Annotated in this window: 19 protein-coding genes and 1 CRISPR repeat array (1 of these 20 running past the window's edge); all 19 genes read right to left on the bottom strand. The window is 35.6% G+C overall.

What is annotated here, in order from left to right; genetic code table 11:
• Nucleotides 1-122: 122 nt before the first annotated feature.
• Nucleotides 123-22,833: direct repeats of the CRISPR family, unit length 37 nt; unit sequence GTTTCAATCCCGTAAACAGGATTCAGTTAATAGAAAG.
• A gap of 219 nt (nucleotides 22,834-23,052) precedes the next feature.
• The gene (gene cas2, locus C7H19_RS10750; protein ID WP_106456880.1) at nucleotides 23,053-23,346 is read right to left on the bottom strand and encodes a CRISPR-associated endonuclease Cas2; all 294 of its coding nucleotides are present in this window, start codon (nucleotides 23,344-23,346) and stop codon (nucleotides 23,053-23,055) included.
• Nucleotides 23,343-24,320, bottom strand: coding sequence for a type I-D CRISPR-associated endonuclease Cas1d (gene cas1d, locus C7H19_RS10745; RefSeq protein ID WP_106456879.1), 978 nt, complete (start codon nucleotides 24,318-24,320; stop codon nucleotides 23,343-23,345). Before cas1d ends, cas2 begins: the two co-directional genes overlap by 4 nt.
• Nucleotides 24,321-24,385: 65 nt before the next feature.
• Complete coding sequence (gene cas4, locus C7H19_RS10740; protein ID WP_106456878.1) at nucleotides 24,386-24,967, bottom strand: CRISPR-associated protein Cas4; 582 nt, start codon at nucleotides 24,965-24,967, stop codon at nucleotides 24,386-24,388.
• Nucleotides 24,964-25,956 (bottom strand): CRISPR system precrRNA processing endoribonuclease RAMP protein Cas6, encoded by a 993-nt coding sequence (gene cas6 / locus C7H19_RS10735; RefSeq protein ID WP_106456877.1) that lies wholly within the window; start codon nucleotides 25,954-25,956, stop codon nucleotides 24,964-24,966. Before cas6 ends, cas4 begins: the two co-directional genes overlap by 4 nt.
• Nucleotides 25,943-26,659 carry a hypothetical protein gene (locus C7H19_RS10730; protein WP_106456876.1) on the bottom strand — a complete coding sequence of 239 codons (717 nt, stop codon included), beginning with the start codon at nucleotides 26,657-26,659 and terminating at the stop codon, nucleotides 25,943-25,945. The genes cas6 and C7H19_RS10730 overlap by 14 nt, the downstream gene beginning before the upstream one ends.
• 350 nt (nucleotides 26,660-27,009) lie before the next feature.
• The gene (locus C7H19_RS10725; RefSeq protein WP_106456875.1) at nucleotides 27,010-27,951 is read right to left on the bottom strand and encodes a DevR family CRISPR-associated autoregulator; all 942 of its coding nucleotides are present in this window, start codon (nucleotides 27,949-27,951) and stop codon (nucleotides 27,010-27,012) included.
• A 29-nt stretch (nucleotides 27,952-27,980) separates the two neighbouring features.
• Entirely contained in the window at nucleotides 27,981-29,810 is a 1,830-nt protein-coding gene (locus tag C7H19_RS10720) for a hypothetical protein (RefSeq protein ID WP_106456874.1), read from the bottom strand.
• A 63-nt stretch (nucleotides 29,811-29,873) separates the two neighbouring features.
• Entirely contained in the window at nucleotides 29,874-32,600 is a 2,727-nt protein-coding gene (gene cas3, locus C7H19_RS10715; protein ID WP_106456873.1) for a CRISPR-associated helicase Cas3', read from the bottom strand.
• A complete protein-coding gene (locus C7H19_RS10710) occupies nucleotides 32,600-33,220 on the bottom strand; it encodes a hypothetical protein (protein ID WP_106456872.1) in 621 nt (206 codons plus the stop codon). Before C7H19_RS10710 ends, cas3 begins: the two co-directional genes overlap by 1 nt.
• A gap of 2 nt (nucleotides 33,221-33,222) precedes the next feature.
• Entirely contained in the window at nucleotides 33,223-34,257 is a 1,035-nt protein-coding gene (locus tag C7H19_RS10705; protein WP_106456871.1) for an RAMP superfamily CRISPR-associated protein, read from the bottom strand.
• A gap of 7 nt (nucleotides 34,258-34,264) precedes the next feature.
• Nucleotides 34,265-34,702, bottom strand: coding sequence for a hypothetical protein (locus tag C7H19_RS10700; protein ID WP_106456870.1), 438 nt, complete (start codon nucleotides 34,700-34,702; stop codon nucleotides 34,265-34,267).
• Nucleotides 34,699-35,649 (bottom strand): RAMP superfamily CRISPR-associated protein, encoded by a 951-nt coding sequence (locus tag C7H19_RS10695; protein ID WP_106456869.1) that lies wholly within the window; start codon nucleotides 35,647-35,649, stop codon nucleotides 34,699-34,701. The genes C7H19_RS10700 and C7H19_RS10695 overlap by 4 nt, the downstream gene beginning before the upstream one ends.
• Nucleotides 35,650-35,677: 28 nt before the next feature.
• Entirely contained in the window at nucleotides 35,678-36,298 is a 621-nt protein-coding gene (locus C7H19_RS10690; RefSeq protein WP_106456868.1) for a hypothetical protein, read from the bottom strand.
• Nucleotide 36,299: 1 nt separating this feature from the next.
• Nucleotides 36,300-37,154 carry a type III CRISPR-associated RAMP protein Csx7 gene (csx7, locus tag C7H19_RS10685; protein ID WP_106456867.1) on the bottom strand — a complete coding sequence of 285 codons (855 nt, stop codon included), beginning with the start codon at nucleotides 37,152-37,154 and terminating at the stop codon, nucleotides 36,300-36,302.
• Nucleotides 37,155-37,162: 8 nt separating this feature from the next.
• Nucleotides 37,163-38,326: a putative CRISPR-associated protein gene (locus C7H19_RS10680; protein WP_106456866.1), complete on the bottom strand. Its 1,164-nt coding sequence runs from the start codon at nucleotides 38,324-38,326 to the stop codon at nucleotides 37,163-37,165.
• A 17-nt stretch (nucleotides 38,327-38,343) separates the two neighbouring features.
• Nucleotides 38,344-38,883, bottom strand: coding sequence for a hypothetical protein (locus C7H19_RS10675; RefSeq protein ID WP_106456865.1), 540 nt, complete (start codon nucleotides 38,881-38,883; stop codon nucleotides 38,344-38,346).
• A gap of 2 nt (nucleotides 38,884-38,885) precedes the next feature.
• Entirely contained in the window at nucleotides 38,886-40,136 is a 1,251-nt protein-coding gene (csx10, locus tag C7H19_RS10670) for a type III-D CRISPR-associated RAMP protein Csx10 (protein WP_106456864.1), read from the bottom strand.
• Complete coding sequence (locus C7H19_RS10665; RefSeq protein ID WP_106456863.1) at nucleotides 40,133-40,861, bottom strand: RAMP superfamily CRISPR-associated protein; 729 nt, start codon at nucleotides 40,859-40,861, stop codon at nucleotides 40,133-40,135. Before C7H19_RS10665 ends, csx10 begins: the two co-directional genes overlap by 4 nt.
• Nucleotides 40,858-40,990: the 3' portion of a type III-B CRISPR-associated protein Cas10/Cmr2 gene (gene cas10 / locus C7H19_RS10660; protein ID WP_106456862.1), read on the bottom strand. It continues 2,132 nt past the right edge of the window; the window shows 133 of its 2,265 coding nt (coding positions 2,133-2,265); its start codon lies beyond the right edge, outside the window; the stop codon is at nucleotides 40,858-40,860. Before cas10 ends, C7H19_RS10665 begins: the two co-directional genes overlap by 4 nt.

The following is a 40,990-nucleotide window of genomic DNA, read 5'->3' as shown; positions in this document are numbered from 1 at the left end:
AATCAATTTAACGTGAGACGTTTACATAGTAATTATTCTACCCTTATTTCCTCTGGTTTCTCGTTTAAGTCCCATTAATAGAAAGGGTTTGTCGCTAAAGATGTACTAAGTGCAATAAACAGGTTTCAATCCCGTAAACAGGATTCAGTTAATAGAAAGAAGCATCCAGTGTTACGGGGGTATACTCGGTATCTGTTTCAATCCCGTAAACAGGATTCAGTTAATAGAAAGTGACACGTCAAATCGCATCAAACATGATTACTCGTGTTTCAATCCCGTAAACAGGATTCAGTTAATAGAAAGTCAACCTCTATTAAGAACTGGGAAATGGAGGGGAAGTTTCAATCCCGTAAACAGGATTCAGTTAATAGAAAGCTATTGGATTTAGCTGGCCTAGTTTGTCCTCTTGTTGTTTCAATCCCGTAAACAGGATTCAGTTAATAGAAAGTTAGAATGACAGCCCAATTATTGGGCTTTAAGACAAGTTTCAATCCCGTAAACAGGATTCAGTTAATAGAAAGACTCCGCATTTTGTAAAGCAGCTAAAGCCTCTAAAGTTTCAATCCCGTAAACAGGATTCAGTTAATAGAAAGCTTAAATGACCCTAAGCGCAAGCACGACATCGAAAAGTTTCAATCCCGTAAACAGGATTCAGTTAATAGAAAGCAAAGAAATCCCCAAGCCCCGCAGCTACCTAGACAGTTTCAATCCCGTAAACAGGATTCAGTTAATAGAAAGTTTTGGCGCCATAATCCGCCAAGTATTGGTAGAAGGTTTCAATCCCGTAAACAGGATTCAGTTAATAGAAAGACTGTTGGACAAACCTGCGCATTAACGCTCATGACTGTTTCAATCCCGTAAACAGGATTCAGTTAATAGAAAGGATACGCGAGGCTGTTTTTCTCTGTATCCCTGTGGAGTTTCAATCCCGTAAACAGGATTCAGTTAATAGAAAGTTCTTTTGACGGCCAATACCGTCGTCATCAGACTGAGGTGTTTCAATCCCGTAAACAGGATTCAGTTAATAGAAAGATAGCCGGTGGTACTTCTGGATCAAGACATATTATCTCAAAAGTTTCAATCCCGTAAACAGGATTCAGTTAATAGAAAGATTATTGTGTTCCTTCTATAGAAATAAGATCAAGGGTTTCAATCCCGTAAACAGGATTCAGTTAATAGAAAGAAATAAAAAGAGTATAATTTAGTAATTTAAAAGGTGTTTCAATCCCGTAAACAGGATTCAGTTAATAGAAAGTAGATGATTATGAAGAATCTAAAGAGAGCTTTGACATTGTTTCAATCCCGTAAACAGGATTCAGTTAATAGAAAGTTTTCATCTAATCTATTAGAAATAAAATCAGACTTATGTTTCAATCCCGTAAACAGGATTCAGTTAATAGAAAGAACTTTCATGATTTAACCTCTACTAATTTTACTGAAGTTTCAATCCCGTAAACAGGATTCAGTTAATAGAAAGTTGAAAAAATAGTTAATGTTGGAAATGAGAAAAGTAGCGTTTCAATCCCGTAAACAGGATTCAGTTAATAGAAAGAATAGTTGGTTAGATTTCGACAGAGCAATCTACCCAGTTTCAATCCCGTAAACAGGATTCAGTTAATAGAAAGTTTATTGCCATAAGGCAAACTCTTTATAGGGATTGGTTTCAATCCCGTAAACAGGATTCAGTTAATAGAAAGTTTATACATTTAAAAGATAAAACACTATGTATTAAGCGTTTCAATCCCGTAAACAGGATTCAGTTAATAGAAAGAATTCTAGTGAAATTCTAAAAATTCTAGAATTTTGTTTCAATCCCGTAAACAGGATTCAGTTAATAGAAAGCATGAAACTGCACTAAAAGAAGTAGAGAAATATAAAATAAAGTTTCAATCCCGTAAACAGGATTCAGTTAATAGAAAGTAAAGCTTTTAAAGCGGAAGTTGTGTTATTTTTTCGTTTCAATCCCGTAAACAGGATTCAGTTAATAGAAAGGATATCTGCATTAAGATGGCTACATTGATAAATATGTTTCAATCCCGTAAACAGGATTCAGTTAATAGAAAGATGGGAATTTAGAATCTTTTTTAAGCTTCGATAATTGTTTCAATCCCGTAAACAGGATTCAGTTAATAGAAAGATTTTACATCAAAATTATTAATATTCATTGTTTGTGTTTCAATCCCGTAAACAGGATTCAGTTAATAGAAAGAATGTTGATTGAAGCAGGCATTGAGCCTGTATACAAATTGTTTCAATCCCGTAAACAGGATTCAGTTAATAGAAAGTCTAGATTATTCTAGGTAGTGTAGTTTATTTAAGGTGTTTCAATCCCGTAAACAGGATTCAGTTAATAGAAAGTTTCAAAGACTGTTGTCTAAAAATGGGTTACCAAATTGTTTCAATCCCGTAAACAGGATTCAGTTAATAGAAAGTTCCAAATCGTCGAAATTCTCTCCAGCGAGAAAACCGTTTCAATCCCGTAAACAGGATTCAGTTAATAGAAAGGAACGAGCCAAGCGTGACCCGATTTGGTTTTGCAAGTTTCAATCCCGTAAACAGGATTCAGTTAATAGAAAGGGAAGTTTCTTCAGGAGAATTTAAGGTTCTCCGACCAGTTTCAATCCCGTAAACAGGATTCAGTTAATAGAAAGTTCTAAGTGTACTATGTTCGATTTGTTTTTTAGCCGTTTCAATCCCGTAAACAGGATTCAGTTAATAGAAAGTGCAGAAAAAGAGTGGGTGTATTGGAAGTTAATAAAGGTTTCAATCCCGTAAACAGGATTCAGTTAATAGAAAGCTCTCCATCTTTATATCTATCTCTAAAGGTGTCAGGTTTCAATCCCGTAAACAGGATTCAGTTAATAGAAAGCAATATTCAATCTTCGGTTGATTTAAATTAGATTGGTTTCAATCCCGTAAACAGGATTCAGTTAATAGAAAGGAAATGCTGAAAACGGCTGAATGTTTCTCTCTCGCTCGTTTCAATCCCGTAAACAGGATTCAGTTAATAGAAAGATCTTGTCATGTTTTCCTATCTCTTATCATGAGTTTCAATCCCGTAAACAGGATTCAGTTAATAGAAAGCTATAAAAAATGGAGTGACACCAAACAATTTAACGGTTTCAATCCCGTAAACAGGATTCAGTTAATAGAAAGAATCTTTCGGAGTTTCCCTGTCTTTGGAAGGATGGGAGTTTCAATCCCGTAAACAGGATTCAGTTAATAGAAAGTCAAAAGCTTTTGCTAGAGAAGGCTAAGTCTATTATGTTTCAATCCCGTAAACAGGATTCAGTTAATAGAAAGCTAGTCCAGTTTGTCAAGGACTACTGGCAGTAAAAAGTTTCAATCCCGTAAACAGGATTCAGTTAATAGAAAGAATTGGTGTTTTGGTGATCTCAAGACTGCCGTAGAGGTTTCAATCCCGTAAACAGGATTCAGTTAATAGAAAGAGACGGATGTCACTAAAGATTGTAACATCCGTTGTTAGTTTCAATCCCGTAAACAGGATTCAGTTAATAGAAAGTACCGCCAATAAAACTATGGGAAGCCGCATACGGGTTTCAATCCCGTAAACAGGATTCAGTTAATAGAAAGAGCCTACAGTAATCCAGATAGATTTGTAATTAGAGCTAGTTTCAATCCCGTAAACAGGATTCAGTTAATAGAAAGCCAGAAATTGAAGAGTTAAAAAGCTTGGATGAGTTGTTTCAATCCCGTAAACAGGATTCAGTTAATAGAAAGATGCGCGGACTAGCAGGCTTTAAACGTATGGTGTATGTTTCAATCCCGTAAACAGGATTCAGTTAATAGAAAGATCTATTTCAACATCCCCTAAATCATCTAGTAAAAGTTTCAATCCCGTAAACAGGATTCAGTTAATAGAAAGACTTAATTCTTTCTTTAGCATTGTAGGTGTAGGTAGTTTCAATCCCGTAAACAGGATTCAGTTAATAGAAAGCGAGATAATAACACTACTTTATTAGCGGGCCACATCGTTTCAATCCCGTAAACAGGATTCAGTTAATAGAAAGTAGGATTCGCATTTTTCTTGTATATGCCTCCCAAGCCTGGTTTCAATCCCGTAAACAGGATTCAGTTAATAGAAAGGGGGTGGAGGTTGATGAGTGGCAACGCCCTATAGCTGTTTCAATCCCGTAAACAGGATTCAGTTAATAGAAAGAGATATCCAAAATCAGAAGTTATTAGTTTTTCCAGCGTTTCAATCCCGTAAACAGGATTCAGTTAATAGAAAGCCGCTTACTTCACCCTAAGCAATGGGAAACAAGTAGAGGTTTCAATCCCGTAAACAGGATTCAGTTAATAGAAAGTCTAAAACTTGTCGAAAAACTCTAATTCCTACTGAACGTTTCAATCCCGTAAACAGGATTCAGTTAATAGAAAGTCGCAGCAACCATTGAAAAAACTGACGCGGCCACAGTTTCAATCCCGTAAACAGGATTCAGTTAATAGAAAGAATTTAGGCGATGCTGTCCGTATCGTCGATGAGTGGGTTTCAATCCCGTAAACAGGATTCAGTTAATAGAAAGTTTTCTTTAATCCCTTCGTAATCGAAGTAGGATTCGTTTCAATCCCGTAAACAGGATTCAGTTAATAGAAAGCTGACTTTGCGACCTTCTTTGTTGCGGCCACTTGGAGTTTCAATCCCGTAAACAGGATTCAGTTAATAGAAAGAATATAAAGTGTCTCTCGCCGCTCTTAGTGATGGCTAGTTTCAATCCCGTAAACAGGATTCAGTTAATAGAAAGAAACAAGAAAAAAAATACAACATCGGTTGGATTTACGTTTCAATCCCGTAAACAGGATTCAGTTAATAGAAAGAACGGAGATTGAGAACTTAGTTAAAGCGATAGAAAGTTTCAATCCCGTAAACAGGATTCAGTTAATAGAAAGTTTTGATCTTTGTACCAAAAATCGTACAAAACTTGGTTTCAATCCCGTAAACAGGATTCAGTTAATAGAAAGTGGAACCAATTTGAATTGCGTTAAAGGGAATAGAATCCGTTTCAATCCCGTAAACAGGATTCAGTTAATAGAAAGAACGAGTTTAGAGCCAGGAGCTATTGAGATGTTAGGTTTCAATCCCGTAAACAGGATTCAGTTAATAGAAAGCGCTACCAAATAAACGGGCGCTCGCATTTCCTGATTGTTTCAATCCCGTAAACAGGATTCAGTTAATAGAAAGAAAACTTCGTTCAAAAGTGGTTTAGCGTTTTTGTTGTTTCAATCCCGTAAACAGGATTCAGTTAATAGAAAGACAGCCCGACAATAAAACCTAAAAATGATAAATATTACGTTTCAATCCCGTAAACAGGATTCAGTTAATAGAAAGCCATTCGTAGTTTCTCCATGTTTAGTTGATGTTCCGGGTTTCAATCCCGTAAACAGGATTCAGTTAATAGAAAGTAGGTATTACAGATGAGCAAATTAGAAAAGCTTACAGGTTTCAATCCCGTAAACAGGATTCAGTTAATAGAAAGATAGCGATCGCTCGATACTTTCACTAGCAAAAAAAAGTTTCAATCCCGTAAACAGGATTCAGTTAATAGAAAGTGACATTCGCTGATGACTCGAAGTATCAACAAATGGTTTCAATCCCGTAAACAGGATTCAGTTAATAGAAAGCTTTAGCCGCCCAACAATTAGTAATCGAGGATCTATCGTTTCAATCCCGTAAACAGGATTCAGTTAATAGAAAGGTCAAATTCCCCTTTAAAGTAAGTGGCGCGGTTGAATTGTTTCAATCCCGTAAACAGGATTCAGTTAATAGAAAGAAAAAGGATATTCCTACAAAATCAAGATCAAGCACTTTTGTTTCAATCCCGTAAACAGGATTCAGTTAATAGAAAGTACAAGGGATTAATTGAAGGAATTTGTCGAGTTATTGTTTCAATCCCGTAAACAGGATTCAGTTAATAGAAAGCGGAAGGAAAAGCAACTCAATTAGACCGCTTTGGCGAGTTTCAATCCCGTAAACAGGATTCAGTTAATAGAAAGCTAAAACTTGTCGTAAAACTCTAATTCCTACTGAACGTTTCAATCCCGTAAACAGGATTCAGTTAATAGAAAGCCGCTAGAGGAATTATGAGATCAGAGGGAATTGAAGTTTCAATCCCGTAAACAGGATTCAGTTAATAGAAAGTTGTTCTAACGCTTTCCCTTTCTCATGGAGCGTTTGTTTCAATCCCGTAAACAGGATTCAGTTAATAGAAAGGCCCAAAACCAAATCGCGCTGGAGATTATGTTAGCGTTTCAATCCCGTAAACAGGATTCAGTTAATAGAAAGCCTAAACGATCATTTATGGATTGATTATAAGGGATGTTTTAATCCCGTAAACAGGATTCAGTTAATAGAAAGGGTTGGAATTCTGCCTATCGTTGGCAGAATATCTGAAGTTTCAATCCCGTAAACAGGATTCAGTTAATAGAAAGTAAGCGAGATACTGGCTTATTCCATTCTCGAATTAATGTTTCAATCCCGTAAACAGGATTCAGTTAATAGAAAGACCCCTGAAACCCCTCAAGAGATAGAAAAGGAACAGTTTCAATCCCGTAAACAGGATTCAGTTAATAGAAAGTTATCATAATTTTCCCGTTCTCTCGGACGTTTTAGAGGTTTCAATCCCGTAAACAGGATTCAGTTAATAGAAAGCATAAGCGCCCCATTTCGGACATGGGGTAATTGTTGTTTCAATCCCGTAAACAGGATTCAGTTAATAGAAAGTCATGTGTTTAATAGTTAAAGTCCCCGCAGGTTATGTTTCAATCCCGTAAACAGGATTCAGTTAATAGAAAGGGGCGTTCTACTATCGCCAAAATGATAGAATTTTTAGTTTCAATCCCGTAAACAGGATTCAGTTAATAGAAAGTTGTTAGTATCACTAACGACTTTGTTAATCTCCTCGTTGTTTCAATCCCGTAAACAGGATTCAGTTAATAGAAAGTATTGATAAAATCTCTCTGCTCAGAGTAAGTTAAAGTTTCAATCCCGTAAACAGGATTCAGTTAATAGAAAGAATTCAGTGAGTCCGACCTTGGTTTTAATGCAGTAAAGTTTCAATCCCGTAAACAGGATTCAGTTAATAGAAAGCGTCTTAAGCCATGACGTAAAACTGGCTTTTTCTTGTTTCAATCCCGTAAACAGGATTCAGTTAATAGAAAGCACATGGTTGATGCGGTGTGACTGCGGGGGGATTTGGTTTCAATCCCGTAAACAGGATTCAGTTAATAGAAAGAGCCTGATCGCCCCATTTATCTTCGCATAAAGCCATGTTTCAATCCCGTAAACAGGATTCAGTTAATAGAAAGATTGTAACATCCGCTGCTACAACTCTAAAGCTCATAGTTTCAATCCCGTAAACAGGATTCAGTTAATAGAAAGATGATATTTAAAAATAACAACATTGCCCTCTTCAAGTTTCAATCCCGTAAACAGGATTCAGTTAATAGAAAGCTCATATTGCTCGCTAGGAAGGGTGATCCCGTAGATGTTTCAATCCCGTAAACAGGATTCAGTTAATAGAAAGGCCAACTATATCCTTCCAGCAATGTAGTGATCTTGATCCCGTTTCAATCCCGTAAACAGGATTCAGTTAATAGAAAGTTAGGGATGAGCGCGCCCTTAACTCCAGACAATGGTTTCAATCCCGTAAACAGGATTCAGTTAATAGAAAGCCAATTCTAACCGCAGCTATTCTAAACCTAATTGCTGTTTCAATCCCGTAAACAGGATTCAGTTAATAGAAAGGCCCTCCCCAACTGAACCCGCGGGGTCTGGAGATTTTCGTTTCAATCCCGTAAACAGGATTCAGTTAATAGAAAGCTTGACAGTTCAAGTTGATCAATCTGTAGATGAACCAGGTTTCAATCCCGTAAACAGGATTCAGTTAATAGAAAGGTCTTCATCTCGCGAAATCAATGAGTTGTTTGACGGTTTCAATCCCGTAAACAGGATTCAGTTAATAGAAAGAATTTGGCTTGTTTTTTATGCCCAAAATAAGCTTGAGTTTCAATCCCGTAAACAGGATTCAGTTAATAGAAAGTAAAAATTTTGCTGCAATTGTTTCACCAAGAAACAAAAGTTTCAATCCCGTAAACAGGATTCAGTTAATAGAAAGTTTGCACTTGGCAAGGTTGTCCTAAACGGCCTTCGATGCCAGTTTCAATCCCGTAAACAGGATTCAGTTAATAGAAAGTTCGTAAGCTAACTGGTTAAATTGGTGAGTATTATTGTTTCAATCCCGTAAACAGGATTCAGTTAATAGAAAGCAATAGCAATTAAAGAAGTATTAAGAGTAGTACGGTTTCAATCCCGTAAACAGGATTCAGTTAATAGAAAGAAAATTAGCGTTTGTCCCTGTTAAGGTAAAAGATGTTTCAATCCCGTAAACAGGATTCAGTTAATAGAAAGCTTTCCCCAAAGTCTATACAAGTACGAATAAAAAATGTTTCAATCCCGTAAACAGGATTCAGTTAATAGAAAGAATTACAACTCTTAAAGAAATTAAAAGTAATAGTGCGTTTCAATCCCGTAAACAGGATTCAGTTAATAGAAAGCCCCAAATTGCCCAAAGCGCGCAACTTAATATTAATTGTTTCAATCCCGTAAACAGGATTCAGTTAATAGAAAGTTATCAATCAATTGATAATGAAGATATAGAGAACAGTTTCAATCCCGTAAACAGGATTCAGTTAATAGAAAGAAGAAGGCTTTGTGTCACAAGAAGAAGCCTTATAAGTTTCAATCCCGTAAACAGGATTCAGTTAATAGAAAGAGATAGTCGATGGCTGGTAAAAAATATCCGTGAAAAGTTTCAATCCCGTAAACAGGATTCAGTTAATAGAAAGACCTGCGACCAGAAATGGGAAAACACAACGGGAATGCACGGTTTCAATCCCGTAAACAGGATTCAGTTAATAGAAAGGGAGATTTTAACTCATGACGAACTTTCGCATAAAAGTTTCAATCCCGTAAACAGGATTCAGTTAATAGAAAGACCCCGCAAGATATTTCTTGGCAATGGTTGAGGGAATCCTGTTTCAATCCCGTAAACAGGATTCAGTTAATAGAAAGTTTGCGGACAAGATTCCAACAAAGTCCTCTCCTCTGTTTCAATCCCGTAAACAGGATTCAGTTAATAGAAAGCGCAAGATATTTCTTGGCAATGGTTGAGGGAATCCTGTTTCAATCCCGTAAACAGGATTCAGTTAATAGAAAGATGACGAACTTTCGCATAAAACACGACAAACACTTGTTTCAATCCCGTAAACAGGATTCAGTTAATAGAAAGATCACGGCAAAAACGACTCGGCTATATATATAGATGTTTCAATCCCGTAAACAGGATTCAGTTAATAGAAAGCAACATTAAATTTGAGTTTGATCGTGAAGCCGATCAGTTTCAATCCCGTAAACAGGATTCAGTTAATAGAAAGCGGGGTACGTGTTTCAGCCGCTAACGGTCTTGTAAGTTTCAATCCCGTAAACAGGATTCAGTTAATAGAAAGAATTATGAAAATTAGAGGGGACTTTGACAATAAGAGTTTCAATCCCGTAAACAGGATTCAGTTAATAGAAAGTGAACATTAACAAAAATACAGTCACGGGCGAACACAGTTTCAATCCCGTAAACAGGATTCAGTTAATAGAAAGTTTATATTGCCAATATAAATCAATTGATTGATACAAGTTTCAATCCCGTAAACAGGATTCAGTTAATAGAAAGATGGGCGTAACTTTCTATGCTCATCTGAGAATGGCGTTTCAATCCCGTAAACAGGATTCAGTTAATAGAAAGATCCACTGGCCAACAATTTCATTTTCGACTTTAATTCTGTTTCAATCCCGTAAACAGGATTCAGTTAATAGAAAGCCAAGCTAGTAATGAACGGAACAATCCGCTCTTGGATGTTTCAATCCCGTAAACAGGATTCAGTTAATAGAAAGAACCTTTAACCCCAGTGTTTTAAAGCGAGTTGAGTTGTTTCAATCCCGTAAACAGGATTCAGTTAATAGAAAGGACTCGTAAGACAAGGGTTTGTCATAGCTTTGTTAGGGTTTCAATCCCGTAAACAGGATTCAGTTAATAGAAAGAAGACGGTTCTTTATCTCCATCAAAAAGACAGCTGTTTCAATCCCGTAAACAGGATTCAGTTAATAGAAAGCTTAATGATTTATTTCCTGCCGTTCCTGAGTATAAACAGTTTCAATCCCGTAAACAGGATTCAGTTAATAGAAAGAATAGCAGGCGCTGGGCATCATCCACAGGGTGAATGTTTCAATCCCGTAAACAGGATTCAGTTAATAGAAAGAGATCCAGACTGCAATCTGGACTATAAAAAGTGGAGCGAGTTTCAATCCCGTAAACAGGATTCAGTTAATAGAAAGGATCGGACAACTGTCACTAAACGATAATTGGGAGGTCTCGTTTCAATCCCGTAAACAGGATTCAGTTAATAGAAAGGATTGCGGATCACAGTCCAGATCATTTAGGCGAACAGTTTCAATCCCGTAAACAGGATTCAGTTAATAGAAAGATTGCGGATCACAGTCCAGATCATTTAGGCGAACAGTTTCAATCCCGTAAACAGGATTCAGTTAATAGAAAGAGTAAAATTAAAAGATTGACGGGGGTTGAATTATGGTTTCAATCCCGTAAACAGGATTCAGTTAATAGAAAGCCTAAATGCCTTCCATTTGCAATGATCGGACAACTGTGTTTCAATCCCGTAAACAGGATTCAGTTAATAGAAAGCCTATTGGGATGAAGATATGTTTGCTACAGCAAAGTTTCAATCCCGTAAACAGGATTCAGTTAATAGAAAGAGTTCAATCTTTGCGCTTAAAAGTATCTTTAACTAGGGTTTCAATCCCGTAAACAGGATTCAGTTAATAGAAAGGACTGTGACGATTATGGGTATGACGATGATGATTCTGTTTCAATCCCGTAAACAGGATTCAGTTAATAGAAAGCGAGTTGGGAATTCAATGGAGATGTAAATTCACCGTTTCAATCCCGTAAACAGGATTCAGTTAATAGAAAGAATATTGGAGGTTTAACCGTGAAACTAATCTTAGTCGTTTCAATCCCGTAAACAGGATTCAGTTAATAGAAAGTAAAAAAGCTATTTGAATTATCTTCTATTGACCGGTTTCAATCCCGTAAACAGGATTCAGTTAATAGAAAGAATCGAACTAATATTGCCTCTGGGGAGGGGTTATTGGCAGTTTCAATCCCGTAAACAGGATTCAGTTAATAGAAAGACCCTCTTCTTTGAGCCTGCGAATTTCTTTTAAGTCGTTTCAATCCCGTAAACAGGATTCAGTTAATAGAAAGGACAACGCAGCTACACCGCCGTCATCGGTGTTCCCAGAGTTTCAATCCCGTAAACAGGATTCAGTTAATAGAAAGAATCATAGAAAGTTTGCTATTTTTCTAGTTCTTTAGCCCTGTAGTTTCAATCCCGTAAACAGGATTCAGTTAATAGAAAGATCATGATCGGATTGAGCAGTGACGTGCTTAATATTGTTTCAATCCCGTAAACAGGATTCAGTTAATAGAAAGTAGATCAGCTTGCCCGCCGTTTGAACGAAGATTTCATTTTAAGTTTCAATCCCGTAAACAGGATTCAGTTAATAGAAAGCGCGGATATCTATGTTCCGAAAAAAGAAGATGAATTAGTTTCAATCCCGTAAACAGGATTCAGTTAATAGAAAGCGACTGTGACGATTATGGGTATGACGATGATTCTTACGTTTCAATCCCGTAAACAGGATTCAGTTAATAGAAAGTGTTATGATAGCTTGTAAAATGCAAGTTATACTGGTTTCAATCCCGTAAACAGGATTCAGTTAATAGAAAGTTTTTGAGTCTGAAGTTCGTTATTTTTCGGAAGAGCAGTTTCAATCCCGTAAACAGGATTCAGTTAATAGAAAGTGAGTTCCTCTAAAACATCTTTAACACCATTAAACTGTTTCAATCCCGTAAACAGGATTCAGTTAATAGAAAGTTTTTGGGAATTGATCTATCGCACGATATACATATAGTTTCAATCCCGTAAACAGGATTCAGTTAATAGAAAGTAAAAACATTTGACAATCCATCAATTTTTTTCTCGGTTTCAATCCCGTAAACAGGATTCAGTTAATAGAAAGAGGTCTGTTGATAGTTTTCTTGGCTATCTAGTAGCGTTTCAATCCCGTAAACAGGATTCAGTTAATAGAAAGCTTGTAAAACTTGCATATGCTCGCTACGAATTACCTGTTTCAATCCCGTAAACAGGATTCAGTTAATAGAAAGTATACAACTTGTTTAATGGTCGCCAACAGCCCACAGGTTTCAATCCCGTAAACAGGATTCAGTTAATAGAAAGTCGATGGTTTCAACCCGCGCTAATTGAAGTTTTTGTTTCAATCCCGTAAACAGGATTCAGTTAATAGAAAGAGAATCATCGTCATACCCACAGTCGTCATAATAAAATGTTTCAATCCCGTAAACAGGATTCAGTTAATAGAAAGTCAATCAATTGATTTATATTAGAGATATAGACAGTTTCAATCCCGTAAACAGGATTCAGTTAATAGAAAGTATCGGCTTGACCTGTACTAAAGCCCGATGTCTAAGTGTTTCAATCCCGTAAACAGGATTCAGTTAATAGAAAGATGGTAGAACGCCCTAACGCACAACGGGTCAAATGGTTTCAATCCCGTAAACAGGATTCAGTTAATAGAAAGATTCTTAGGTGAGCGTAGAAAGCCACGCCTAGATTGTTTCAATCCCGTAAACAGGATTCAGTTAATAGAAAGATGAATTCTGCCAACCACCCGCTTTAGGCGGAGAATCTTGCCAGTTTCAATCCCGTAAACAGGATTCAGTTAATAGAAAGAAGATTCATGTATTTCGTCTGCTATATGTTCAAAAGTTTCAATCCCGTAAACAGGATTCAGTTAATAGAAAGAATGTTAGTAAGCAAAAATACAGCCACAGGCGAACAGTTTCAATCCCGTAAACAGGATTCAGTTAATAGAAAGTTTAACTCTGCCTGTTGCTCAAAATCTATCATATGATTGAATGTTTCAATCCCGTAAACAGGATTCAGTTAATAGAAAGAAGGGAATGTCCAATCATCGCTAAAACACTCTATGTTTCAATCCCGTAAACAGGATTCAGTTAATAGAAAGAAAATTATGATAGCCTGCGGGGACTTTGACAATAAGAGTTTCAATCCCGTAAACAGGATTCAGTTAATAGAAAGTCTAGCTGCGATTGCTGGAACTGGAACCCTTGATCGTTTCAATCCCGTAAACAGGATTCAGTTAATAGAAAGAAATATGGAAACGAACTCGAGTATATCTCAATGACTAGTTTCAATCCCGTAAACAGGATTCAGTTAATAGAAAGTTTAACAGATTTTGCGGTGGGTGCTACCCTTAACGGAACGTTTCAATCCCGTAAACAGGATTCAGTTAATAGAAAGGCTTTGTTTCTATTATGCAGCCAATTTTCGGAGCATTGTTTCAATCCCGTAAACAGGATTCAGTTAATAGAAAGGGAGTGCCTTTTATGGACGCTTTTGAGGAGGGCAAGTTTCAATCCCGTAAACAGGATTCAGTTAATAGAAAGTTCTGGTGACACTTTAGCCATTAATGGCAAAACTGTTTCAATCCCGTAAACAGGATTCAGTTAATAGAAAGCCAAATCGTGTTCATGAGAGCGGAGAAACGATCGAACTGTTTCAATCCCGTAAACAGGATTCAGTTAATAGAAAGCGTATTGGAAATTCTCCCAAACCCTTACGGTGCGGGAGTTTCAATCCCGTAAACAGGATTCAGTTAATAGAAAGATTAGTCCACCATGACTCCGCGCTTAGACTAATGTCGTTTCAATCCCGTAAACAGGATTCAGTTAATAGAAAGAGAATTCCAAAAATTAAACGAAGAACACGAATTATTGTTTCAATCCCGTAAACAGGATTCAGTTAATAGAAAGAAAAAGGAGAAACCAACTAATGATGGAAACGAAAAAGGTTTCAATCCCGTAAACAGGATTCAGTTAATAGAAAGCGGCTGACAAGGAACGCTTAGAAATTGAGCAAGCTCTGTTTCAATCCCGTAAACAGGATTCAGTTAATAGAAAGATTTTTATCTTGCCTTCATACAAAAATTTTTTTAAACTTTCTAGTTTCAATCCCGTAAACAGGATTCAGTTAATAGAAAGTAGTTCCAACTGGAATAATTGGCAGTCCAACTACCTGTTTCAATCCCGTAAACAGGATTCAGTTAATAGAAAGAAAGATTTGGTCGTAACCCAATTAAACTTTCCACGAATGTTTCAATCCCGTAAACAGGATTCAGTTAATAGAAAGAAGAAAAATATCTATTGGATAATTTAGTGATCGCAAAGTTTCAATCCCGTAAACAGGATTCAGTTAATAGAAAGTCGAGAAGCCGTACTATATCTAATTAAGACTAAACAGGTTTCAATCCCGTAAACAGGATTCAGTTAATAGAAAGGGCAAAAAGGTAAATATCTAGATGGTTGGATTATGTTTCAATCCCGTAAACAGGATTCAGTTAATAGAAAGTTAAAAGGTAAAGAGCTGCCAGCATTAAATCTAATCAGTTTCAATCCCGTAAACAGGATTCAGTTAATAGAAAGACTTAATAGTATCAAAGCTGGAGATAGAAATATCGTTTCAATCCCGTAAACAGGATTCAGTTAATAGAAAGTGAACGCGCTTGACTTTAAAGTTTTCCGTTCCGAATGTAGTTTCAATCCCGTAAACAGGATTCAGTTAATAGAAAGCTCAGGTAAAGAGACTATAGAAAATGAAGTAATCTTGTTTCAATCCCGTAAACAGGATTCAGTTAATAGAAAGAGGTTATTTAGGTATTAAAAGATTTAATTAATTTCGTTTCAATCCCGTAAACAGGATTCAGTTAATAGAAAGAAATATTATTGGTTTTTTATGAAAACTATGTAAACTGTTTCAATCCCGTAAACAGGATTCAGTTAATAGAAAGTAAAACCATGCTAGAAGTAGAAATAGAAAAAATAATAGTTTCAATCCCGTAAACAGGATTCAGTTAATAGAAAGAACCAAAAAAAATTATACAATATGATAGAAATAAAAGTTTCAATCCCGTAAACAGGATTCAGTTAATAGAAAGTCTTAGCCTTATATAACCTTTTGTATGAATAAGAGTGTTTCAATCCCGTAAACAGGATTCAGTTAATAGAAAGATCTACTATATAGAAAGATTCATGGTCTTTTGACTTGTTTCAATCCCGTAAACAGGATTCAGTTAATAGAAAGGTAGATTATCAATGGGTTAATTATTATCTTAAAAAAGTTTCAATCCCGTAAACAGGATTCAGTTAATAGAAAGTAATATAACTATTTATCAAGAATACTTAAATTAAAATAGTTTCAATCCCGTAAACAGGATTCAGTTAATAGAAAGTAAGTTATGGGATAATTTAGGTAAAGTAGTATATTGTTTCAATCCCGTAAACAGGATTCAGTTAATAGAAAGTACATTTTGCACTTCTTTAATTACTGACATTGATTGTTTCAATCCCGTAAACAGGATTCAGTTAATAGAAAGAACTATAATTGGTAGAAATTAATTAAATCTTTGTTTCAATCCCGTAAACAGGATTCAGTTAATAGAAAGTAAAACTCTATGGTCGTCACAAATAATTTGATTTAGTTTCAATCCCGTAAACAGGATTCAGTTAATAGAAAGGACTTATTTACTACTGAAGAAATAGAAAATAGTTTGTTTCAATCCCGTAAACAGGATTCAGTTAATAGAAAGTTCTATATTAATATTTTAGAAAAGAATAATAATTACGTTTCAATCCCGTAAACAGGATTCAGTTAATAGAAAGTTAGTAAATTATTTAATTTATTTAAAGATAAACTGTTTCAATCCCGTAAACAGGATTCAGTTAATAGAAAGTAGGGTATTAAATTTTAAATAGAGAGTATTTATTTAGTTTCAATCCCGTAAACAGGATTCAGTTAATAGAAAGTAATGTTAAAAGGTATTAAATATTTTACTATTTTTGTTTCAATCCCGTAAACAGGATTCAGTTAATAGAAAGGATAGTATTATTCTAGTTTTTAATGATAAAGTAGTAAAGTTTCAATCCCGTAAACAGGATTCAGTTAATAGAAAGAGAAAGTAATAGCTATATTACATGATACTATTGAAGAGTTTCAATCCCGTAAACAGGATTCAGTTAATAGAAAGCCTTAAATAAAACATAGTTTTATTTTTGCTTATAGTTTCAATCCCGTAAACAGGATTCAGTTAATAGAAAGGATTATTTAATGAGACTTGAGATACTAGCATATGTGTTTCAATCCCGTAAACAGGATTCAGTTAATAGAAAGAAAAAATCTACATAATTTTAATAAAGAATATAATTGTTTCAATCCCGTAAACAGGATTCAGTTAATAGAAAGACGCGTTTTTGTGATGAAGCAAAAATAACACTAGAAGTTTCAATCCCGTAAACAGGATTCAGTTAATAGAAAGCAAAATTTATTAAACAATCTAACAATAGAAAATAGAAGTTTCAATCCCGTAAACAGGATTCAGTTAATAGAAAGCGGGAAGAATTGTCAGTTTCTCGGACGGCACTAACTGCGTTTCAATCCCGTAAACAGGATTCAGTTAATAGAAAGGACCGCATCTTGATTTATGCGGTCGAAACTAATGGTTTCAATCCCGTAAACAGGATTCAGTTAATAGAAAGCAAGGACAGTTCGCTGTGGACTTTTTATATGATCCCGACATCGTTTCAATCCCGTAAACAGGATTCAGTTAATAGAAAGAATTCATGGAATGCTATGCTGATCGCCTTGAATCGTGTCGTTTCAATCCCGTAAACAGGATTCAGTTAATAGAAAGTAATATTGATTAAAAGGGAAAACTATGATGTTATTGTTTCAATCCCGTAAACAGGATTCAGTTAATAGAAAGAAAGACGGTTTCGTTTCAAGAATGTAGCGACCTTGATCTCGTTTCAATCCCGTAAACAGGATTCAGTTAATAGAAAGATCAGCATTCCATGAATTGTTTAAGGCACAAAGTTCTATGGTTTCAATCCCGTAAACAGGATTCAGTTAATAGAAAGGCTAGATCTTCTAGCGTTATTCCTGCTTCATCGCAAAGTTTCAATCCCGTAAACAGGATTCAGTTAATAGAAAGCCGTCAAAGGAATCCTCATCATCATTGCTTTCCTCAGTTTCAATCCCGTAAACAGGATTCAGTTAATAGAAAGGATACTGGAAAAATCTTGAAAGCAACATAATTTGTTGTTTCAATCCCGTAAACAGGATTCAGTTAATAGAAAGCATTATCGATTATCTCCATCGCCTTGAATGGTTCCAGTTTCAATCCCGTAAACAGGATTCAGTTAATAGAAAGTCCTTGGCGTTAAATTTAGAAAAGAACGGCTTTAAAGTTTCAATCCCGTAAACAGGATTCAGTTAATAGAAAGTAAAAAACAAATATGGAGACATCGAAGTTAGAACAGTTTCAATCCCGTAAACAGGATTCAGTTAATAGAAAGCGGGTTTCCTGTCTAGTTCTTGTGCGCAAGACGGTTTCAATCCCGTAAACAGGATTCAGTTAATAGAAAGTACTACCCAACAAGCATAAATCCCACAAAAGAACCGACTACGTTTCAATCCCGTAAACAGGATTCAGTTAATAGAAAGCTTTAACTGCTGCTAAATTTTTTCTACCTTCAATATGTTTCAATCCCGTAAACAGGATTCAGTTAATAGAAAGAAATGAAAAAATGATGATTTATATTGAAAAAATAAAGTTTCAATCCCGTAAACAGGATTCAGTTAATAGAAAGAGTACCACCACTAGATATTTTACTTTTAGCTGATTTGTTTCAATCCCGTAAACAGGATTCAGTTAATAGAAAGACAAAAAATGGCTTATATCAATATTATCAGCAAAGTTTCAATCCCGTAAACAGGATTCAGTTAATAGAAAGATTATTTTATTGTATTATATGTCTAATCTTTCTATCGTTTCAATCCCGTAAACAGGATTCAGTTAATAGAAAGTAAATTATGTAGAAATAGTAGATTATTATTTAGAAATGTTTCAATCCCGTAAACAGGATTCAGTTAATAGAAAGATATTATTATATATTATATAGAATTTATATATAAATGTTTCAATCCCGTAAACAGGATTCAGTTAATAGAAAGACTCGGAATTAAAGACAATCACTAATTTAGATAGTAAGTTTCAATCCCGTAAACAGGATTCAGTTAATAGAAAGTTAGTTAAAAAAGTTATTGCTAAATTAGAATCTTGTTTCAATCCCGTAAACAGGATTCAGTTAATAGAAAGATAATTATGATTAGTATTAAAGGCAGGTTCATTATTGTTTCAATCCCGTAAACAGGATTCAGTTAATAGAAAGAAATCATGATTTTTTTTACTAGAGAGTAAAAAAATATTGTTTCAATCCCGTAAACAGGATTCAGTTAATAGAAAGAAAACCAAAAGTAGCTTGTGATTGTAAATCATGATTGTTTCAATCCCGTAAACAGGATTCAGTTAATAGAAAGAGAAAAATAATACTGACTTTCTTTAGATAAAATTTTGTTTCAATCCCGTAAACAGGATTCAGTTAATAGAAAGAGTTTTAAATAGTTAAATATCTAAGCTAAAGTAGTAAGTTTCAATCCCGTAAACAGGATTCAGTTAATAGAAAGTGTCTATAACAAGTAAAACTAATAGGCTAATTTTTATTGTTTCAATCCCGTAAACAGGATTCAGTTAATAGAAAGAAAAAGATGTATTTTTCTGTGATTATCAGAAAAAAGTTTCAATCCCGTAAACAGGATTCAGTTAATAGAAAGAATTATAATCTGGCATATAATTTCAAAATATTAATGTTTCAATCCCGTAAACAGGATTCAGTTAATAGAAAGGTCCTAAAATTTAACTCAAATATTATTTTAAAAAAGATGTTTCAATCCCGTAAACAGGATTCAGTTAATAGAAAGCACTAGGACTAATCTTAGGGAGATTATCTTCAGTTAATGTCAATTTATAGTTTCAATCCCGTAAACAGGATTCAGTTAATAGAAAGCAGTGACTGCGGCTGGTAGAGGATTGGGCTTTTGCCCGTTTCAATCCCGTAAACAGGATTCAGTTAATAGAAAGAGTATCGGAGTTGCTGCTCAAGTTGGAATCGGACGTTTCAATCCCGTAAACAGGATTCAGTTAATAGAAAGCACCAAAAGAACGGCTCGACCAACTCAAAGGCGAAGTTTCAATCCCGTAAACAGGATTCAGTTAATAGAAAGAAACATATCTTCATCCCAATAAGGTAGGGATTTTTGTTTCAATCCCGTAAACAGGATTCAGTTAATAGAAAGGAGCAAACCTTTCTGCATTGCCATAACTTCTCAAAAGTTTCAATCCCGTAAACAGGATTCAGTTAATAGAAAGTAAACGTTTAATAGATTTAGGCGTGGCTTTCTACGCTGTTTCAATCCCGTAAACAGGATTCAGTTAATAGAAAGTTGTTTAATATTGATTAAAATTGATCAAAAGGGAAGTTTCAATCCCGTAAACAGGATTCAGTTAATAGAAAGTTCTAATGTCGGTCATTCGGAGTCCGATTCCGAGTTCAAGTGTTTCAATCCCGTAAACAGGATTCAGTTAATAGAAAGCTAATTTAGACTTAGTAGAAATTAAAGAAAGATTTATGTTTCAATCCCGTAAACAGGATTCAGTTAATAGAAAGGTAAACTGTAAAGGTACTATGGATAAAGGATTAGCTTGTTTCAATCCCGTAAACAGGATTCAGTTAATAGAAAGAAATATTTATAAGTATCTTGATTTAATTCTAAATGTTTCAATCCCGTAAACAGGATTCAGTTAATAGAAAGGCAACCACTAATTCAAATGAACGCACTGCTTCGCCGTTTCAATCCCGTAAACAGGATTCAGTTAATAGAAAGACGAAAGAACAAGTATTAGAATGGTTGGTGCAGAAGTTTCAATCCCGTAAACAGGATTCAGTTAATAGAAAGAATAAATCATTGATTTCAGCTAGATTTAGCGATAGTAAATGTTTCAATCCCGTAAACAGGATTCAGTTAATAGAAAGTTAAAAGATTAACGGGGGTTGAATTATGAGCTTAGGGTTTCAATCCCGTAAACAGGATTCAGTTAATAGAAAGGTATAGGTCTGTTGATAGTTCTCTTGGCTATCTAGCGTTTCAATCCCGTAAACAGGATTCAGTTAATAGAAAGACCCCTAGAAGAATTGACGATTGCCTACAAAAAATGTTTCAATCCCGTAAACAGGATTCAGTTAATAGAAAGTTGCTATGATAGCTTGTAAAATGCAAGTTATACTATGTTTCAATCCCGTAAACAGGATTCAGTTAATAGAAAGGTGCGTTCATTTGAATTAGTGGTTGCAGGGATATCTGTTTCAATCCCGTAAACAGGATTCAGTTAATAGAAAGTTGGCCAGTTGTCCCTAGACGACAATTGGAGAGTGTCCGTTTCAATCCCGTAAACAGGATTCAGTTAATAGAAAGAAACCAAGAGGAATTAAATCCCGTCCACCCTCAAATAGTTTCAATCCCGTAAACAGGATTCAGTTAATAGAAAGTTAAGGAAGCAGTGCAAAAATAATCGACAAAGCTCGTTTCAATCCCGTAAACAGGATTCAGTTAATAGAAAGAATGTGTTCTTTGTTCTTTAAGGGGCTATCTTCAGATGTTTCAATCCCGTAAACAGGATTCAGTTAATAGAAAGTTTCCGAGACTGGAACAACTTGACGGCTTGAAGGATTTGTTTCAATCCCGTAAACAGGATTCAGTTAATAGAAAGAATTCCAACCGCATCCATAATTCTTGCGAGTTCTCGCGTTTCAATCCCGTAAACAGGATTCAGTTAATAGAAAGAACCGCAACAGTTGTGTCGTTAAAAATCTTAACCCAAGGAACAACGCGTTTCAATCCCGTAAACAGGATTCAGTTAATAGAAAGGGCAATGACGGCTATAAACACGCTTGCCCTTCTCCCGTTTCAATCCCGTAAACAGGATTCAGTTAATAGAAAGCAAGTTTATCGACAGTCTTCTCGCCTTCCAGTCCTCGTTTCAATCCCGTAAACAGGATTCAGTTAATAGAAAGTTGATGTAGAGATTGTTTATGATAATAATGAACAATTGAAGTTTCAATCCCGTAAACAGGATTCAGTTAATAGAAAGTATAATTTGATGAGCAAAACCTTCTAAATTCTGCAATAGTTTCAATCCCGTAAACAGGATTCAGTTAATAGAAAGATATCAATAAAGACGAATTGTCTCATGTTCGTTTGTTTCAATCCCGTAAACAGGATTCAGTTAATAGAAAGAGAAAATCTCCCCTGTCTGCCAGTTGATTTAAACGTTTCAATCCCGTAAACAGGATTCAGTTAATAGAAAGATAAAAATGAACGCTTTTGATTTTGCTCAAACCTATGTTTCAATCCCGTAAACAGGATTCAGTTAATAGAAAGAGCTATCCTGTCTCGTGGTTTGTCGCCATGTGAGCGTTTCAATCCCGTAAACAGGATTCAGTTAATAGAAAGAACTACACCATAGCCTCTTGCGCTGTTAAATTGACTGTTTCAATCCCGTAAACAGGATTCAGTTAATAGAAAGTAGTGGTTATTGTGGTCGCGGTAGTCGTTGGTTCCACAACGTTTCAATCCCGTAAACAGGATTCAGTTAATAGAAAGAGATTAGCTGATGAGCTATCAAGAGATAGTTTATTGTTTCAATCCCGTAAACAGGATTCAGTTAATAGAAAGCCCTTGGCAAGCCGCCCTCCTGGTAAAAATCCTAAGTTTCAATCCCGTAAACAGGATTCAGTTAATAGAAAGTTTTCGGCTCTCTTGACGATGATTTAGATATAGATATTGAGTTTCAATCCCGTAAACAGGATTCAGTTAATAGAAAGCTAACCTATAAGGGTTATAGCCCTTATAGGCTATGTTTCAATCCCGTAAACAGGATTCAGTTAATAGAAAGAGTTTCCCTTTGGTGGACGCGCTTTTAACCTTAAATCGTTTCAATCCCGTAAACAGGATTCAGTTAATAGAAAGAACGTGGGAGAAGACCGCGGGAATGCATGTCCATTTGTTTCAATCCCGTAAACAGGATTCAGTTAATAGAAAGAGCCGTTCTTCTCTAAATTTAGCGTTAAAGATCTTGTTTCAATCCCGTAAACAGGATTCAGTTAATAGAAAGGCATTATGTGTTTGATAGTTAAAGCCCCCGCAGGTCGTTTCAATCCCGTAAACAGGATTCAGTTAATAGAAAGCTCATCCCCATAATCCTCATAGTCCTCATATTGCTCGTTTCAATCCCGTAAACAGGATTCAGTTAATAGAAAGCAAACATATCTTCATCCCAATAAGGTAGGGATTTTTGTTTCAATCCCGTAAACAGGATTCAGTTAATAGAAAGTTTCATTTTAGTAATAGTATTTTGTGGTTAGTCCCCGTTTCAATCCCGTAAACAGGATTCAGTTAATAGAAAGTCAAGGGAGACTTTCGATTCTTCCGATGGGGTAGGGGTAGTTTCAATCCCGTAAACAGGATTCAGTTAATAGAAAGTAATTATTGATTAAAAAGAAGGAGGAAAAGTATGAGTTTCAATCCCGTAAACAGGATTCAGTTAATAGAAAGTGCTAGACATAAGCGAGTATCAGGACTATGACAAATCAGTTTCAATCCCGTAAACAGGATTCAGTTAATAGAAAGTCTGCCAGCTAGAAAGCTTTCAGAGAGCCGGTTTGAGGTAGGAATTTGGCAAACCCGATCTCAGTTCTCAAATAATTGAAAATAACTCTCATTAAAAGCCTTGTTAACTATATTAATCAAACACTAAAACTATTGATTTGTCAAGGTTCTAGAGTTTTTGGCAGAACCCCTAGGGTTTTCGCCCTCACTTCGATTCGCCAAAAATAGCTCTAGAAACCATTATAAAATGATAACGGTCTCTTGTCGGGGTTTTTCGGAACCGTAGGTAATGGTACGCTTAACTGATCCAACATCTAGTACATAAATTCTAACCGAATCTTCTGCGGGTTTAATTAATTCTTCAATTTTATGCTGGAGTTTGGCGAATTGAATGGCTGTAAGAAAGCATTCAAAAACACTATATTGTGTCCATTTACCATAACCCGATAAAAGTTTATGCAACCGTGTTCTACGTTTATTAGCGGCTTTTGTGTCTGGTAAATCGTAAATGATCAGGTAAAATTGTGTATTCATCTTAGTATTAATGGTTTATAAACAATTCCTTCTTGTAAATGCCGACTCAACAAACGAGCTTGTAATTCAATCGCACGGCGATAAGTACATTGATAACCAAATACTGGATGTTTAAACTGGTCGTTCATTTTACGTTCAAATGCTTGTAAAAATATTTTTCTTCCAGCATCGGAAAGTGTATATGCTCCTAAACTTTCATTAAAATCATTCGGTTTTATTTCACCTTTATTCAACACAGATAAAACAACATTATCGGAAATAATCGGGCGAAATTCCTCCATCAAATCCAAGACCATTGATGGTTGTCCTCTGTTAGGCTCATGTAAATAACCTATATATGGATCTAAACCCGCTAAATGGGTTGCAGCAGTTACTTGTACGCGCAATAATCCATAGGAAAAACTCAAAAGCGAATTGACTGGATCGGTGGGTGGACGACGATTTCTACCTGGAAAAGTCCAATTTTTTCCTAACATTTGTGTCCAGTAAGAAAAATATTCTCTTGCTGCTAGTCCTTCCATCCCTCTTACTTCGTCAATTGTTTGTTTTTGTTTAACTTCTTTTTTGCGATTTTTTAGAGGATTTTCGGATTGGTTATGACGATAGAGTACATTATATTGATTATGAATTTTGGCAGTAACGATCGCTTGCACCAAAGATAAGCGGCGTTGCAAATCTTGATAAACTTCATATTGAGCTAATCTTAAGCGTGCATTGCGAGAATAACCAGGTAATGCACTACCTAAATATTTACCGTATATTGTTAAATAATGAACAGGTATTCCTAATTCTAAAGCATAAACCAAAGCATCTCCAGTTAATTGTGGATTTCCCATCAAAACAATTTGTTCTAGTGTTTGTGCGGCAACAGTTCGCTTTTTCCATGAGCCATCTTCTTTTTTTTCGCTAACGGTAAAAGCTTCGTATGTTTTACTAATCACAGCTTCTGGTTGTAAGACATAAAGAACAGACATAATTAATAATTACTTAAAAGTAAATTGGCTGATTTGATTGATGTAAATTTCACTAAGAGCAAGCTCTAAATTAAGGTTTTAAGATAGGTGACTTCTTCGGGAAGACAAATACCTTTTAGGCTACAATCTTTACATTTTTTGATGTTATCAATCGGTAAAGGCATTGGTTGATTAACTGCTAATTGCGCCATTTTGATATTTTGCTCAGTTAATTGTCGTAGTTGGGGGGTAAAATCAACTTTTTGACGACGACGACTAGCATGATAAAAAATCTCTCCAAAGGGGATTGTTTTTCCCAATCTTTCCTCTAAACATATAGCAGCAGCACATAATTGAAAATGATCGTTTAAATGTCGTCCCATTCGACCTTTTTTGTATTCTAATGGAATGAGTTGATTATCTTTTTCTTCAACTGCATCAATTATCCCATTTACCATTAAGCGATCGCTCCATACCCATTGATGGCGATAAATAGTAGTATCTTCTTCTTGAATAATTCCTATCAAGTCGATATTTCGATGTAAATAACGACCCATAATTATATGTTCGTTATCCTCCATTTCGCCAAGTTGATATTCTAAATAAAAGCGACGTGGACAATATTCCCACGCATTGAGATAAGCTAAAGGCAAATAATTTTCATTCATAACTGAAGTTGTCCCATTCCCATTCCTACTTTTCGACCGACACCTGCAAACTGTCCAAAATGTGCTAATGTAGTAGCGATTTTGGCTTGTTCTAAACTCGAAAATTCATAACAAACCCATCCTGTAGAACCGATTTCAGGACTTCCTTTCATTTTCAAAGCATGAGTTTTTAACTCAAAAGCACTGGTTAAACCTTCCCATTCAATCATCGGATAATGAAGTTCTTCGGGTGCGAATTGGTTCCAACGTTTGCGTAAATTTTCAAAGACTAAATGAGGTAATGGAAAGGGTTGAATAAATTTATCTTGCTTGAAACTGGTTGGAGATTGCAAACGCAAATTTATTGTTTTTTGTGAGGGAATTTGAAATAAGCTATGGTAATTATTATTCTGTAAAATTCTAATTCCTTGTCCGAGACGACACGGAACATCTGCGAGAATAATATCATTATCTAAATGGCGAGAAATACCATACAGTAGAGGAGAAAGTAGGTAAGGTTTGATCAATCCGATTTTTAAGATCATTCGAGTCTTTACAACATCTGGAAAAATACTAAGACTCATGGGAATTAGATCGCTTTGATGGATGGATGCAGCTAAATTCGCGTCTGCTTCTGCTAACCAAGTAAAAAATAAAGCGTGTATTCCTCTACCTAAAGTTTTGGGGAGTGGTTTTTGGGGATAAACTTGAATTTGGAAAATATGCAGAGTATGGGGATCAGTTTCGACACCAATCACTCGATAAGCTCTATTTTGCCACTCAACTACCGTATTAGTATTTAGCTGTTTAAAGATGAGTTGCAATAGTGACGGATATAAGCGAGGATCGTTAATAGCAACTATGACCTTATCTACGCCTTGTTGGAACGTTAAAGGGATAAATGCGATCAATGAGCGATATTCTAATAACCATTCATTAAGACTAATCAGAGGATTTTCAGAACAAGGTTGTAAGACTAGGGTTAGCAAAGAAAATTTAGTATCTTTCATAAAAGTCGTAGCGGGTACTTGTTTCAATTAGACGTAGGGGTAAAAATCCGATCGTAGGAATTCGGTCTTTATTCAGGATGGCGCGTTCTGACGAAAATGGGTTAATTTTGTCAAAAGTTGTTGTTTTTCCCATATCATCAAGGGGTTGTAGGATAAAACCTTGATCGAATGTCGATTGTAGTTGCGGTTCAATGCTAGAGAATGTACGATCGCTTAAATACTGAAAAAAACAACTTCGTTTACCAAAATAATTAATCTGCGATAGAAGGTTTTCGAGTTCTTCTAAACGTTGTGTCGGGCCTAAACAAAGCTGTAACTCTCCTTCTAAGAATACCCATTCCCGAAAGACAAATCCATCTTGCATAGCCAAAGTAGGACGAGTTTTATCTGCTTTATCCGTCGTTTGATCGTAATAACGCAGTTTATAACCGTTGCGGTTGACGATAATTCGTTCAGGAGGTTGAATATAAATCTGTAAGTCTCGTATCCAAGTAAACTCTTTTTTGATCCATTTGGCAAAATCATTCGCGTGATGTTTTCCAAAATTTTCTAACATCACTTTTAGTAACGCCATTTTAATCGTATAAGGAGTGGGTACTAAATTGGATTTAGCGGCCATATTCGTCGCATCGGAACGCTTGAGGGTAAATAGACTGACGGGTTGATAACTCACCGTCAACCATTGATTTGTTTCTGTCGGCATATTTTTGATTGGGTAAAGGAGATTAAACCACTACATTTACTCTGTTTACAGTTCTCTCTCCTTTTATGAAAATTGAATAAATAATCAGGTAATTTGGTTAGTCCATTAGATCGCCAGTGAATGAATTCACTGTCTGATAGCGAAAGTCCATTAAAATGGACTATGAAACCTTACAGAGAGTCAGTTTCAACTGACGGGGCGTTTAAACTGGCGACGCAGGTTCGCTCCTACTGCCCCTCGACTTTAGCTGTGAGCCGTGAAATCAATTTCACGGTGGATGATAGACTTAGATGATTACCGAATTAATTTTTCATCTTCCATTTAGGAGAGGGTTAGGGTGAGGTCATCCTCTACATTTGATACGGTTGTATTAGATTGATGAGTTCTTCGATTTGTTCGGCGAATTCTGCGATCGTTTCAAAGGAATACACTTGTATTGTTCCATCACCATTGATCCGATTGAGGGTATCAGCAAGACTGGTAATCTGACGTTGATATTCAAACTCCAAAGGACTTACCATAGGTGCAGGACAACGACGGGTACTAATAGAAATTGTTCCTTCAAAATAATCAGGATGGGGTAAAAGGGTGTTCCGTTTGGCCCCATTGGGTTGAAGATAGGTATAGAGGATACTTTTGAGTAAAGCGTCTAAACGTTGTTTGCGTTCAGTTGGACTAATTGCATAATCGAAAGTATGAGGATTATAACCAATACGAAACGCTTCTATATTCAAGATAGTTGCATATAAACCAGAGTTCACCTGCACATTATAGGGTGTCGGGTTTTCAGTACCGTATTTCGCATGAAAATAACTCTGAGTTTTGACGAAAGTAGGTACACCTATTACTGTACCGAATTCAATTACGGATTCTCGTTTTAGTGTTGGCCCTCTTTTTTCCGTCACCATAAATCCTTCTAGATCGCTGATTGTACAACGCTGTAGGACTTTTTGTATTTTCGTTGCTAAATCCTTGTCATCTTCGGAGAAAACGGGTAAATTCTGATCAAGATCATAACCAATGCGATCGGGATGACCTTGTTTACCCCCTTCAGATAACGCTAACCCTTCATCTACTGCAATGCGTTGAAGATGTTCTGCTTGAATATGTTTAAGCATATCCCCAGAAATCCCATTGACGAATTTAGGTTCAGCATCACCTTTTTCTACAATATAATAACGACGGGTCATCGATTGATTCCCTTCATTCCCTTCATTATTAAGAGCGTGCAATTGTAGGGAAATTAAACCACTAATCGAAATAGAATGGACAAAAATCGGTTCTTGAGTCATAAAAAGTATCATCCTGTATAAAAAAAGTATTAACTAGCTAGAGGTTCTAATGTCTCATCAGTAGCATCTTTAGGGGAATTATCGGCTGTTTTTCCCCATCCTTTCGCATATCCATAAGCAATTAAGAGATTAGCCACCAAAGCGCAACCAAACCGTTTATCATCAATTAAGGCAATCAGTTGATCTAAATCTTCTTTAGTTATCCAAATTCGACGTTTTTTCCCGTCTTGTTGGAGTTTGTCATCAATGCGTAAGTTCTCATTTTCATAGCTGGCGAGAAAGGCGGTCAGTTCTGTGATAAATTCTTTCTTAGAACCAGATTGACTGCTTAAGCGTTGTGCTAAACCGTAGATACGTTCCCATCCCGTTTCTTTTGATTTACCTTCAGCATCACGGATCGATCCTGCATAAACCGTCGCGCTATTAATCGCTTGAGCAATCCTGAGAAAGCCTAGATTTTGTGTAATTTCACTAATCGACCAATCTTGAGTTTTTTGGGTATTTTTGACCATAATTTCTAATCCTTGCATGGAAAATTGTGGGGGTTTTCTTTCCTCCCTATCAGCTAGACTTCGTGTGATATAGTCTCCGTAACTAGCGCTAAAGCGGAAAAAACTTTGTAGGTTATCAGTCGTGATAAAGTCTCGATAGACGGTTAAAAGTTCAGCATGACCCTCATCTTGAGCAAGATGATTGATAATCCATAGATGTTCGTCTAAGATCTTTTGATAAGTAATTTTCTCTGCTTGGGTTTGTGGTGAGATCCAACTAGGTAAACCAAAGGAAAAAATATCTTTTACTCCATAAACTTGACCTTTTGAGTTAAAGTGAATTCCTTTAAATCCTTTGACTTGATCTTTAACGGATTTCTTGACAAATCTCCTTTTTTGTGTATTCGCCGAGGAAGAATTGACGGGATAGTAATTCAACAACTCCTTAGTAAATTTTAGAGATAATTCCGCGTCGAATTTAGCGACACCATGACTACCACTCGGAGGATCGTATTGCCGTAGTTGATTCAAAACTTTAGAATATTCATTAAGGGTAATATCTTGGGGATCTAGTACCACTAAGCGCCAGTCAAAGGATTTTTCAGAAACTTTAACCCGTTCTGCGATCGCATATTGAAAGATTCCCCCTGCTATCAACCAAGTATCTAACCAGTCTGCTTTCTGAGAACTAAACTCATTTTTCCCATCTGCTTTTAGTCGGTTAACTCCAAATACCGCATTCGGAAAATAAAGTTTAACTGAACTGGTTTGAGTAGGAAGTTTTTTCCCTGTTTGTTGCTGAAAATGTTTGACGAAATATCCACTAGCACTTTCAGGGTATTTACTAAATGCTTTAATAATTGAAACTAAAAAAAATCCAAAATTATTTTTAATGTTCCATGTATCTAACCAAAGAGAGTTATGCTTAAGTGGATTTTTCTTGTCTTCACGACTTACTTGAATTAAAATTGCTCCGTTTTGTGTCCTAGCATCAGGTGGATCTATTTCTTCTTGTACTTCTATTTTCTTGATACGCTGTTGATATTTGTACTCTAAATACCGTTTGCGTTTTTCTACTTCCAAAACCACATTAAAAGCATTGGTTTGCTCAATGGGAAGCTTACTCGTGTCGGTTTTCTGTCCGTAGACGAGAGGAAACGCATCAAAATAAGATAGCTTTGCGATCTCATCTAAATCCACATCTATACTCAATTTAATCTCATAGTATGTTCCTAGATCTTTTAGTTGTATTTCCTTTTTCATCTGTGCAATACTCAAAGCACGTTCTGTTAGGTTTGCTAGTCCTAACGTTCGACAGATATCTGCACAGGTATTAAATTGTTTCGGTACCCGTAAAATTGTTACCATTACGATCGGTTTAAATGTTGTTGTTATTCTATATCTGTCTCGGAAGTATATTCTTCCGAAAAATTACTGAAGTTGGACAGCACGACGATCGCATAAACGTAAAGCCCGCACTACTAACAGGTACAATTGATAAAACTCCTCATCATCACTGGTGATGTCATCTAAACTAAAAACTTCTTCTAACGGGTAAGAGAGTTGGGTAATAGTAGCAGGTTGTAGGGGTAAATGCGAGGGTAAAAGACGGTTCCAACTTTGCTCTATAATCTTTATTGCATCAGGATGTAATTTCACTATTCCTATTTTTGCTAGATCAACTGATTTCCATCCCATCGCCCAAGCAGTATGATGACGACCAATAGCCATTAGAATAATTTGTATAAGATTAGTAAATTGCTCCTCTGTTGCTTGAAAATCCTCTAACAATACTCCTAGAGATTCTGCTAAAATTTCTTGAGCGATAAATGCACCCTCAACCGCATGGTTAGGACGTTTATTCCGTTTTTCATGATCTTTTAAAGCCTTTTTCTGTTCCCGATCATCAGGATTATAATCAGTATGGGCAAGTAGATAGGATTTAGGATCTTTACCATGATATGTGTTGTATGCGATCGTTTGCCATCCCCTCATACAATCTTGCCATTTAATCTGTAACTTACCCAAATCATGAGTCAAAATAGCCAAAAATACTAAGCATTCAAACAAAACCGCAGCATCTTGTCGGGAAACATGAGGAAAAATTTTAACTTGGATAAACTTACCACCAAAGGATAAAAGTTCATCTTTCACACTGATCAAATTTTTACCATCATTAGAAATAAAAGATTTATTCCAACAAGTCCACATCATCCCCAAATGTCCAATATAAGTATCCATGTGATAGCGATACTCACTCAATTTTTGTTTTTTCTGTTTTTGGTATAAACTAAATTGACTTTTATGAGAATCTAGATTAAACCGTTCAACATCTAAACCCATAACTAAACCAATTTGGTTATCATAATAAGCATAATTTTGATTTAAAAGTAATCTAGGACTACTCACCAACTCGGAATAAGAAGAAATAGGGATATTAGATTCTTGAGTATAACCTTCTTTATCTTCACTTTTTCGATAACAGATTTTACCAAAAATCCAACCTCGACGATAACCCTCACCTTTGACATCCTGATAAACCTTACATAAAGTTGTTTTTGGAATAGAGAACACAGGTAGCTTACTGACATCAACTTGATCATCATCAGCATCACCATCAATAATAATCGCTTGATCTTCCCAGATAAAAACAGTACGATTGTCTACTAAACGAATTAACTTACTTGCTTGTGATTGTTCTCCTGCAAACACAGCTTTATCCCAATTTTGCTCAAACTCACCACGATTATTTTTGCGTCGTTCAAAGTTTTTAATATCTTCGCTACAATGTACTTGATTAATCCAATTTGTTTCATGATTAAAAGTAATTTTTTCTGTCGGGTTATGCGTCTGTAAAACATTCCAAGTCAGTTCACAAACATCATTTTCATAGGGTGGATATAAACGCTTTCGTTTGGTAGGTGAATTTGGTTTATTTTCTAAATTGGATGTGGTTTCTAAATTTGGTTTTATTTCTAAACCCCTACCAAGTATCAATTTATCGGGTTCATCTTCTAAATCTTGTTCCGCTAATTCTAGATTAACTGCTGAAAATTCAATCGATTGATAAATATAAACTTCTCCTTTTTCTCCTCTAAACCTAGCACATCTTCCTACGCGCTGAAGTAGACTATTCATCGGACATAAATGAGTGTGCATCACCTCACAAGTAATATTCAAACCTACTTCAATCACTTGAGTAGAAATTAGAACATAACAAATTCCATCATCTAAAGAATCTTGAGAAAACTTTTCTGTAAGATACTTCTCTTTTTTAGCTCTATCTTCTGGTAAAAACCGAGAATGGAGTAAAGTAATATCTAAGTCTCCTGCTTCATTTAATTCGTCTAAATCTCTAAATAATCCTTGAGATTGAGAAACAGTATTACAGATAACTATGACTCGCTTACGTTGATTTTGCTGAATATCATTTAAAATAACTTCTGCACTTAAAGGAGTCGAAATAACATCAAAATATCGTTGACGATCGCCTTCAATTTCTAACAAATCCGAATCATTAACTTTAATAAAATTTAATTGACTATCATTAATTTCTGTGCTAACTTGCTGTACAAGTTCATCGGTTAAAGTTGCCGTCATTAATAGAAAAGGTGTGAGACCATTAATTTGTTGTAACACTTTGAGAACGGTTGTAAAAGCGCGATCGGCATCTAATAAATGTAATTCATCAAACACTAAATAAGAGGTAAAAAATACTCCTGCATTAACATTAGCTGAACCTCTACCCACTGAAAAAGGAATATTGAGAAAACTGCTTAACATCTGATCGATCGTACAGAAAATAATATCCCCTTCAAAACAGGGATCTTCTGGATTTTCACCCGTTTGTAAAGTAACAACTAAACGACGAGAAAGAGGGTAAATAGCTTGCCATTTGTCAATATATTTCTGTACACGCTGACGTAAACTATTTGCTAAAGTCCGTAAAGGAACAACATAAATCAGCTTATTTGGAAAATCATAATTAAAAGATTTAGCAAAGAGAAAAGGTGCGATCGCGGTTTCCGTTTTTCCCGATCCAGTTGGTGCGCGAAGAATCGTATTATGATAATTCAGGATATTTTGAATCGTCTCTATCTGAAACTGTCGCGGTGTAAATCCTGTTAAAGTTTGGAAATAGTTGTTAAAATTAATCATTACTTTACAAATTTCACATGATTAATACTTTCGTCAAGATTTAAAGATACAATTCTGACTTTTACTAAGCCACTTTCAGGAATAACTGCAAAATTTTTAGTTTCTTTTTCATAATACTGATTTTCTTGAATTTCATAAGTAACTTTGCTCCCTTTACTGTTCTTTTTGACTACTCTTGCATCAAGAAGATCATCCACTTTAAATTGATGCTTTTTAAGTGGCGTAAATAGTACCTCTGCAATAGGATTATATTTGTAATAACGAAACAAGCGTGATGACCATCCTATAATTTTTAGTAATTTTATAGTATCTACTTGAGCGTCTTGCAGATACTTACGATAAATCTTTTCAAGAGAACGATAATAATCAAAAGTTTGATTACTATGTCCAATGTTTTCAGCATTTTCAACTAAGATTTTTATATATCTTAAAAAATGAGTCTGTGCATCCTCTCGATGAGATAAACTACTAAAATAGGAGATTGTTTTTTTAAACTCATTAACAATTCCATCTGATTTAGCATCAATTCTTAATTGTTCTTTACTCAGAGAATGAGCGATCGCATGAGCAATTTCCCATTCCTCATCTGTCATTGCTTCAGTTGATGATTCAGTAATCATTATTAGTAGACTCCTTCTGGAGGTTGACGATTTGTTGGATAACCAAGAACATTCTTAAGTTCCTCTAATTGTGTTATCTCAATTAAATTGCTTTTAGCAGCTTTAATTTGTTTCTCGATAAATTCTTGCTGTAAACTACCAGTTAAAAACTCTGTTTCTGGAGGAGTATAAGTAGAGTAGCGATCGCACAATTCCTTCTTACCTTGTATTACTCTTGTTTCTGTTATTTCTACTGTCATTGTTCCCATCCCAATTGGTTTACCTGCCCCTACCTTCAAAGCAATTGGATATTGAGGATCTTGCCCTAAGATAATTAACAATGTTCCTAATTCTTCTGACTTCAGATTCATAAACTGTAACGAAGTTGTAAAAATATATTCAGTTCCAGCTTGCTGTACTGATATTCCTTTTTCTCCTGAATCAATAGCTCTATTTGTTTGATAATAAAATTTTCGTCCTCTAACTTGCTCATTATCGTCAAAATACTCAGAATTAAAAGTTCTATCACTGAACTGTGGTTGGGGAGAATATAAAGAAGGCATGAAACCGATTGAATATACCTGCTCACATTTAGCATCAGTAAATTTAACTAATCCTTGGCAATTCATTGCGCCAAATATTCGACTAGCAGGACAAAGTTCTTCTTTTTTTAAGCAAGGTAATCGCTTTTTATTAGATATATTATCTCGAACTTCCTTAGAAGCGACACCTAGAGTGCTATTTGTAAGTGCTTCATACACGGCTCTAATACAACCTTTTAGAGAACTACCTTGGATAATAAGTTCTTTCTTCACTCCCTGCGTCATAGTTTGGATTAAAGGGATACTGCTGTTACTAATGTCTTCTCCCATGACGACTACACCTGTTGAAATATGCAGAGGCGTTTTCACAGTTAGAGTTAGAAATAAAGTTCCATGTAGACAGTTGTCAAGAAATTTATCATGTCCAGCAGGAGGCTTTAGGCTAGGTAATTCATCGGGAAAAGGTATCAATTTATAAGGCTTAGAAGTATCCATTTCTTCTGATGAGTTAGTCATAAAATTTTTAGCTCTTTTTAAGATTTATAGTTAAAGCAATAAATTGTACAGTACCAGTTTGTTGATCAATGAAATAGCGTTGAGCTAGATTATGACATTCGTTCCTAAATTTATTTGGAAAACGAGTTTCATCATCAGAGTAAACCTGTGCAGGTCTTAATCGAGTTTTCCAAGTTTTTCCCACAGGCGTAAATCTCGAATCTGCATCAGTCTCACTTAGTAGTAAAACTTCATAGCCTTTTTTATTTTGTTTCCAGCGTAGTTCATAGTTTTCACTAAACATTTGCCCTTCTGGACTTGGAAAATCTGATGGTAAATCTTTAACAATACCACTGACTTTATGAAACCAACGGAGAAAATAGTAGCTATGGAGATCAGCTTGCTGAGTTAATAATTCTTTCAACTCATCGGCTGTGGAAAGTTGCCTTACACCTACAAAACTCATGCGGCTGTACCTCCGCGTAAAACCAAGCTCCAAGACTGCACTGCTTTTCTAAATAAACATTTAACTGGTTCTTCACCCGTCCAAGTTTGTTGTATTCCAAATCCTAACTCCATTGGTTCAAAAGCTACAGGAGTCTCTTTGTGGCTGTCGGGTTTTGGGAAATTATATTCATTGTCTATTAAAAATTCTCCTACACCCAAGAGAGCAGTATGCGAACCTAAAGGCTGTTGACTGGCAAAACTATAAATTTGTTTGTTCTTAACTTCACAACCTGGGTATTGCACAACTGCTGAATTATATTGAACTTTAACTGTTCCTAATCCCCGCGATTTGGCAAAACCTAAACCAAACCAACCATCATTCAAATCTCGTAATACTAAACCAATTAGCCCCAATTGAGCTAGAGTAAAATTCTTGAGGTGAATTTTAGTTTGAAATTCTCCAGACGTGCAAACTTGATAGTTAAATGGCCCTACGGCTACCGAACCAAAAACGCGATCTATGGCTACTCCATTTCTTTCTTCAATATTTAATGAGGTAACATCAACTGGGTAAGCATCTTCAATTCTAACTCTACTAGCGATAGATGTATTACCAAACATCTGTTCTGTAAAGCTAGATAATTTGTATATTTCTACAGAGTTTTTCTTTTTCCAATGATCTCGTTGATCTTTTAAAGGATTACTAGCCCAAGGAATGTTTGGATTTTTATTGTTTGGGTTTTCTTGTCCTACAGTTCGCACAATCCTTTCAGCATGAGCGCGAATTGCGCCTTTTAGACTACTTCCAGGTAAATAGATTGTACGTTTGCCTCGATAATAAGTTTCAACAAATTCCATATCGGGCTTAGTAGGATCTGCCCCCTGTCTACCAGATTTAATTAAAATTGGCCCATCAGGAATTAAAGTTAGGTCGATAGTGCAATGGTTAACTAAACGTTTGTGCATAATTTAAAATTGTTAGACATTTATCTAATTAAACGGTTACTAAATCATTTAACTGCATTTCACACTGTTGAAAAACATAGTTAACAGCAGCGAACAATTGATCTAGCTCCTGAATTGTGTAAAAAGTTTTATTACGAGTGAAGAGATTAGCTTCAAGCTTACCAAATTGCCAGACTTTACCATTGGAAACAACTCCAAATATCACCAGTTGTTGTTCATTATTTAGTCGCTGTGCTGCTACCATTTCAGCTAGACACTGCGCCCATCCCTCGTCAAATTTGTCTTGTTTTGCCTCAACTAACAAAAAATAAGGCTTTTCAAAGACTATTTTTCCAAGAGGGGAGCGTTTAGCCAAGATATATTCAGGAAAACCCGAAAGCTCCTCGTCATAAATAAGAGATTGATGACTCCACAAAACAAAATTGCTGTAATAGGATTTCCAAACTTCTTTTAAAATTGGATAAATCAAGTTTTCACAAATAGCAAACTCTGAGTTATCAACTACTCCTTCTCGCGTGACTAAAGCTAAATCTTCTCGAAAATAATCAGAAATATCAAAAGAAGTTTCAACAATAAAGTTGGCTTCGGTATATGTAATCTGATATGTTTTCAGAACTTCACCTACAGTTTTATAATTACTAAAAGCCATCTTAACCTCCTGAAGAATCTGTTACGGTGAGCGATTGAGTAAGATTTTGTCTTAAGTGGTTGACCAAAGCTTCTGTCCAATTTGTTCTTAATTGTTTTCCATCTACATATAAATCGGAATCTTGAGCGACCAATTTTTGTAGATACGAGATTAACTTTTCTGGGTCGTTATCGACATCAATCCAGTTCATATTTTCGATTTCTAATCTGACTACTCCTAAACCACGCGATCGCCCTCCTCCTAGTGGAATTTGTTCTGTTTCAAATTGATATAGCCCAATCATTAATAAACCGAGTTCCCATGCTTCGGCATTTTCTACTACTGCACGAAACTCAAAAGGTGTGCCAGAAGGAACGACTTGAAAATCATAGAGTTTCCCATCGGCAGCCGTTTCCGTATCTCTGTCAATGGCTACACCGTCTCTTTCTTGGTATTGTCCAAACCAATAATCAGGCAATACTGTTAAATCACGGACTTGAAATTTACTTGCAATCCAAGGAGAACCAAATAAGCGAGACACTCGATCTGTAACCCCTATCAGGGCTGTGGTTAATCCTAAATCATTATTTTGATAGCTTTGTTTTATGTCTTCAATTACTCTGTTTTTGTCACGAGTAGTAAAGTTAGCAGGATCTTCAGCATAACTGGAATCTATAGCTCGTAGGAAATTTTCAAGACGCGATCGCAAAGCTCCCTTAAAGCTAGAACCTGGAATCAAAGGTCGTCCCAAAGCATCTTTAATCACAGGTAAATCGGTACCAATTGGTTCTGATGACCGTCCTGCACTAATGCGTAAAGCTGTTACTGTAATAAGTGTTCCTGTGATTTCTAATCGATTTTTAAAAGTGTCAAACATAAGATTAATTAAGGATTATTGTTGACGTAATCATGCTCTCCATAGTGGCGTAAGTGTAACTTATTATCTTTAGTCAGACAGCTTACTCGCCAGCCAGTATTTTTGATATAAAAGTGATCAAGTTGATTCTTTTTCAGACCTCCTTCACATTTTTGTTGTCCTTCATATCTTGTAAAGTGCAATTGAGGTGAGAAACGTGTACTATCTCCCTTAAATTTCACCATTGAGCCAGAAACTTCTGCTAATACTTCTTGTAATTCTAATTTTCGCAGCGAATTTACATTATTTCTTTTAAAATCATTCAAAAAAGAATTTTCATATATAAGATAAGGAAAATTTAACAACTCTCCTGTCAAGAATTCTTGTTTACAACTATTCCATGTTAGTCTTCCCCAGTTGCTTAATGTTACTTCCTTATCAACGATAAATAGTAGTGTTTCTGGCACATTCTTTAGCTCTGAAAGATTAATGTCTATACCTACATTGGCTGCCATCATAGCAAATTGAACAGGTTTGATAACTGATTTATCTACTTGAATTGGTAAACGTGGAATTTTAATTACTTCTAAATTACTTTCAAAGATATAAATCATCTCATGAGCTTGATAGAACATACCAATAGTATTGGCATACCCCTGTAATGCTTTAAATCCCCCAACTAGATTAAAACAAATTGTATAACCTGAATCTTTATACCCTCGAATTATCTCATCTATCCATTGAAGAAGATCATCAATACCTTGAGTAAACTGTTGTGTACTTGCTGTTGAAAGATTCTTAGGCTGATAAATATCTACACTAAAATTTTTCTTTTGTAGAAAATCTTTGACAATCTCTGCTGCGACTTGTCCTTGGGCTGTATCAGTCGTAATTAACCAATGTATATCTTGCTTACCTTGCTCCAACTGATCATCATATAATCCATAAATACCGTTTAATTCTGCACTAGCTTCTCGGATATCCAGTGTAGAGCCATTGTCTAATTTATCTTCTGCTCTCTTCTTTAATTTTTGAATGATATCGTTAACATCTTGATGATGTTGATTAATGGTACTTTGAGTAACATTAGCCATCTCTCTTAACCGAGAAGACCAATTATTAGGATCACGTCGCTGATTAATCTGATTTGTCAGTAAACTTGTACCAACTGTAGTAATAACTAAACGAGGCATAATCTTTGCTCCTATTTTTAGGCTAGTTTAGGATTGGATTTAGTTTCATGTTCTTTTTTGGAATTTTGCTCACCACAAAGTGCTGTATGTTCTCGTGCTAGATAGCCGAGATAAAGTTGAGTCAATTTTAAGTGAATATTTTTTTTGATTTGCTCACGATTTTCTCCATTTTCTATATAGTTATATAAATCTCCTCTGCGTATAGAATGTCTTAAACGATCTACAATGCTTTGAGCATCTTGATTTAGACTATTAATCTGCTCAAGTAATGCTGTAGCGAATAGTTTATTATCTCTGCTAATTCTCCAAATAGGGCTAGAACCACTACGTCCTACTTGATAGCGAATATAGTTTTTAATAATTTCGATAGATGAACCAGATTCATTAGCAACCGCTAAAACATTTCTAAAAGGTGATTTTTTATCTTTTTCAGCAATTGAAAAGCTTTTTGCTAGAGCTTTAATATTAGGAATAATATTATCCATTTTTCTACCGATTTCTATTTCTATTATTAAAGTAAGTTGCTCTTGCAAGAATGTTTGAGATATTATTTCCATAGCTAAACAGCCTCCTCACGTAAAATTAAATGAAACTCATCACAAACTCGAACTTGACCAAAACCTTCACAAGTACGATCCCCTATTCCTGTTTTCTCCAAGTCCTCTAAAGGTTGTAACCAAGAGTTAAGCTGAGTGGTACTGAAGAAATAAACTGCACCTTTATTTGTAATTAACTCTACATCTTTCATCAATCCCCATGCAGTATTCCAACCAGATAAGTAATCATAGCTACTATAAACAGTATGAAGTTGTAAAGATGAATCTTCTATATTTAGAAGTTGCTTAAGCATTTCTGGAGATATGACTGTAGTGCGCCGCCATTGTTCGGTTAAAATAGCGTCAGACTGTAAATCTAAAGTAAAATAAGTTTTTTCGTCAGATAAATCAGCTTGAGTATCGTTAAAAACCTGCCAAGTTTGCCAACGTTTCCTTAATTTCCTGTTAAACTTTTGAATGCGACCTTCTATTTTTAGGCTAACCTCAAAGGGTTGTCTAGCCGTAATTTCAACTTTTCCTAAACCTCGTGACATTGAGCCACCTATACGAAAATCATGACAGCGTTGTTCGATAAATTGTTTAAGGGAATTGGCTAACTGAGAATCTTCAATCAGAATTGAGCCAGAATAAACGATTGGGTTGTCCTTTTTTTCTTTAGATTCATTGAGAACTTCTATACTGTATAGTATTTGGTCTTCTGCGGTTGAACGTCTACGGTTGATCCCAACACGTGTCAGAAGACGTTTGCTGATAGAATGACTATAATATTCTTCATTGAATACACTATAAAATCCACTAAAAGGCTCTACTCTATAGCCATCTTCTGGACAATTTGGCTCATAGATATATCCATATCTTTCTGCACAAAAGCGATCAATTAAGGTATCGAAAACCCCATTTTTTTGAGGCTTAAAACCAGAATTATTTTTAGAACTAAGTGCTGTAGCGGGTAATACCCTAATATCACTTTGAATTTCTATTTCATTACTTTCATCATCAAATTTTAAGCTGGCTGGATAAGCATTGCGGAAAATTGCAGGATTTTCACCTAAAAACAATGATTGAAAATCTCCTCCATTGTGAGAAAAATCACTAGAATAATGACCAGATTCTTGTAAAATTTTGGCAGCGATCGCACCTCGTATGACTGAACCTGGAATATAGTCCATTGCTTCACTTATCGAACCTCTTGGTTTCTGGCGACTAATTGCCAGAGGTGAAAGAGCTTTAATTTGTAGTTCAATTTGTTTCACTGTAATCCCCCTTTTCCTAAAAATTGCCAGACATCTTCATCAATCGTTATTTCAGGTAGTTCCCAATGAAGCCAACCCAAACCCACTGATTTGCCTCCGCCTAAAGCATAAATACGTCGTAATCCTGCCCAAATTAAAGCTTTAGCATAGTCAGGGCGATCAGATGTCCAATCGGGTAGGATGTGAATATCACCCTCAAATCTTAATTGAGCATTAACTGGAGAAGTTTCCAAAAAATAAAGTTTTTTCTCTTCGGCTGTCCGACGACGGCGATTAATTGTTACCCCTGAACGTAAAACTTCTGGTAAATTGTTTGGATGTTCAGTACATACTAAATCATCACAACGAAGACGAGATTGTAAAACAGGGTTGCCGAAAATTTGACAGATTAAACAGTGATACGCTGTATCTTCTTTATCATTAAATTTGTATTCTTCTCGTTCAAAATTTTTCTCTAAACCTGCTCTTTGTGGACACATAGTTTGAGGTTGAGGAGACTCACAAATTGGCCAAAGAAGACCGTTTGCAATTTTTTCGCATTCATGACGCAACCTACCTTTAAATTGAGATGCAGGAATCAATAAATTGCCTTCAGCATTGCGAACAATTGGTTTATCTGCTAATGAACCTGAAGAGCCACCCGCACCAACACATAAAGCTGTATCAATAATAGCCGTAATTAAGTGTGTTTCAACTGAGTTAGATAATTGCTCAAGGGTAATCATCGATTAATCTCCTTAGCAGTAAGTTGCTGTTCAGGAGTAGAATTTGGGCTAGATACTTCGATGAAATCATAAATATCTACTATCTCTCGCCAGATTGTTTCATAAATATGATCTTTAAGTTCATACATC

This window comes from Aphanothece hegewaldii CCALA 016 (assembly GCF_003007785.1).
GTDB lineage: Bacteria > Cyanobacteriota > Cyanobacteriia > Cyanobacteriales > Microcystaceae > Chroococcus > Chroococcus hegewaldii.
This window is presented reverse-complemented; position numbering and strand designations above follow the sequence as displayed.

Excerpts from the sequence above, each read along its gene's own strand:
- C7H19_RS10665 (WP_106456863.1), bottom strand. The coding sequence starts at position 40,861 with ATGATTACCCTTGAGCAATTATCTAACTCAGTTGAAACACACTTAATT.
- C7H19_RS10695 (WP_106456869.1), bottom strand. The coding sequence starts at position 35,649 with ATGCACAAACGTTTAGTTAACCATTGCACTATCGACCTAACTTTAATT.
- cas2 (WP_106456880.1), bottom strand. The coding sequence starts at position 23,346 with ATGAATACACAATTTTACCTGATCATTTACGATTTACCAGACACAAAA.
- cas1d (WP_106456879.1), bottom strand. The coding sequence starts at position 24,320 with ATGTCTGTTCTTTATGTCTTACAACCAGAAGCTGTGATTAGTAAAACA.
- C7H19_RS10690 (WP_106456868.1), bottom strand. The coding sequence starts at position 36,298 with ATGGCTTTTAGTAATTATAAAACTGTAGGTGAAGTTCTGAAAACATAT.
- cas4 (WP_106456878.1), bottom strand. The coding sequence starts at position 24,967 with ATGAATGAAAATTATTTGCCTTTAGCTTATCTCAATGCGTGGGAATAT.
- C7H19_RS10680 (WP_106456866.1), bottom strand. The coding sequence starts at position 38,326 with ATGCCTCGTTTAGTTATTACTACAGTTGGTACAAGTTTACTGACAAAT.
- C7H19_RS10710 (WP_106456872.1), bottom strand. The coding sequence starts at position 33,220 with ATGATTACTGAATCATCAACTGAAGCAATGACAGATGAGGAATGGGAA.
- cas6 (WP_106456877.1), bottom strand. The coding sequence starts at position 25,956 with ATGAAAGATACTAAATTTTCTTTGCTAACCCTAGTCTTACAACCTTGT.
- C7H19_RS10720 (WP_106456874.1), bottom strand. The coding sequence starts at position 29,810 with ATGGTAACAATTTTACGGGTACCGAAACAATTTAATACCTGTGCAGAT.
- csx7 (WP_106456867.1), bottom strand. The coding sequence starts at position 37,154 with ATGTTTGACACTTTTAAAAATCGATTAGAAATCACAGGAACACTTATT.
- C7H19_RS10725 (WP_106456875.1), bottom strand. The coding sequence starts at position 27,951 with ATGACTCAAGAACCGATTTTTGTCCATTCTATTTCGATTAGTGGTTTA.
- C7H19_RS10700 (WP_106456870.1), bottom strand. The coding sequence starts at position 34,702 with ATGAGTTTTGTAGGTGTAAGGCAACTTTCCACAGCCGATGAGTTGAAA.
- C7H19_RS10675 (WP_106456865.1), bottom strand. The coding sequence starts at position 38,883 with ATGGAAATAATATCTCAAACATTCTTGCAAGAGCAACTTACTTTAATA.
- C7H19_RS10730 (WP_106456876.1), bottom strand. The coding sequence starts at position 26,659 with ATGCCGACAGAAACAAATCAATGGTTGACGGTGAGTTATCAACCCGTC.
- cas3 (WP_106456873.1), bottom strand. The coding sequence starts at position 32,600 with ATGATTAATTTTAACAACTATTTCCAAACTTTAACAGGATTTACACCG.
- C7H19_RS10705 (WP_106456871.1), bottom strand. The coding sequence starts at position 34,257 with ATGACTAACTCATCAGAAGAAATGGATACTTCTAAGCCTTATAAATTG.